The sequence below is a fragment of the Stenotrophomonas sp. YJH_SMC_32 genome (assembly GCF_059369975.1).
In genome coordinates this window covers 166,873-223,255 of the sequence record NZ_JCAFTE010000002.1, presented here as the reverse complement: position 1 = coordinate 223,255, position 56,383 = coordinate 166,873, and the positions used below count along the sequence as shown (strand labels likewise).

Sequence of the window (56,383 nt, the reverse complement as noted above, 5' to 3'; positions counted from 1 at the left end):
CCTCGTCCTTGCCCAGGCCCAGCACCTTCAGCACCAGCTGGGTGGTCTTGGACAGGAGCCAGACGAAGGGCAGGGCGAGCCTGGCCAGCCAGCTCATCGGCATCGCGACCAGGCCGGCAATGGCCTCGGAACGTGTCAGGGCCAGGCGCTTGGGCACCAGTTCGCCGAAGATCAGCGTGATGAAGGTGATCAGCGAGACCGCCAGAGCGGTGCCTACTTCGCGCGCGTACGCAAAGCCGGGCATCAGGCCCTGCAGCCAGCCGGCGATCGCGTCGCCGATCGCATCACCACCGAGGTAGCCGGTCAGTACGCCGATCACGGTGATGCCGATCTGCACCGTGGACAGGAAACTCTCCGGCTTCTCCGAAAGCTCCAGCGCCTTGGCGGCGCGCTTGGAGGTGGCGGCCATCTGCTTCAGGCGGCTCTTGCGCGAGGTCATGACCGACATCTCGGACATGGCGAAGAAGCCGTTCAGCAGAACCAGCGCGAAGACAATCAGGATCATTTCAAACACGGGCGTCGTCCCCGGTTGGTGGCAGGGAGGGCGGGTGCTTGCGATGGCGGCTGGCGCTCAGGAACAGGGTCCGGCGCGGCGCAGGGGGATAAGGGTCGTCGTCCATAAGGTGCGCCCGGAGGCGCGCTGGCATCTTAGCAAAGGGGCGTGGCAGGGTGGCAACCGCCTGTTCAGGTTGGGGGTCCCAGAGCCCGGAAAGGGCGCGGGGATACCCGTGATGGTCATCTAGCCGTCATAATTCGCTCTGGTGCCGTCCTTCCCGCGACGGCTGACAGGTTTCTCAATGTTCTCTCTGCAGACCATTTTCGGTTCCGGCAAACAGTTCTACACCCTGCTTGATGAGGCTGCCGTCGCGGCTTCCGATGCCGCCAAGGCGCTGCATTCGATGCTGCGCGAGGCCGATCGCCAGCCCGCGCTGGACGCCTTCAAGCTGGCCCGCCTGCGCGAACGCGCGGCCTCGGACAAGATCAGCCAGGCGCTGGTCGACAGCTTCATGACCCCGATCGAGCGCGAAGACATCGAAGCGCTGGGTTCGGCCCTGTACAAGATTCCGAAGCAGATCGAGAAGTTCGCCGATCGCTATTCGCTGGCCACGACCCACCTGGAGCACATCGACTTCGCGCCGCGCGCGGCGATGCTGGAACAGGCCGCCGGCGTGGTGGTGGAGATGGTGGCTGACCTGCGCCACATGAACCTGGACCGGATGACCGCGCTGAACGAGAAGCTGCGCTCGCTGGAGAACGAGGCCGACCGCCTGATGCTCGAGCTGTACCGCGACATCTACTCCGGTCGCCTGGACAACCTGCAGATGTTCCTGCTGAAGGAATTCTTCGAGATCCTGGAAAAGGCCATCGACCGTTGCCGCGAGGCCGGCGTGGTGGCGTACCAGATCGTGTTGAAGAACAGCTGACGGACGCCGCCGCATGTTGACCCTTGTCCTGGTGGTGATCCTGGCCGCGCTCGTCTTCGAGTTCATCAACGGCTTCCACGACACTGCCAACTCCATTGCCACCGTAGTGGCGACCAAGGTGCTCTCGCCCGGCTGGGCGGTGATGCTGGCCGCCTTCATGAACCTCATCGGTGCGCTGACCGGTACGGCGGTGGCGCTGACCATCGCCTCGGGCCTGCTCAACACCAACGTGGTCGAGGTCACTCCGCAGGTGATCCTGTGCGCCCTGCTGGGCGGCATCATCTGGAACCTGATCACCTGGTGGAAGGGCCTGCCGTCCTCGTCCTCGCACGCCCTGATCGGTGGCCTCTGCGGTGCCGGTCTGGCCGCGGCCCACAACAACTGGGACGCGCTGATCTGGTCGGAGCGCCTGGGCAGCTGGGCGCAGAACAAGGGCCTGCTGTGGAAGGTGTTCGTGCCGATGATCACCTCGCCGATCGCCGGCTTCCTGCTCGGCATCGTGGTGATGGTGCTGCTGTGGGCGCTGATCGCCGGCCTGGCCAAGGTCGGTGGCGCCATCGGCCGCCTGGCCCGTCCGCGCATCGTCAATGCCTTCTTCGGCAAGGCGCAGATCGCCTCGGCGGCCTACATGGGCTTCGCCCACGGCCACAACGACGCGCAGAAGACCATGGGCATCATCGCGATGACCCTGATTGGTGCCGAAGCCACCGGCGCACTGAACGATCTGCCGTCCTGGCTGGCCTTCATGCACCCGGACGCGCACGCCGGTGACGGCATCGCCATGTGGATCGTACTGACCTGTGCAGTGGTGATGGCTGCCGGTACCGCCTCGGGTGGCTGGAAGATCATCAAGACCCTGGGCCACAAGATGGTCAAGCTGCACCCGATCCACGGCTTCGCCGCGGAGACCAGCTCGGCCACCATCCTGACCCTGGCGGCCCACTTCGGCATGCCGGTCTCGACCACGCACAGCATCTCCACCGCGATCATGGGCGTCGGTTTCGCCAAGAACCCGCGTTCGCTGAAGTTCGGCGTGATCGAGCGCATTGTCTGGGCCTGGATCCTGACCATCCCGGCCGCCGGCGGCTGTGCGTACCTGATCCTGAAGCTGTTCGAGATGTTCGGCTGGACCTGATGCCAACGGCCTTGGGATCAGAGCCCTTTCCCTGCGGGAAAAGGATCTGATCCCGGTAAACGAAAAAGCCCGCCGGATACCGGCGGGCTTTTTTCATGGCAGATCATTCCTCTGTATCCAAGCGTGCCGACCAACGGTCGGCACCCACCAGCAGCAGCGGGAAACTGTCGAAGGCGGGGTGGGTCCGGTTGCGGGGGTGTGAGCGGCATGGATGCCGCGACCAAGCCCCCATGGACGGGTTTACGGCGTCCCCCGCAACCGGACCCGCTCCGCCAACCCACGGAATGCCCGCTTTTGCAGTTGCAATTGCCGTTGCAGTCAGCGGGTGCCGGGCCGCAGTCCCGGCCGACCCTCCTCAATTGCGTTGGAACAGCGCCTGCACATCCCTGCGGAACGCCGCCTGGCTGTCGGCCCGGCTGTAGAACATGTGCCCGCCCGGATAACTGCGCACCTGCACCCGGTCCGGATTGCTGCCCATCGTCGGCATCTGGTCCACGGTCAGGATCGAACCCATGAACGGGCACGACAGGTCGTTCCAGCCATGCACGATCAGCACCTGCAGGTGCGGGTCGATCGCCACGGCCTGGCGCAGCTGGGTCACCGCGCCATCGCGCAGCTCGCCATTGCGGTCCCACAGCCGGTTCACGTCGTAGTTCAGCGCCTGGTACCGCGCATCCACCTTCCAGCCGACCACGCGCGTCACGAAGTCGACCATCGCCGTGGTGGTCGGCGCAATGATGCTGTCCAGCAGCGGATCGTTGGCGCGCTGCTCCGGATCGTTCGGGAATGGATCGAACGCGGTTACGTTGGAATCGTAGCGGCTGCCCAGCGTGCCCTTGTCGCGGAACACTTCACGCAGGTAGGCCTGGGTTTCCAGCCGACCACCGGCACGGCGCACGAACTGCGGGTCCAGCCCGGTCAGTTCGGTCACCCGGCGCAGCATTGCCTCGGTCGCCTGCGGATCGCTGCGGCCCTTCATCAACGCGGTGGCGTAGTCGCCACGGGTGTATTCCACTACTTCGCGCATCGCTGCATCGGTCAGCTTGCCCTGGCGCTCCAGGTGCGCGGCGGCGATCGACGGCAGCGTCTGCATCCACGCCATCGGCGAGACATCGGCGTTGTCTTCCAGGGTCGGGCTCAGGTAGGGCGAGACCAATACCAGGCCGTTCATCGCAACACCCAGCCGGGTCTGCAGATAGTGGGTGATGCGTGGGCCGCGGTAGCCGCCGTAGCTCTCGCCGGTCAGGTACTTGCGCGACGCCATGCGCTGGTTGCGCAGCAGCCAGTCGTAGATCGAGCGTGACAGGTATTCGATGTCGGCGCTGGGGTTGTACAGCGCCTTCTTCGCTTCGTCGTCGCCGATGCGCGCGCGGCTGAAGCCGGTCCCGACCGGATCAATGAACACCAGATCGGTGAAGTCCAGCCAGGTGCCGGGGTTGTCGTGCAGCGTCGCCGGCGCCGACGCGCTGTCACCCTCGGAGCCGAAGGTCACCACCTTGGGCCCGATCGCGCCCATGTTGAGGTAGACCGACGATGCCCCGGGGCCGCCATTGAGCGCGAAGGTCACCGGCCGGTCCTTGCCCGGCATCGTGTAGGCGGTAAACACCACGTCGGCGATCACCTTGCCCTTGGCATCGCGTACCGGCAGGGTGCCGACGGTGGCGGTGTAGTCCAGGGTGCGGCCGGCCAGGCGCATGCTCTGGCGGGCCGAGGCGTCTGCGGGCAACGCAGGTGCCTCGGTCTTGTCGTCCTTCGGATCGGGCTTGGCGTCGGCATCAGGCGCGGCCAGCACGCTGGCTGGGGCGATGAGCAGGCCGACGCAGAGCGCGGCAGTGTGCAACAGGGACTTCATGGCACCGGGTGGGCAGCGGAAGGGGATTGCGATGCTAGGCCGGTGGCGGCCCATGTCGTATGTGTCCAGAGGCATGGCCGTGCGTTGCGGCCGCTATTGGCCAGCTTGGGTCAAGCGGACAGGGCGGTTGCCGCTTTGTCATCGGCAAGCAGGCCATAGACGGCCGAGTCGGCCAGTTCCCCCTGGATGCGCCAGCGCTGGCGCAGCACTCCCTCGCGGCAGAAGCCCAGGCGTTCGAGCACGTGCGCGGAGGGTGCGTTGCGCGGGTCGATCTCGGCTTCCACGCGATGCAGGTGGAGGGTGCCGAACAGGTAGGCCAGTACCTGCTGCAGGGCCTCGTGCATGTAGCCCTGGCCCTGGCGATCGGGTGCCAGCAGGTAGCCGATCTCGGCGCGGGCTGCAGTGCGGTCCACTGCAAACACCACGCAGATGCCCAGCAGTGGACCTTCCAGCGATTCGCGCACGGCCAGCTTCAGCTGGGTACCGATGGCATGGGCGGCGAGATCATCGTCGATCTGCTCGCGCGCCTCGGCCTGTCGCGTCCAGGCCGGATGATTCCACCAGCGCATCACGTCGGGATTGGACTGCAGCGCGAACAGCGCGGCGGCGTCGTCACGGCGGATCGGGCTCAGGACCAGCCGTGCACTGTGCAGCGGCAGGTCGGGGAACAGCAGCGAGTGGCTGGCCAATACGGTGGTCCACGCGGATGGACGCGCATTATGGCGCCGCCGGGTTTGCCGATGGGGGCGGCATGCCCGGGGCGGATGGGTCGGATCCCTTTCCCGGCGGGAAACGGATCCGACCCCGCGAGGGATCAGACTTCCAGCGAAGCCAGGTCGCCCTTGGACTCCAGCCAGCCCTTGCGGTCGGACGCGCGCTTCTTGGCCAGCAGCATGTCCATCAGCGAGCGGGTCTGCTCGCCATCGTCCACGGTCAGCTGGACCAGGCGGCGCGTATCCGGGTGGATGGTCGACTCGCGCAGCTGTGGCGGGTTCATCTCGCCCAGGCCCTTGAAGCGGGTGACGTTGATGGCGCCCTTGATCTTCTCGCGCTCGATCTTGTCCAGCATCGAGCGCTTTTCTTCCTCGTCCAGGGCATAGAACACCTGCTTGCCCACATCGATGCGGAACAGCGGCGGCATCGCCACGAACACATGGCCGGCATCGACCAGTGCCGGGAAGTGCTTCAGGAACAGCGCGGTCAGCAGCGTTGCGATGTGCAGGCCGTCGGAGTCCGCGTCGGCCAGGATGATCACCTTGCCGTAGCGCAGGCCGCTGATGTCGTCCTTGCCGGGGTCGCAGCCGATGGCGATGGCCAGGTTGTGTACTTCCTCCGAGGCCAGCACGCTGTTGGACGAGACTTCCCAGGTGTTCAGGATCTTGCCACGCAGCGGCATGATCGCCTGGAAATCCTTGTCGCGAGCCTGCTTGGCGCTGCCGCCTGCCGAGTCACCTTCCACCAGGAACAGCTCGGTGCGCGACAGGTCCTGGCTGATGCAGTCTGCCAACTTGCCGGGCAGGGCCGGGCCCTGGGTGATCTTCTTGCGGACGACCAGCTTCTCGGTCTTCAGGCGCGCGCTGGCACGCTCGATGGCGATCTGCGCGATCTTCTCGCCCAGTTCCACGTTCTGGTTCAGTAGCAGGCTGAACGCATCATGGGCGGCACCTTCGACGAAACCGGCGGCCTGGCGCGAGGACAGGCGCTCCTTCGTCTGGCCGCTGAACTGTGGGTCGGTCATCTTCAGCGACAGCACGAACGACACGCGGTCCCACACGTCTTCCGGGGCCAGCTTGACGCCACGCGGCAGCAGGTTGCGGAAGTCGCAGAACTCGCGCAGCGCTTCGGTCAGGCCGGTGCGCAGGCCGTTGACATGGGTGCCGTGCTGCGCGGTGGGAATCAGGTTGACGTAGCTTTCCTGCACCAGCTCGCCTTCCGGCAGCCAGGCCACGGCCCAGTCAACTACCTCGGTGTCCTTCTTCAGGTTGCCGACGAACAGGTCGGCCGGCAGCGATTCGCGCTCGCCCAGCTCCAGCTTCAGGTAATCGCGCAGGCCGTCTTCGTAGTACCAGGTATCGACTTCACCGGTGGCTTCATCGGTCAGCTTCACAGTCAGGCCCGGGCACAGCACGGCCTTGGCGCGCAGCAGGTGCTTGAGCGCGCGCACCGCGAACTTCGGCGTATCGAAGTACTTTGGGTCCGGCCAGAAGCGCACGCGGGTACCGGTGTTCTTCTTGCCGACGCTGCCGACCACTTCCAGCGGCGTGGCACGGTCGCCGTTGCGGAAAGTGATGCGGTGTTCGGCGCCGTCGCGCTTGATGTGCACTTCCACCAGGGTCGACAGCGCATTGACGACGCTGACGCCGACGCCGTGCAGGCCGCCGGAGAAGGTGTAGTTGTTGTTGCTGAACTTGCCGCCTGCGTGCAGGCGCGTGAGGATCAGCTCGACACCCGGGATCTTCTCCTCCGGATGAATGTCCACTGGCATGCCGCGGCCGTCATCGCTGACCTCCACGCTGCCGTCCTTGTACAGGGTGATCTCGATCGAACGGGCGTGACCGGCGAGGGCTTCGTCCACCGAGTTGTCGATCACTTCCTGCGCCAGGTGGTTCGGGCGCGCGGTGTCGGTATACATGCCGGGACGGCGCTTGACCGGGTCAAGGCCGGACAGGACTTCAATATCGGCGGCGTTATAGCGGGCGTTCATCTGTCTTCGAAAGCTTGGAGCGACGGGCAAGTGTGGGGTCTGGCACGGGAATTTGCACGCCTGCGGTTCAGCCTCGGCGGCGGGGAGGGGGTAAAATGGCAGCCGCTGGAATCTGAACGCCGGCGGCCCCGTTGGGTCTGAACGTCCAAGCCATACCGCGAGGAGGACCTCATGAAGAAGTTGCTGACCATTGCGATCCTGGCCGCTGCCGCCGTTGCAGTGCCGCTGGTGGTGGCGCAGAACGCCGGCCAGCCGGCCCCGCAGCAGGGTGACCAGGCCGACAAGGCGCAGGCCGAGGCCGATGCCAAGGCCAAGCGTCGGGCCCAGGCCAATGCCGAAATGAAGGCGCAGGGCCAGCCGGCCCCGCAGCAGGAAGAGGAAGAGGAAGCGCGCAAGAAGCGCTGATCCCGCAACCTGCCAAGCGCCCTTGCGACAAGGGTTGCGCACCGAAACGCCCCGCCCAGCGGGGCGTTTTTTGTTGGATTGGCCGCACAAGCCCCTTGGGTTGGCGGCCATCAATCTGTAAACTATGGCTTTCCGGGAGTAAGTGCGTGTCCACCCTTTGCGAATGGGCTGGAGCGGCCAAGCGTGGCTTCCAGCATGGCGGGTCGCAGGTGACGGTCGATTTGACCGGCACGGCCGCCCCGACCTCGCACGATGGTTCCCGTCCGGCGCCTGCCGCCGCACGGATCCGCACCTCCCTCGCTGCCACAGCGAACCGGAAAACCCCCTCTGAGCACCATGCCCGCCCTCCGGGTGCGCGTGGTGCTGCCGTTTTCCATTTCCAGACAGGATGCTTGCAGCCATGACTCCCTTGATTTTCGTAACCGGCGGCGTGGTGTCCTCGCTCGGCAAAGGCATTGCCGCCGCGTCGCTGGCCGCCATTCTCGAAGCCCGTGGCCTGAAGGTCACGATGATGAAGCTCGACCCGTACATCAACGTCGACCCGGGCACCATGAGTCCGTTCCAGCACGGTGAGGTCTATGTCACCGACGACGGCGCCGAGACCGACCTCGACCTGGGCCACTACGAGCGCTTCGTGCGCACCCGCCTCAGCCGCAAGAACTCGGTCACCACCGGCCGCATCTACGAGAACGTGATCCGCAAGGAGCGCCGCGGCGACTACCTGGGCGCGACCGTGCAGGTCATTCCGCACATCACCGACGAGATCCGTCGCTGCATCGACGAAGCCACCGAAGGCTATGACGTGGCACTGGTCGAGATCGGCGGCACCGTCGGCGACATCGAGTCGCTGCCGTTCCTGGAGGCGATCCGCCAGGTGCGCACCGAGCGTGGCCCGGAGAAGGCGCTGTTCATGCACCTCACCCTGGTGCCGTACATCGGCGCCGCCGGCGAGCTGAAGACCAAGCCGACCCAGCACTCGGTGAAGGAACTGCGCTCGATCGGCATCCAGCCGGACGTGCTGCTGTGCCGCTCCGAGCAGGCGGTGCCGGATTCGGAGCGCCGCAAGATCGCCCAGTTCACCAACGTTTCCGAGCGTGCGGTGATCAGCGTGCCGGACGTGGACGTGCTGTACCGCATCCCGTCTGGCCTGCATGCACAGGGCCTGGACGAAATCGTGGTGAACCAGCTGAAGCTGGCAGACAAGGCCGGTCCGGTCGACCTGTCGATGTGGGAAGACGCGGTCGACGCGACCCTGCATCCGCTGGATGAAGTGACCATCGCCGTGGTCGGCAAGTACGTCGACCACCAGGACGCCTACAAGTCGGTCGGCGAAGCACTCAAGCACGGCGGCCTGCGCCAGCGCACCAAGGTCAACCTGAAGTGGCTGGAAGCACAGGACCTGGAAGGCACCGACATGGCCGCGCTGGCCGATGTCGACGGCATCCTGGTGCCGGGTGGCTTCGGTGACCGTGGTTTCGAAGGCAAGGTGCTGACCTCGAAGTTCGCCCGCGAGCAGCAGGTTCCGTATTTCGGCATCTGCTACGGCATGCAGGCGGCCGTCGTCGATTACGCGCGCAACGTGGTCGGCCTGGAAGGCGCCAACAGCACCGAGAACGACCGCCAGTCGCCGAACCCGGTGATCGGCCTGATCACCGAATGGCGCACCGCCAGCGGCGATGTCGAGAAGCGTGACGATAAGAGCGACCTGGGTGGCACCATGCGCCTGGGCCTGCAGGAGCAGCGCCTGAAGCCGGGCACGCTGGCCCGCGAGCTGTACGGCAAGGACGTGGTCGCCGAGCGCCACCGCCACCGCTACGAGTTCAACAACCGCTACCGCACCCAGTTGGAAGATGCGGGCCTGGTGATCGCCGGCAAGTCGATGGACGACACCCTGGTGGAAGTGGTCGAGCTGCCGCGCGACGCGCATCCGTGGTTCCTGGCCTGCCAGGCGCATCCGGAATTCCTGTCCACGCCGCGTGACGGACACCCGCTGTTCATTGGTTTCATCCGTGCCGCGCGCGAGCGCAAGGCCGGCGGCAAGCTGCTTTCCGAAGCGCGCGCCTGACTTGTGAATGGGGGCTTCGGCCCCCATCCTGCATGCTTCAACCCCCAGCGCACCGGCCTTGCCGGTGCTGCGGACAACAAGGAAACGCCATGAAACTGTGTGGATTCGAGGTCGGGCTGGACCAGCCCCTGTTCCTGATCGCCGGCCCCTGCGTGATCGAGTCGATGCAGCTGCAGCTCGATACCGCCGGCAAGCTGAAGGAGATCACCGACAGGCTCGGTGTGAACTTCATCTTCAAGTCCAGCTTCGACAAGGCCAACCGCACCTCGGGCACCGCGTTCCGCGGCCCGGGCATGGAAGAGGGCCTGAAGGTCCTGGCCGAAGTGAAGAAGCAGATCGGCGTGCCGGTGCTGACCGACGTCCATGAGTACACCCCGATGGACGAAGTGGCCTCGGTGGTGGACGTGCTGCAGACCCCGGCGTTCCTGGTCCGCCAGACCGACTTCATCCGCAAGGTGTGCTCGGCCGGCAAGCCGGTCAACATCAAGAAGGGCCAGTTCCTGGCGCCGTGGGACATGAAGCCGGTCGTGGAGAAGGCCAAGGCCACCGGCAACGAGCAGATCATGGTCTGCGAGCGCGGTGCCAGCTTCGGCTACAACAACCTGGTCAGCGACATGCGTTCGCTGGCGGTGATGCGCGAGACCGGTTGCCCGGTGGTGTTCGACGCCACCCATTCGGTGCAGCTGCCGGGCGGGCAGGGCACCAGTTCCGGTGGCCAGCGTGAGCACGTGCCGGTGCTGGCCCGTGCCGCCGTGGCGGTGGGCATCTCCGGCCTGTTCGCCGAGACTCATCCGGACCCGTCCAAGGCGCTGTCCGATGGTCCCAACGCGTGGCCGCTGGACCAGATGGAGGCCCTGCTCGAGACCCTGATGGAACTCGACGCGGTGACCAAGAAGCACGGTTTCTCGCGCTTCGCGTGAGTCGTGACCCGTGGGTGGCGCTGGAAACCCAGCGTCACCGCCGGCACTGGAGACAGTGGCCGTGGGGCCAGATCGCGCTGGGGCTGTCCGCGGTGTTCACCGTGGGCTTGTTCTGCCTGGTGCTGATCGGCGCCGCGTCAGTGCGCCCACCGGGTGATGGCGGCAGCGCGCTCGATCTTCGGGCGTATTTCATTGCGCTTGTGGTCGGAGAGCTGCTGGCCAGCGCAGGGTGCGTCGCTTCGGCTGTGCTGGCCTGGCGATTGAACCGTGGCAAGGTACCGGCAGGGCTGGCGATCATCCTGCTTTCTCTGTGGATCGGCACCCTGTTCTACGGATGGCTTTGATGAATACGACCCCATCGGCGCGCGGCTGGCCCTGGGGCCTGATCGCGCTGGCGCTGTCCGTGTTGACCTGGATGGCCCTGGTGGTGGGCGTGCTGGCCTTCACCGCCGGCTTCCGGCCGCCCGGGGACGGAAACAATGGCGTGCAGGCCACGCAGTGGTGGCTGCTGGGCGCGCTGGTCACGATGGTGCTGTGCTTTCTCGGCAGCCCGGTGGCGATGGTGTTGGCCTGGCGACGGCGGCGTGGCCCCATCCTTGCGGCGATTGCCGGTGCATTGCTGGTGATGCTGGTCTCGCTGGTCCTTATCGTGATCGGGTCCAGCTGGGGCTGATGCTGCCCAGGCCATTTGGCAAGTGGCGGGCAGCCGGGGATAATCACGCGGCATTCGTTTTGTCGCCCCCTCTCCAGACAGGTAACCGGCCCGACCATGAGTACGATCCGCAGCATCCACGCCCGTGAAATCCTCGACAGCCGTGGCAACCCCACGCTGGAAGCCGAAGTCATCCTGGAGGACGGTTCGTTCGGTCGCGCCGCGGTTCCCTCCGGCGCCTCGACCGGCACCAAGGAAGCGGTCGAGCTGCGTGATGGCGACAAGACCCGTTACCTGGGCAAGGGCGTGCGCAAGGCCGTTGACAACGTCAACACCACGATTGCCGCCGCGCTGAAGGGGTTTGAAGCCACCGACCAGGCCGGCCTCGACCGTCGCCTGATCGATCTGGACGGCACCGAGAACAAGGGTCGGCTGGGCGCCAACGCACTGCTGGGTGTTTCGATGGCCGCCGCGCACGCCGCCGCCGCATCCAGCAAGCAGGCGCTGTGGCAGTACCTGGCTGCCCGGACCGGCGTGACCCCGTCGCTGCCGGTGCCGATGATGAACATCATCAACGGCGGCGCGCATGCCGACAACAACGTCGACTTCCAGGAGTTCATGGTGCTGCCGGTCGGCTTCACCTCGTTCTCCGAAGCATTGCGCGCCGGTACCGAAATCTTCCATTCGCTGAAGTCGGTGCTGAAGGGCCACGGCCTGAGCACGGCGGTGGGCGACGAAGGCGGCTTCGCGCCGGACTTCCGCAGCAACGTCGAAGCGCTGGACACCATCCTCGAAGCAATCGGCAAGGCCGGCTACACCGCCGGTGAAGACGTGCTGCTGGGCCTGGACGTGGCTTCCAGCGAATTCTTCGAGAACGGCAAGTACAATCTGGTCGGCGAGAACAAGCGCCTGACTTCCGAGCAGTTCGTCGACTTCCTCGCCGACTGGGCCGCGCAGTACCCGATCATCACGATTGAAGATGGCCTGGCCGAGAACGACTGGGCGGGTTGGAAGCTGCTGACCGGCCGCATCGGCAAGAAGGTGCAGCTGGTCGGTGACGACCTGTTCGTGACCAACCCGAAGATCTTCCAGGAAGGCATCGACTCGGGCACCGCCAACGCGATCCTGATCAAGGTCAACCAGATCGGCACGCTCAGCGAAACCCTGGAAGCGATCGCCATGGCCGACCGCGCCGGCTATGCCGCCGTGGTCTCGCACCGGTCGGGCGAAACCGAAGACACCACCATCGCCGACATCGCCGTGGCCACCACCGCCACCCAGATCAAGACCGGCTCGCTGTGCCGCAGCGATCGCGTGGCCAAGTACAACCAGCTGCTGCGCATCGAGGAAGCCCTCGGCGCCGGCGCGCGTTACGCCGGTCGTGACGCGTTCGTTTCGCTGAAGCGCTGAGCCGATGCGCGACTGGCGCTGGATGCTGCTTGTGCTGGCCCTGTTGCTGGGCTGGCTGCAGTACCGCTTCTGGTTCGGTCCGGGCAATTCGGGTGAAGTGATGATGCTCGAAGCCCAGGTCGCCAACCAGGAACGGGACAATGAGGGCCTGCAGCAGCGCAACGACGCGCTGGCCGCCGAAGTGAAGGACCTCAAGGAAGGCCAGTCCGCCATCGAGGAACGCGCGCGCAGCGAGCTGGGCATGATCAAGCCCGGTGAGAAGTTCTACCGCGTGGTCGAGGATGCGCCGGTCCGTCCGGCGCAGCCCGCTGCAGGCGTCACTGTCCAGGCCGGCGATCACCCGGCGGACGTGCCATGAGCGCGGCGATCTGGGTGGTGGTTCCGGCTGCCGGCCGTGGCGCCCGCTTTGGTGCGCCGCTGCCCAAGCAGTACCTGCAGGCGGGCGGGCAGATCCTGCTCGCTCATACCCTGGACGCGCTGCTGGCGCATCCGGCCGTGGCCGGCGCAATGGTGGTGATCGGCCAGGACGACGGCGACTGGCCGGGCTGGAGCGAATGGGCCGGCAAACCGGTGCTGACCTGCATCGGCGGCGCGACCCGTGCCGCCTCGGTGCTGGCTGGGCTGCAGGCGTTGCCGGACTCGGTGCGCGCTGATGAATTCGTGCTGGTCCACGATGCCGCGCGACCCAACCTGTCGCTGGCCGATCTTGGCCGCCTGCTTGAAGTCGGGCGTGCCGATCCGGTCGGGGCGATCCTGGCTGCACCGGTGCGCGACACCCTCAAGCGCGCGGGCGACGACGGTGGCATCGATGGCACCGAACCGCGCGAGCGGCTGTGGCGTGCACTGACACCACAGCTGTTCCGCCGCCACCAGCTCAGCCGCGCGCTGTCCGACGCCGCCGCTGCCGGTGTTGAAGTCACCGACGAGGCCATGGCCATGGAGCGCCAGGGCCAGCGCCCGCTGCTGGTGGAAGGCAGCGAGGACAACTTCAAGGTCACCACCCCGGCCGATCTGGACCGGTTCGAATTCGTACTTTCCCGCCGCGCCGGCTGACTGCCCGCGCGGCCCTGCTGCAAGGGCTGCATCCATGAGCACCGCACCGTTCCCGCCCGTCCGTATCGGCCAGGGCTACGACGTCCATGCCTTCGGTGAAGGCGATCACATCATGCTCGGCGGAGTGAACGTGCCGCACAGCTGCGGCGTGCTGGCGCACAGCGACGGCGACGTGATCCTGCACGCCCTGTGCGATGCCATGCTCGGTGCGCTGGCGCTGGGCGATATCGGCCAGCATTTCCCGCCGAGCGATGATCGCTGGAAGGGCGCCGACAGCAGCGATTTCGTGCGCCATTGCGACAGCCTGCTGCGCGAGCGTGGCTGGCGCGTTGGCAACACCGACATCACCGTGATCTGCGAGCGGCCGAAGGTTGGCCCGCATGCGCTGGCCATGCGTGAGCGCATTGGTGGGTTGCTGCAGCTGCCGCTGGACGCGGTCAGCGTCAAGGCGACCACCTCGGAGAAGCTGGGCTTCACCGGCCGCGGCGAAGGCATCGCCGCGCAGGCGGTCGTGTTGCTGGTGGCGGCATGATCCCGCTGCCGTTGGCGTTTGGTGCGCCGCTGTTGACGGCGCGCATCCGCACCACGCCGGACGATTTCCAGGTGGATGAACTGCCGGCCTTCGAGGCCACCGGTGAAGGTGAGCACCTGTTGCTGCACATCCGCAAGCGCGGCGCCAACACTGTGCATGTGGCCAAGCTGCTGGCCAAGTGGGCGGGCCTGCCGGAAATGGCGGTGAGCTACGCCGGCATGAAGGATCGGCATGCAGTCACCACCCAGCGTTTCAGCGTGCACCTGCCCAAGCGCGTCGCGCCGGATCTGGCCGAGCTGGCCAGTGATGAGATCGAAGTGCTCGAAGCGACCTGGCACAACCGCAAGCTGCAGCGTGGTGCACTGGCCGGCAACCGCTTCAGGCTGGTGCTGCGCGAGGTGCAGGGCGATGCTGCGGCGATCAGCGAGCGCCTGCAGCAGGTCGCCGGGCGCGGCCTGCCGAACTGGTTTGGCGAGCAGCGCTTCGGCCGCGACGGCGGCAACGTGCCTGCCGCATTGGCGATGTTCGGTGGCCGCCGCATGCGCAAGGACCAGCGTTCGCTGCTGCTGTCAGCCGCCCGCTCGGCGCTGTTCAATCGTGTGCTCGCCGCGCGCGTGGAGCAGGGCAACTGGGATCAACCGCTGGACGGTGAAGTGTGGATGCTCGACGGCAGCCGCAGCGTGTTCGGCCCCGAACCCTACACCGACGTGCTGGCCGAGCGCCTGGCCCGTTTCGACATCCATCCCAGCGCGCCGCTGTGGGGCGAAGGCGAGCTGCGCAGCGCCGACGCTGCACGTGAGCTGGAGCTGGCCGCGCTGGACGACGAGGAATCGAAGGCGCTGCGCGCTGGCCTGGAAGACGCACGGCTGAAGCAGGAGCGCCGCGCGCTGCGCCTGCGCCCGGCGTTGCTGCAGCATCAGTGGTTGGCCAGTGATGTACTGGAACTCTCGTTCGCGTTGCCGCCGGGCTGCTACGCCACCGCCGTGCTGCACGAACTCGGCCCCGTCGAAGACGCCGCGCAGGCCTGACAGAAAAAGGGGACGGAGGGAATTAAGTCGTTTGTGGCACAAACGACTTAATTCCCTCCGTCCCCTTTTTGTCAACGCCGCGCCAGCAACACCAGCACCGCGCCGGTGCCGCCTTGCCCGGTCGGCGCCGAATGAAACGCCAGCACGTCGTTGCGAAGCCGCAGCAGGCGATCAACCAGGTTCTTCAGCACCGGTGCACCGCCATCGGACTGCAGGCCCTTGCCGTGGATGATGCGCACGCAGCCATACTCGTGTGCATGCGCTTCCAGCAGGAACTGGCGCAGCAGGGTTTCCGCCTGCGCGGCGGTGGCGCCGTGTAGGTCGAGCTCATCCTGTACCGAATACTGGCCGCGCTTGAGACGCTGGAACAGGCGCGGTGGCAGGTTGTCGCGGCGGTAGCTGGCCACGTCGCCCGCTTCCAGCGGCGTACTGTCGCGCAGCAGCCGCGCAAACTCGCCCGCGGCTTCGGCCTCGTCGCGTTCGGCCATGCGTGCGCGCGGCTTCGGCCGGGGCGCAGCAGGCGCCGGTTCGGCATCCTTGCGCAGCGGCGTCACTTCACCGATGGCCGCACGGAACAACGCGGCCGGATCTTCGTCTTCAGGGTGCGACATGCGCACAGGGTAAACCGCCGGCGCGGGTCTGCCTATGACGGTTCGATGTCGGCCGTGACCGCCGGCAGGGTAGGACCGGCGGCTCGCATGCGGCACAATAGACGATGCCCTTGCAGGGTCGACGGCTTCCGCAGGGGAGTACGACGGTCCCGCCCACACTGCACGGTGACGGAATCGAATTCTTGGAAAATCAAGCGGTTAAATCGAAGATGCGAATCCTGGTCAGTAATGACGATGGTGTCGACGCCGCAGGCATCCGGATGCTTGCTTCGGTCCTGCGCGAGGCCGGACACGAAGTCACGGTGGTCGCGCCCGACCGCGATCGCTCCGGTGCCAGCAACTCGCTGACCCTGGACCTGCCGATCCGGCTCAAGCGCATCGACCATTACACCGTTTCGGTGGCTGGCACGCCGACCGACTGCGTGCACCTGGCGCTGACCGGCCTGCTTGAATTCGAGCCGGACATCGTCGTGTCAGGCATCAACAACGCCGCCAACCTCGGCGACGACGTGATCTATTCCGGCACCGTCTCGGCGGCGATGGAAGGCCGCTTCCTCGGCCTGCCGGCGGTGGCGGTTTCGCTGGTTACCCGCAACCACGATCCGAAGCACTTCGACACCGCCGCGCGCGCCGCAGTGGAGATCGTGGCCCGGCTCAAGGCCGATCCGCTGCCGGCCGACACCATCCTCAACGTCAACGTGCCGGATCTGCCGTGGAGCGAGGTCAAGGGCTTCGAGGTCACCCGCCTCGGCAACCGCCATCGTGCCGAAGGCTGCATCGCGCAGAAGGATCCGCGCGGCAACGAGGTGTACTGGATCGGCCCGGCCGGGCGCGAGCAGGACTCCGGCCCGGGCACCGACTTCCACGCGGTGCGCACCGGCCACATCTCGATCACCCCGATCCAGGTGGACCTGACCCGCTACCAGGCGCTGGAGAAAGTGGCCAGCTGGGTGGGTGGCCTCAGCGCCGCGCTGGACCGGCCGGCATGAGTCCACGCCTGCGACTGCAGCCGGAAGCTGTCGGCATCGGCATGACCTCGCAGCGCGTGCGTGACCGTCTGGTCGATCGCCTGCGCGAAGCTGGCATCGTCGACGAGTCCACCTTGAACGCAATCCGGGTTGTGCCGCGCCATCTGTTCATCGATGAAGCACTGGCCTCGCGTGCCTATGAGGACACCGCGCTGCCGATCGGCCATGGCCAGACCATCTCGCAGCCCTGGGTGGTCGCCCGGATGACCGAGGCGGTGCTCCAGGTCGCGCCGAAGCGCGTGCTGGAAGTCGGCACCGGCTCGGGCTACCAGGCCGCCATCCTGGGCGCGCTGGGCCTGGAGGTCTACACCGTGGAGCGTATCGGTGACCTGTTGCGGCAGGCACGCAAGCGCTTCCGCGCACTGGGCATGAACATCCGCACCAAGCATGACGACGGTCGCGCCGGATGGGCCGAGCACGGTCCGTTCGATGCCATCGTGGTCACCGCCGCCGCGCCTGCACTGGTCGATGAACTGGTCGGGCAGCTGGCTGAAGGGGGGCGCCTGGTGGCGCCGGTGGGTGGCCCGGGCGGACAGTCGCTGGTGCAGCTGGACCGCAAGCCCGATGGCAGCATCGAACAACGCGTGCTGGCACCGGTCACGTTCGTGCCGCTGCTGTCTGGCATGCTCGACTAATCCACGGAGCAGGGTTGCATGAAGATTTTCGGGCCGCTGTACGAGCGGGCGATGAAGTGGGCGGCGCACGAACGCGCGCCGACCTACCTGACGGTACTGAGTTTCTTTGAAGCGATCATCTTCCCGGTGATGCCGGAAGTGATGCTGGCACCGATGTGCGTGGCCCAGCCCAAGCGTGGCTGGTGGTTCGCCACCCTCAGCCTGGCGGGCTCGATGGTCGGCGCGCTGGTTGGTTACGCGCTGGGTCATTACGCTTTCGAGGCGATCAAGCCGGTGTTCGAGGCGCTGGGCATGCTTCCGGCGATCGAGCAGGGCATCACCACCGTGCAGGCGAAGATGGCCGAATCGCCGTGGGCGGTGTTCACCTTCCTGGTGCTGGGCGGCTTCATGCCGATCCCGATGAAGGTCTTCACGTGGGCATCGGGTATCGTCGGCGTACCGATGCCGCAGTACCTGTTGAGCATGTTGATCGGTCGTGGCAAGCGCGTGTTCGTGCTGGCCGCGGTCATCCGTATCGGTGGTGCGCGTGCCGAAGCGGCGCTGCGTCGCTGGATTGAACCGCTGGGCTGGATCGCCACCGTGCTGGTGGTGGTGCTGATCGCCTGGCTTGTATGGAGGTCGAAGTTCGCATGAATCCTGATCGTCTGAGCAAGGGAGTGCGCATCGGCGCGCTGGCGTTGCTGGTTTCCACACTGGCCGCCTGCGGTACCGCCACCGTGGTCCGCCCGGGCGGCGGCAACGCTGGCGGCGTGACCACGCCGAAGACCTCGGTACCCAAGCCCGGGCAGACCGTGGTGGTGCGCAAGGGCGACACCATCTATGCGCTGGCCCGCATCCATGACATCACCCCGGCCGACCTGATTGCCTGGAATCGTCTGGACAACCCGTCGACCATCTACCCCGGCCAGGTGATCCGCCTGTATCCGCAGGGGGCCACCAGCGGCCGTGCGCCGACCACGGTGGTCACCCCGCCGCGTTCGGCTGGCAGCAGTGGCGGCAGCACCGCGCCGGCCCCGGCGCCGGTCGGGCCGGTGAAGAGCAACATCGCCTGGCGCTGGCCAGCCGATGGCGCGATCGTCGGCCGCTACGTGGCCGGTGACGCGACCAAGCAGGGCGTCGACATCGCCGGCACCAGCGGCCAGCCGGTCAAGGCAACCGCCAACGGTGTGGTGGTGTACTCCGGTGCCGGCCTGGTCGGCTACGGCGAACTGATCATCATCAAGCACAGCGACCAGTGGCTGTCCGCCTATGGTCACAACCGCAAGCGCCTGGTCAATGAAGGGCAGAGCGTGAAGGCTGGCGAGCAGATCGCCGAAATGGGCCGCACCGGTGCGAACCGCGACATGGTCCACTTCGAGATTCGCTACAACGGCAAGCCGGTCGATCCGCAGCAGTACCTGCCGGCACGTTGACGCGGTTGGAACAGGGAGTGCCGGGCCATGCCTGGCGTTCCTGACCTGTAGAGCCGTGCTCGACTCAGCGACTGCGGAGCGGACGTTTGCGATCCTGTGTGCCGCAGGCTCACCTTCACGGCGGACCGGATACCCGGCATTCTTGAGCGGTCCCAGTCGACCCGGTACCCCATGCTGCGTCCTGCTTCCGTTCTCGCCTTGCTGATCGTCGCGCCGCTGGTCACCGCGGCCAGCGATCCGCGCGACGTGGTCACCCGTCTTTACGCCGTAGTCCAGGCGCCGGCTTCAGATGAAGCAGCCATCCCGCCGTTGCTGGGCGATGCCCTGCGCTCGGCGGTCGATGCGCAGCATGCTTACGAGCGGGCCTGCACCGCGCTGGCCGCGCGCGACGAGAAGCCGCACATGCTCGACCAGAGCCTGTATCTGCTGGCGCCGGACCGACCGGACACGGTCGCGGTGGGAATGCCCGAATCGAGGGGTGACGCGACCTGGATCCGCGTCGACATGGCAGTGGGCGACTATCGATGGACCGACCGGGTCCTGCTGCAGCGGCAGGACCGGGACTGGAAGGTCATGGATATCCGCTGGGGGCAGGGCGGCCACCTGATCGGCCGGCTCCAGGAGTTCTCGGCATTCCGCTGCGCGCCTTCAGGCCGCTAGGGGCCGGAGGCACCGGTGACTCGAGAACTCAGCCTTCCAGAATGAAAGCAGCCGCGACCTTGCGGCCTTCGCCTGCCAGGATGTTGAAGGTGCGTGCGGCGGCTGGATTGTTCATCACTTCCAGGCCGATGCCGCGTGACAGGCAGGCGGCCATCACCACCGCCGATGGGAACACCTGGCGGTCACCGGTACCCAGCACGATCAGCGCCGGGTTCAGCGCCAGGATCGGCTCCAGGTCCGCCAGCTGCAACGCAGCGGCGCTCGCCACCGGCCAATGCGCGACCAGCTGGTCCGGGGTCAGGAAGAAGCTCCCGTCCAGCACCTGGTCATTGACCTTGGCCGAGCGGCCATCGGCGGCGCGCAGGCTGTAGGCGTAGTCGGGCGGTTCGTGGTTCAGCTGCATGAGGGTAGGGCGATCAGCCGCGCGGCAGCACGATCTGGCGCTGTTCCCTGCTCGGGCGGTACAGCACGGCGACGTGGCCGATGCGCTGCACCAGAGCGCTCTCGGTGGCTTCGACGATCTCGCCGATCATCACGTCACGGGCGTCGCGATCCTCGGCAGCGACCTTCACCTTGACCAGCTCGTGGCGCTCCAGCACTTCGTTCAGCTCAGCGATGAAGGCCGGGGTCACACCCTTGCCGCCGGTCTGCAGCAGGGCCTTCAGGTCGTGGGCTTGGCCGCGCAGGAAACGGGTCTGGGAAGCGGTCAGGGCGATGGACATGCAGGAAAACACGGTTGAATGGGGCGATCAGGGTATCATGAGGACCCCATCAGCCCCTATTTTCAATGGCTACCCGCAGCAAAAGCAGCCAGCGCTGGCTCAAGGAACACTTCTCCGACCCCTTCGTGAAGAAGGCGCAGGCCGAAGGCATGCGCTCGCGCGCCGCCTACAAGCTCGAAGAGCTGCTTGAACGTGACCGGCTGCTGAAGCCGCACATGGTGGTGGTCGACCTCGGCGCGGCGCCGGGTGGCTGGTCTCAGCAGGTTAGGAGACAGATCGGCGACACCGGCCGCGTGCTGGCCCTGGACATCCTGGACATGCCGCCGCTGGCCGGCGTGGAGTTCCTTCATGGTGACTTCAGGGAAGAAGCGGTCCTATCGCAGTTTGAAGCCATGCTCGGGGATCAGCCGGTAGACCTTGTGCTGTCGGACATGGCCCCCAATAAGAGTGGTGTGGGCGCGGTCGACCAGCCGCGGATGATGCACCTGGCGGAGCTGGCCCTGGATTTTGCCGACAACCACCTGAAGACCGGTGGGGCATTCCTGATCAAGCTGTTCCAGGGCGAGGGCTTTGACGACTACGTGCGCGACATGCGCCGCCGGTACGACAAGGTCTCCATCCGCAAGCCGGAAGCCTCGCGCAAGCGCTCTCCCGAGGTGTACGCCTTGGGTCAGGGAAAACGCGCCCACATGAAGTAAGCTCGCAATGTACGCAAGTTCGACCCCCACGCAACGCCAGCACTGAGAGGAACACCGGAGCCAATGAGGATGAACGACTTGACCAAGAACCTCCTGCTATGGGTGGTCGTCGCCGTCGTGCTGATGGTGGTCTTCCAGAGCTTCTCGCCGAAGTCCTCCGGAGCCGGCGCGCAGGGTGCGTCGTACTCGCAGTTCCTGGACCAGGTGGACAGCGGCAACGTGCAGAAGGTCGCCTTTGGCGGCGACATGCGCGGCGGCACCAGCCAGCTGACCTACACCACCCGCGGCGGGCAGACATCCACCATCACCGCACCGTTCGATCGCGACCTGATCAACGTGCTGCGCACCAAGAACGTGGAGATCGTGCAGGAGGAGCCGTCCAGCGGCATCTCCCTCGGCGCGATCCTGATGAATTTCCTGCCGGTCATCCTGATCATCGGCTTCTGGTTGTTCATCATGCGCCAGATGCAAGGCGGTGGCGGCGGTGCCAAGGGCGCGATGTCCTTCGGCAAGTCGCGCGCCAAGCTGCAGGGCGAGGACCAGATCAAGGTCACCTTCGCCGACGTCGCCGGCTGCGACGAGGCCAAGGAAGAAGTGGGCGAGCTGGTCGACTTCCTGCGCGACCCGTCCAAGTTCACCAAGCTGGGTGGCAAGATTCCGCGCGGCGTGCTGATGGTGGGCCCGCCGGGTACCGGCAAGACGCTGCTGGCCAAGGCCATCGCCGGCGAAGCCAAGGTGCCGTTCTTCTCGATCTCCGGTTCGGACTTCGTGGAAATGTTCGTCGGCGTCGGCGCCAGCCGCGTGCGCGACATGTTCGAGCAGGCCAAGAAGCATGCCCCGTGCATCATCTTCATCGACGAAATCGACGCCGTCGGTCGCCACCGTGGCGCCGGCCTGGGCGGTGGCCATGACGAGCGCGAGCAGACCCTGAACCAGCTGCTGGTCGAAATGGACGGTTTCGAGGGCGGTGAAGGCGTGATCGTGATCGCCGCCACCAACCGTCCGGACGTGCTGGACCCGGCGCTGCTGCGCCCGGGTCGCTTCGACCGCCAGGTCGTGGTTGGCCTGCCGGACGTGAAGGGTCGCGAGCACATCCTGAAGGTCCACATGCGCAAGCTGCCGCTCGCCGACGATGTCGAGCCGATGGTGATCGCGCGGGGTACCCCGGGCTTCTCCGGTGCTGATCTGGCCAACCTGTGCAACGAGGCGGCCCTGTTCGCCGCGCGTGGCAACGAGAAGGAAGTCCGCATGGACCACTTCGACCGTGCCCGCGACAAGATCCTGATGGGTGCCGAGCGCCGCTCGATGGCCATGAGCGAAGAAGAGAAGACCCTGACCGCCTACCACGAAGCCGGCCACGCCATTGTCGGCCGCCTGGTGCCCGAGCACGACCCGGTCTACAAGGTCACGATCATCCCGCGCGGCCGTGCGCTGGGCGTGACCATGTACCTGCCGGAGGGCGACAAGTATTCGATGAACCGCGTGGCGATCAAGTCGCAGCTGTGCTCGCTGTACGGTGGTCGTGTGGCCGAGGAGCTGATCTTCGGTGCCGACAAGGTCACCACGGGCGCTTCCAACGACATCGAACGCGCCACCAAGATGGCCCGCAACATGGTCACCAAGTGGGGCCTGTCCGACCAGCTCGGCCCGATCGCCTATGGCGAAGAGGATGACGAGGTGTTCCTGGGCCGTTCGGTCACCCAGCACAAGAGCGTGTCCAACGACACCGCGCGTCGCATCGATGAGGAGGTGCGCAAGATCCTCGACGAAGCCTACGCGCGCACTACCGAGCTGATGACGGCCAACCTGGACAAGTTGCACGCGATGTCCCAGCTGCTGCTGCAGTACGAGACGATCGACGCGCCGCAGATCGACGCCATCATGGAAGGCCGCGATCCGCCGCCGCCGGCTGGCTGGAGCAAGTCGAACAAGGATGGTGGCAACGACAAGGGCGGCGACGCCCGCCCGCTGCCGCCGATCGCGGGCCCGGCCGAATCGCACTGACGGCCGCTGCGCGTGACACCAGGCGAGGCCGGGGCAACCCGGCTTCGTCGTTTCCGGGCTACCGGCCCATTCCGAAGAACCGAACTGACGCTGGAGCCCGCATGTCTGCCCCGAAGCCCGAACCGATTTCCCACACCGCCGAAATGGTCATCGCCACCGTGGTCGGCGTGGGTGTGGGCCTCGGAGCCGACAATCTGCTGTTGGGCTGCGTGGTGGGTATCGCGGTCGGCATCGTGCTGAGCATCGCCAGGACCCTGTACGTGGACCGCAAGCGTCGCCGCCGTTGAGGGTGTCGGCAGGGCTGCGCCCTGCACCCGTGGTAGTGCCGGCCGCTGGCCGGCAACCTCAGCAGCAACAGCAACAGCAACAGCAACATTCCGTGGTTTGGCGGGGCGGTGTCGGAGGGCGGGGACGCCGTGAACCCGTCCATGGGGGCTTGGCAGCCGCATCCATGCGGCTGACACCCCGCCCTCCGACACCGCCCCACCTCTGACAGATTTCTGCTGCTGTTGGTGGGTGTCGACCTTGGTCGACACGGTAGATCCACGCCATGCGTTGATCAATCTCCATCGAATTCGAATTTCTCGAGAATTGAACGAAGAGCATCCACGCATGGCGTGGATCTACTGAAGATCGCGGAAGACTGTCGAAGGCGGGGTGGGTCCGGTTGCGGGAGTGTCCGCGGCATGGATGCCGCGGCCAAGCCCCCATGGACGGGTTCACGGCGTCTCCCGCAGCCGGACCCACCCCGCCTACCCTCAGGAAACCAGCTTCTGCTGTTGCTTGGGCTTTTGCTGTGGCCGTTGCCTCGGCGGGTGCAGGGCGCCGCCCTGCCGAACTAAACTACCCGCCGTTGTTCCAGCAGGATTACCGATGTTCGATACCTCGCCCCAGCTCGATTGCGCCGGCCGCATCCTGCGCCTCGACCGTGCCCAGGTCATGGGCATCGTCAACGTCACCCCGGACTCGTTTTCCGATGGCGGCGCGCACGACACCACCGAGGCCGCAATCGCTCATGGCCTGAAGCTGGTCGAGGAGGGCGCGGACCTTCTCGATATCGGCGGCGAATCGACCCGCCCGGGCGCCACGCCGGTATCGGTCGAGGAGGAGCTGGGCCGGGTGATTCCGGTGATCGAGCAGCTGGCGGCCCGGACCCACGTGCCGATCAGCATCGACACCTTCAAGCCGGAAGTGATGCGCGCGGCCGTGGCCGCTGGCGCCGGCATGATCAACGACATCTTCGGCCTGCGCCAGGAGGGTGCGCTCGAGGCCGCTGCGGAAACCGGCGTGCCGGTGGTGCTGATGCACATGCAGGGCGAACCGGGCCACATGCAGGCCGATCCGCACTACGACGATGTGGTCGGCGAGGTGCACGGCTTCCTGGTGCAGCGCCTGTTCGCTGCCGAGATGGCAGGCATCGCGAGGAAGAACCTGCTGATCGACCTCGGTTTCGGCTTCGGCAAGACCACCGGCCACAACGTGACCCTGCTGGCGCGTTCGGAGCGCTTTCTGGAACTGGGCGTGCCGATGCTGGCCGGCCTGTCGCGCAAGCGCAGTCTCGGTGAACTGACAGGTCGCGATACGCCGTCCGAGCGGGTAGCGGCCTCGGTGGCCGCGCACCTGATCGCGGTCCAGCGTGGCGCGCGCATCGTACGCGTGCATGACGTGGCGGCCACAGTTGATGCGCTGAAGATCTGGCAGGCGGTGCAAGCCGTACCGACGCCGCGCGCCGACGCTGCGCCGACGATCCGCTGGCCGGACGAAGACTGATGGGTATCGATCGGCGGCCACTGGCGATCGCCGTGATGGGGCCGACCGCCAGTGGCAAGACCGCCACTGCGATCGCCCTGGCACGGCAGCTGGATGGGGAAATCGTCAGCGTCGACTCGGCACTGGTGTACCGCCACCTGGACATCGGTTCGGCCAAGCCCGATGCGACGGAGCGCGCGCAGGCGCCGCACCATCTGCTGGACCTGCGTGACCCCTGGCAGACCTACTCGGCGGCCGAGTTCGCCGCCGATGCCGGGCGGGTCGTGGCCGACATCGCGGCGCGTGGCAGGACGCCGATCCTGGCCGGTGGCACTGGCCTGTACTTCCGGGCGCTGCTGCAGGGCCTGTCGCCGATGCCGGAGGCCGACCCGGCAATGCGCGAAGCGCTCAGCGCCGAGGCGGCCGAGCGTGGCTGGGCGGCACTGCACGCCGAGCTGGCCAAGGTCGACCCGGCCGCCGCCGCACGCATCCATGCGACCGATCCGCAACGCATCCAGCGGGCGCTGGAGGTCTATCGCCTGACCGGTATCCCCATTACTGAATGGCAGCGCCGGCCGGGCGAAGCGCCATTGCCGGTGCGCACCCTCAAGCTGATCCTCGCTCCACGCGACCGTGCGGTTCTGCACCAGCGCATCGAGGCGCGCTTCGACGCCATGCTGGGGCAGGGGTTCCTCGACGAGGTGCGGGCATTGCGCGCGATGCCGGAAATGGCAGCCGTGGAGGCGCCCCTGGACCTGCCGGCAGTGCGTGCGGTCGGCTATCGGCAGGCCTGGGAGTACCTGGACGGGGAGGGTGATGCCGCCCGTTTCCGTGACAAGGCGATCTTCGCCACCCGGCAACTGGCCAAGCGCCAGCTGACCTGGCTGCGCGGCGAGCTTGATGCGCGCTGGTTCGACCCCCATGTTGATGGGGAGCGCCTGGCCAGCGCGGTGTCGACCTTCGTCGCACGCTGAATCCCCGCCAGCCGTGTAACATCATCGGTCGGCGGGCGGCTCGGGGGCCGCGGCAACCGTCGGCAACCCAATAAGAACAATAATCAGGAGTGTGCAATGTCCAAGGGGCAATCGCTGCAGGATCCTTTCTTGAACGCACTGCGGCGCGAACGCGTGCCGGTTTCGGTGTACCTGGTGAACGGCATCAAGCTGCAGGGCACGATCGAGTCGTTCGACCAGTTCGTGGTCCTGCTGCGCAACACGGTCAGTCAGATGGTCTACAAGCACGCCATTTCCACCGTCGTTCCGGCACGCAACGTGAAGGTCGGTCCGGGCGGTGGTTACGTGCAGTCGGGTGAAGGCGGTCAGGCAGGTGATGAAGCAGACGAGTAATACCGGAGCGGTGAATGTTTGACCGCTCGAAAAAGGGTGAACACGCCCTGTTGATCCAGCCCCATTTCGGCAAACTGGAAGACGATGTGCTCGAAGAATTCGGTGATCTGGCCCGCTCGGCCGGGGCCAGCATCGCCGCGACGATCACTGCGCGCCTGGACCGTCCGAATCCGTCGACCCTGATCGGCAGCGGCAAGCTGGACGAGATCAAGGCTGCGGCCGACGCCAGCGGGGCCGACCTGATCTTGGTCAATCATGCATTGAGCCCGGGCCAGGAACGCAACCTGGAACGTTTCCTCGAGCGCCGGGTGATCGACCGCACCGGCCTGATCCTGGACATCTTCGCCCAGCGTGCGCACAGCCACGAAGGCAAGCTGCAGGTCGAACTGGCACAGCTGCGCCACCTAGCTACGCGGCTGGTGCGCGGCTGGACCCATCTGGAGCGCCAACGCGGCGGTTCGATCGGCCTGCGCGGACCGGGTGAAACCCAGCTGGAAACTGACCGCCGTCTGCTGCAGAAGCGGGTGGAGCAGCTGCAGAAGCGCCTGGAAAAGGTCGAAGTGCAGCGCACCCAGATGCGCCGTGCGCGTGTGCGCAGCGAGCTGCCGCGCGTGGCCCTGGTGGGCTACACCAACGCCGGCAAGTCGACCCTGTTCAACGCCATGACCGGCGCTGAGGCCTATGCCGCCGACCAGCTGTTCGCAACGCTGGATCCGACCGTGCGCCGCATCGCGGTGCCGGGGGGCAACGTGGTGCTGGCCGATACCGTCGGTTTCGTCCGCGATCTGCCGCATGATCTGGTCGCGGCGTTCCGCTCGACCCTGTCCGAGGCGCGCGAGGCCGACTTCCTGCTGCATGTGGTCGACGCTGCCGATCCGCACCGCGAGGAGCGCATCGCCCAGGTCGACGAGGTGCTGACCGCAGTCGGTGCCGGTGACCTGCCGCAATTGCTGGTGTTCAACAAGATCGACCGCATCGACGGTGCCGACGTGCGCCACGATGGCCAGGACGGTATCCCGGATGAGTCGCGTCGTGAGCGGGTGTGGATTTCCGCGCGTGACGGGCGGGGGCTGGAGCTGCTGCAGGCGGTGCTGGGCAAGCGCCTGGGCCTGCAGCATGTCACCGGCGAACTGCGCCTGCCGCCGGATGCCGGCCGCCTGCGCGCGCGCCTGCACCAGCTGGAAGTGATCCGCAGCGAGCAGGCTGATGAGGAAGGCTGGCTGCTGCATGTCGACTTGCCGATTGCCGAAGCCGAGAAGCTGGCCGCCAGTGCCGACGGCGCACCGATCCGGGCGCTGCTGCCGGAGAAACTGCCGGAGTGGTGAGGTAGCACCTGGCAGGGCCGGCGAGTGCCGGCCGCCGGCCGGCAGCGCAACCGTCCCGGATGGGCGCGACATCTGCCTGTCATCTGCGGTACAACGTGCAGGTTCTTCACCCCACCGTCATGCCGATGTCCATCCCCACCGACGCTGAACTCAATACCCAGTCCGCCGCGCTTGGGCAGCGCCTCGAGCAGGCCTCGCTGCAGCTGGTGACCGCTGAAAGCTGCAGTGGTGGCTGGATTGCAAAGTGCATGACCGACATCGCAGGTTCGTCGGCATTCTTCGACTGCGGCATGGTGGTCTACAGCTACGAAGCCAAGCAGCGCCTGCTCGGCGTGCGCGCACAGACGCTGGAGCAGTTTGGCGCAGTCAGCCGCGAAACCGTGCTGGAAATGGTTTCCGGTGCGCTGGTCAACTCGGGGGCCGGCATCGCGGTGGCAGTGACCGGCATCGCCGGTCCCGGCGGCGGCAGCCCTGGCAAGCCGGTCGGCAGCGTCTGGATCGGCTGGAAGCGGCGCGGCGGCTACGCCCGCGCCGAGCTGTTCCAGTTCGAGGGCGACCGCGAAGCCATCCGCCGGCAAACCGTGGCGGCGGCATTGCGCGGCATCGACGCCCAGCTGTGACATGCTGCTCCGGTAATCGTCCGGAGCACGCATGATGTGGGAAACGCTGGGCACGGTCCGTGACCTGGGCCGACTGCAGGAAATTGCGGTTGTCCTGATCCGCTATGGTTTCGGTGACGTGGTGCGGCGCATCGGCCTGGCCACCACGCTGGAGCGCGCTGGGCGCCTGCTGCACTGGAACGAGGATCGCCAGGAACTGCTGCGGATGACCGCGCCGGTGCGCGTACGCAGCGCGATGCAGGATCTCGGCCCGACCTTCGTCAAGCTCGGTCAGGTGCTGGCGACGCGCGTCGACCTGCTGCCGCCGGAATGGATCGCTGAACTGTCCGAGCTGCAGAACGCGGTACCCGCGCTGCCGTATGCCGATATCCGTGAGCAGCTGGAGGCCGACCTGGGCGCCTCGCCTGCAGACGTGTTCGCCTTCCTCGATGAAATCCCGATGGCCGCCGCCTCGCTGGCGCAGGCCCATCGCGCGCGCCTGCATGACGGCCGCGAGGTGGTGCTGAAGGTACGGCGCCCGGGTATCCGCGACGTGGTCGAGGCCGACCTGCGGTTGCTGGCGCGCCTGGCCGAAATCGTCGAGGCGCGGCTGCCGGACCTGCGCCGCTATCGTCCGGCCGAGGTCGTGCAGCAGTTCACCGTGTCGCTGCGACGCGAGCTGGATTTCGCCGCCGAATGCCGCAACGCCGAACGCATCGCACGCAACTTCAACGGTCGTGACGACATCCTGATCCCCGGCGTGCACTGGCAGTGGACCTGTGAAAGCCTGAATGTGCAGGACTTCGTCGACGGCATTCCCGGGCGTGACCTGGCCGGCGTCGATGCGGCGGGCCTGGACCGGCGCGAACTGGCTCGGCGCGGTGCCGGCATCGTGCTCAAGATGGTGCTGGAGGACGGCTGCTTCCACGCCGACCCGCACCCCGGCAACATCTTCTACCTGCGTGACGGCCGCATCGGCGTGATTGACTTCGGCATGGTCGGCGCGTTGTCCGAAGTGCGCCGCTTCCAGGTCGCGCAGCTGCTGCACGGGCTGGTCGAGCAGGACCCGCAGAGCGTGGCCGATGTGCTGCTGGACTGGGCCGGCGGCGTGGAAGTGGACGAGAACCGCCTGCAGCACGACATCAGCCAGTTCGTCGACCAGTATCGCGGCGTGCCGCTGAAGGACCTGCGCATCGGCCTGATGCTGGGCGATATCACCCAGCTGCTGCGCAGCTACAGCCTGACCCTGCCGGCCGATCTGGCGCTGATGATCAAGGCCTTCCTGACCCTGGAAGGCATGGGGCGCCAGCTGGACCCGGATTTCGACATGGCCAGTGCCGCGCGCCCGTTCCTGGAACGGGTGGCGCTGCAGCGCTATGCGCCCAAGGCGCTGCTCAAGCGTGGCCGACGCAGCCTGCTGGGCCTGGTCGACTTCGCCGGGGAACTGCCGCGCGACCTGCGCAAGCTGGTCCAGGCGGCACGCCGCGGCCGCCTCCAGCTGAAGGTGGAAACCACTGCGCTGCAGGGCTTTGGCGAACAGGTGAATCGGGCAGCGAACCGGCTGGTGATGGGTATCGTCACCGCCGCGCTGATCATCGGGTCCTCGATCGTGATGCACAGCGTTGGCGGGGTCTCCAGTCGCTGGCTGCTGGCACTGGGCGTGTGCGGTTTCATCGGCGCCGGCTTCTGCGGCGTGTGGATCCTGTTCTCCATATGGAGGAGCGGCAAGCACACATAGTGTGCTTGCCGCAGCGGTTCCCCATCGGAACCGTGGAATCGCTGCGCGATCCCTGTAGGGCCGACCGCTGGTCGGCTGCTCTTGCTTTTGCCTTTGCCGCCCGGCCATTGGCCCAACTGCCGAGCATGGCTCGGCACTACAGATCCCATCACCTGTTTGTCGTACCCGGCACTTGCAGTTGTGTGCGTTAGTAGTAATACTACTAACCATGGACCTGACCGACACCCAGCAGGCGATCCTGCAGTTGATCGCCGAGCGCATCGAGAGCGAAGGCGCACCGCCGTCGCAGACTGAAATCGCACGCGCGTTCGGCTTCAAGGGGGTGCGTGCGGCCCAGTACCACCTGGAAGCCCTGGAGCAGGCCGGTGCGATCCGTCGCATCCCGGGCCAGGCTCGCGGCATCCGCCTGGTGCAGGCACCGCCGGTCGAAAAGCTGGCCGAGCCGGGCCTTCCGGACAGCGTGCTGCGCTTGCCGGTGCTGGGCCGGGTCGCTGCCGGCTTGCCGATCGGTGCCGACATCGGCTCCGACGATTTCGTGGTGCTGGACCGGGTGTTCTTCTCGCCGGCGCCGGACTACCTGCTGAAAGTGCAGGGCGACTCGATGATCGATGAGGGCATCTTCGACGGTGACCTGATCGGCGTGCACCGCACCCGCGACGCCCGTTCCGGGCAGATCGTGGTGGCCCGCATCGATGACGAGATCACCGTCAAGCTGCTGAAGATCGCCAAGGACCGCATCCGCCTGCTGCCGCGCAATCCTGATTACAAGCCGATCGAGGTGCTGCCGGACCAGGATTTTGCGATCGAAGGCCTCTATTGCGGCCTGCTTCGGCCCAATCGTTGACCCGCTCCATGGTGCATTACCCCGCGGTCTTTTGTGGCGATTCTCTGGTTCCACTGAGGTTGGTACGGATGTCCGATAATTCTTTTCAGAGCGCCGGGCAGAATCTCAGCCTGTGCGATACGTCCGACTTAAAGTGAACCCATGGCAAAGAAGACCCCCAAAGACAGCACCCCCAACGACATGACCTCTGCAAGGACCAATACGATGGACGAGAACAAGAAGCGCGCCTTGGCTGCTGCTCTGGGCCAGATCGAGAAGCAGTTCGGCAAGGGCTCGGTGATGCGCATGGGCGACCGCGTGGTCGAGCCCGTCGAAGCCATCCCGACCGGTTCGCTGATGCTCGACATCGCACTGGGCATTGGCGGTCTGCCGAAGGGCCGTGTCGTTGAGATCTACGGGCCGGAATCCTCGGGCAAGACCACCCTGACTCTGCAGGCCATCGCCGAATGCCAGAAGATGGGCGGTACCGCGGCCTTCATCGATGCCGAGCACGCGCTTGACCCGATCTACGCCGCGAAGCTGGGCGTGAACGTGGACGACCTGCTGTTGTCGCAGCCGGACACCGGTGAGCAGGCGCTGGAAATCGCCGACATGCTGGTCCGTTCGGGCTCGGTTGACATCCTGGTGGTCGACTCGGTCGCCGCGCTGACCCCGAAGGCCGAAATCGAAGGCGAAATGGGTGACCAGCTGCCGGGTCTGCAGGCCCGCCTGATGAGCCAGGCGCTGCGCAAGCTGACCGGCAACATCAAGCGTTCGAACACCCTGGTGATCTTCATCAACCAGCTGCGCATGAAGATCGGCGTGATGATGCCGGGCCAGAGCCCGGAAACCACCACCGGCGGCAACGCGCTGAAGTTCTACGCCTCGGTCCGCCTGGACATCCGCCGTATCGGTGCGATCAAGAAGGGCGATGAGATCATCGGCAACCAGACCAAGATCAAGGTCGTCAAGAACAAGCTGGCGCCTCCGTTCAAGCAGGTCATCACCGAGATCCTGTACGGCGAAGGCATCAGCCGCGAGGGCGAACTGATCGACATGGGCGTGGATGCCAAGCTGGTCGAGAAGGCCGGCGCCTGGTACAGCTACGGTGAAGAGCGCATTGGCCAGGGCAAGGACAATGCCCGCAGCTACCTGCGCGACAACCCGACCGTCGCCGCCAAGCTCGAGGCCGAGCTGCGTGAGAAATTCCAGCCGGCCGAAGCGGCCCGCGAGGAAGGCGACGACGAAGGCGACGACGAGTAAGGCTTGCTGTGGGGCAGGGCGGCGCCGTCAGTGACGTCGCCCTGTCCCGCAGGTTCGAATCGCCCAGGGATGGGCAGGGCGCCAAGGACGGCGCCACCCTTGGAGCATCGATGTCCGACGCCGAAGACATTCCTACCGGCCGCAAGCGCCGGCTGCGTGAGCAGACTCCCGTACAACGGGCGCTGGGCCTGCTGGTCCGCCGCGAGCACTCGCGCAAGGAACTCACCCGCAAGCTGACCGCCCGTGGCATCGAAGACGAAGCCGCGCAGGCCGCTGTCGCCAAGCTGACCGAAGCGGGCTGGCAGGACGACACCCGTTTTGCCGAGAACCTGGTGCGGATGCGCGCCAGTACGGGTTATGGCCCGATCCATGTCCGCGCCGAGCTGGGCACCCATGGCCTGGACAGTGCCGCGATTGCCGCGGCGATGGACAGTTACGATGGCGACTGGCAGGAAAATGCCCGTGATCTGGTCCGCCGGCGCTTTGGCGAGGCCGGTCCGCAGGACCTGACGCAGCGGCGCAAGGCCGCCGATCTGCTGGCCCGACGGGGCTTCGACGGCGACAGCATCCGCCGTGCGACCCGCTACGACCCGGATGACTGAGACTGGCGGCGCCGGGCCTGATACCCTTTAGGTTTTCGGCGCTCCCTCGCGACCCTGGCCAACACGGCCGGTGGTCCGGGTCCGCCGGCCCGCAGACTGCCAGCCCCCAATGAACGCATCCGCCAAATTCACGACATCCCAGATCCGCAGCGACTTCCTTGAATTCTTCAAGGGCAAAGGCCACACCATCGTGCCCTCGGCGCCGCTGGTGCCGGGCAATGATCCGACCCTGCTGTTCACCAACTCCGGCATGGTGCAGTTCAAGGACGTGTTCCTTGGCGCGGAGAAGCGTAGCTACGTGCGCGCGGCCGACGTGCAGCGCTGCCTGCGCGCGGGCGGCAAGCACAACGATCTCGACCAGGTCGGCTACACCGCACGCCACCACACCTTCTTCGAAATGCTGGGCAACTGGTCGTTCGGCGACTACTTCAAGAAGGACGCGATCGCCTGGGCCTGGGAACTGCTGACCCAGGTCTGGAAGCTGCCGGCTGAACGCCTGTTGGTCACCGTCTACCAGACCGATGACGAAGCCTACGAGCTGTGGCGCGACATGGTCGGCGTACCGGAAGAGCGCATCGTGCGCATCGGCGACAACAAGGGCGCACCGTTTGCCTCGGACAACTTCTGGCAGATGGCCGACACCGGCCCGTGCGGCCCGTGCACCGAGATCTTCTACGACCACGGTGACCATATCGCCGGTGGCCCCCCGGGTTCCCCGGATGAAGACGGCGACCGCTTCATCGAAATCTGGAACCTGGTGTTCATGCAGTTCGACCGCCAGCCCGACGGCACCCTGGTGCCACTGCCGGCGCCGTGCGTGGATACCGGCATGGGCCTGGAGCGCCTGGCGGCGATCCTGCAGCACGTGCACACCAACTATGAGATCGACCTGTTCCAGGCGCTGATCCGCAAGGCCTCCGAGCTGACCGGCACCGCCGACCTGGAGAACAAGTCGCTGCGCGTGATTGCCGACCACATCCGCGCCTGCTCGTTCCTGATCGTCGACGGCGTGCTGCCGTCCAACGAAGGCCGGGGTTACGTGCTGCGCCGTATCATCCGCCGCGCCCTGCGCCACGGCTGGATGCTGGGCGTGCGCCAGCCGTTCTTCAGCAAGCTCGTGCCGACGCTGGTCGAGCAGATGGGCGAGGCCTATCCGGAACTGCCGGCTGCGGTGGACATTGTCACCCGTGCGCTGCAGGCCGAGGAAGAGCGTTTCGCCGAAACCCTCGATGCCGGCATGAAGATCTTCGAGGACGTGGCCGGCAAGGCCAGCAATGGCGTGATCCCGGGCGTTGACGCCTTCCGCCTGTATGACACCTATGGCTTCCCGCTCGACCTGACCCAGGACATCGCCCGCGAGCGCGACCTGACCGTCGACATTGCCGGCTTCGATGCCGCGATGGAGCAGCAGCGCGAGACCGCGCGCGCCGCCGGCAAGTTCGGTGGCGGCGTGACCCTGCCAGCCGAGCTGGTGGCGACCCTCAGCCCGACCCAGTTCCTGGGCTATGACCGCCTGCAGGCCGACGGCCTGAGCGTGCTGGCCCTGCTCAAGGACGGTCGTCCGGTGCAGTCGTCCGATGCGGGTGACGCAGTCATCGTCATCACCAACCAGACCCCGTTCTACGCCGAGTCCGGCGGCCAGGTCGGCGACACCGGCGTGCTGACCGGCAACGGCGTGCGCCTGGTGGTGGAAGACACCCAGAAGTTCGCCGGCCAGTTCCATGGCCATGTCGGCACCCTGTCCGAAGGCGGCCTGAAGGTCGGCGATGTGCTGTCCGGCCAGGTCGATGGCGAGCGCCGTGGTGCCACCATCCTCAACCACTCGGCCACCCACCTGCTGCACGCCGCGCTGCGCGAAGTGCTGGGCACCCACGTGCAGCAGAAGGGCTCGCTGGTCGCGCCGGACCGCCTGCGTTTCGACTTCTCGCACTTCCAGCCGATCAGCGCGGAAGAGCTGGCGGTGATCGAGCGCAAGGTCAACCAGCAGGTGCGTGCCAACAACGCCGCCGAAGTGCACACCATGGCCATGCAGGAAGCGCTGGACTTCGGCGCGATGGCCCTGTTCGGTGAGAAGTACGGTGAGCAGGTGCGCGTGCTGAAGATGGGTGACTACTCCACCGAGCTGTGCGGTGGCACCCACGTCAACCGTACCGGCGACATCGGCCTGTTCAAGATCACCTCCGAGGGTGGCGTCTCCGCGGGCGTGCGCCGCATCGAGGCCGTCACCGGCCAGGGCGCGCTGGACTACGTGGACGCCGAAGAGGCCCGCCTGGCCGAGGCCGCTGAGCTGCTCGGTGGCAGCGCTGCCGACGTGGTCGAGAGGATCCGTGCCCTCGGCCAGCGCCAGAAGCAGCTGGAGCGCGAACTGGAAGGCGTGAAGGCCAAGGTTGCTGCGGGTGCCACGGCCGACCTGTCCGGCCAGGCCGTCGAGGTTGCTGGCGTGAAGGTGCTGGCCGCCCGCCTGGAGGGCTTCGACGCCAAGGCCTTGCGTGACGCCATGGACCGCCTCAAGCAGCAGCTGGGCGACGCGGTGATCGTGCTGGCCGGCGCCCAGGACGGCAAGGCCGCCCTGGTCGCAGGCGTGAACGGCAGCGCAATGGGCAAGGTCAAGGCCGGGGAACTGTTGTCCCATATCGCCGGTCAGATCGGGGGCAAGGGCGGCGGACGCCCGGACCTCGCCCAGGGTGGTGGCGAGGACGGGCCCGCCCTTGCCACTGCGCTGGCTGCAGTCGTCGAATGGGTCAGCCCCCGCCTGTGATGAACCTGGCCGTCCCCCTCCTTGTAGGAGCGGGACGGCTGACGGTACCATTGCGAATCTTTTCCCTTTGTCGTGGTAGCGCTTCTTGACGGAGCGTCAAGCCGGTGGGGGATACCCTTCCACACGGTTCCATGGAGACTTACAAAAATGTTGATCCTGACTCGCCGCGTCGGCGAAACCCTGATGATCGGAGACTCGGTGAGCGTCACCGTGCTTGGCGTCAAGGGTAACCAGGTGCGTATCGGCATCACCGCGCCGAAGGACGTCGCTGTGCATCGCGAAGAGATCTATCAGCGCATCCAGCGTGGTGATGAAGCCGGTGGCACCGGTAGCGAAAATTCTGCCGAATAACGCTTTACCTTCGCACTCGATTAACGTTATGATTCACGCCCCGCTGAGGTGCAACGCACCAGACGCGGAGAAAACCCCGGAGTGATGCCCGAGTGGCCGAAGGGGCTCCCCTGCTAAGGGAGTATAGGGTCAAAAGCTCTATCGAGGGTTCGAATCCCTCTCACTCCGCCAGATACAAAGAAGCGCCTGCAGATCATCGATCTGCAGGCGTTTTTCTTTGCACGGATGCAGGGTCCCGGCGTGCCATCCAGCGATCATTGATCGCTGGATGGTGGCCGAATCAGGCTCTCCTCAGAGCTTTAGCGTCACACCCACCTGGAAGCCCCGCCCCGGCAGTGGCGCGATGTATTTCAGTGGCGAGTTGTGTGGACGCGCTTCCTCATTGAGCAGGTTGCTGCCGTTGACGAACACTTCCATGCCGGCGATGTAGCTGCTGCGCACCGGCAGTTCGCGGCTGACCTGCAGGTCAACCAGGTTGAACGCATCCAGCGGGATCTCCTCGCTGACGTTGCGGCCGAGGTACTCCTGCGTGTCGTAGTAGGTGCTCGACAGCTGCGCCTTCCAGCCTTCGCGCTGCCATTGCAGGTTGGCGCCGTAGCGGTTGGTCGGCATGTTCGGCAGGTACTCGCCATCGTTGTGGGCGCGCAGCGGATCGGGGTGGTCGGCCTTGTTCTTCACCAGATCGGCGAAGGCAGAGATGTTCAACGTGCCATAGCGGCCCAGGTCAAGTGCCTGCGATGCGTCGATCTCGAAACCCTTCACCGTGGTGTCGGTCTGCTTCCAGTACTTGAGCGGCAGACGGTTGGCGGTCTGCAGGCCGGAATGGCCGAGGTAGAGATAGTTCTCGTACTTCATCCGGTAAGCAGTGGCCGACAGTTCGAAGCCGCCGATGTGGAACAGGCCGGTCAGCTCCAGGTTCTTCGCGCGCTCCGGCTTGAGGTTCTGGTTGCCTTCTTCCTGGGTCATCACCGAATAGTGTGCGCTGCTGGCATACAGCTCGTTGATCTCCGGTGCGCGCTGCGAGGATGCGTAGCGCACCTTGGCGGCGAACAGAGGACCGAGCTCGACACGGGAGCCCACGCTGTAGCTGTTGAGCCGGTAGGAACGGTCCTGCAGCTTGGTATTGGCGGCGTTGCGTGCGGTCCTGAAGCGGCTGGGCTGCAGCTCGTGGTCGATGCGCTCGTGGCGCACACCTGCATCGAAGGTGGCCCAGCCGACGTCCAGTGCCTCTTTCAGGAACACCGCGTTGCTGCGGGTGTCGACGTCGGGCAGGTAGCGCAGTGAACCGCTGCCGGTGACCTGGCGCGACTGGTGGCTGAAGCCGAGCAGGCCGCTGAGCGGTCCGAGCCGCAGGTGACTGAGCAGCAGTTCGACCTGGCTGCTTTCGAAGTCGTAGTCATTGGCCCGGGTGCTGCCCAGCTGCTCGCCCGAAGTGTTGTCCAGCCTGGAAACTCGCAGCTCCGCGCGTTCGAACCACGGCAGCGGATCGCGCAGCAGGGCTTCCAGCGCGTAGCGTTCCTGCTTGATCACCACGCCCACCGGCAGGCCATCGGCATCGTTGGAACCGAACGACAGATTCTGCATCGAGAAGCCCGGCACGCCGTACTCGCTGTCTTTGGCATCGATGCTGACACCCACGTAGCCACGGTCGAAAAACAGCGTCGACCCGAAGGCCACCTGCGAGTTGCGTGCGTAGCTGTTGCCCAGCCGGTGATGGTAGTCGGGCGTGACATCGTTGTTGATCTGCTTCTGCACGTACGACGGTGTGCCGGGCACGTAGGCGGGGTTGGCCGGATTGATGTAGGTGCGGCGCTGCCAGACCGAGGTCGGGTTGTTGGTGTAGAACGAAAAGTCGCCATCGGCCCAGTCCGGATTTTCGCTCATGAACTGGTCGATGTAGGGCTGCGAGGCCTTGTTGTAGATCTGCTGGACGCGCGCCTCTTTCTGGCAGCTGTCGGCCAGCGCCGAGTTGACGCCGCCGGTCGGCGGGAACAGGCGGGTGTTGCAGACGGCGGCCTTGCTGTTGCCCGGGATGTCGTAGTGCGAGATGCGCTGACGCGAGACCTGCAGGTTGGTCGAGAGGTTGCGCTGGTTGTTGAAGTTCATGCGGAAGCCCTGCGCGTCGGCGGCATTGAAGCCCTCGCGCAGGATCAGTTCCATCGACTGCTCCTTGTCTCCCATGCGGCGCGGGATCAGGCCCGAATCGATCTCCACGCTGCCGCCGATCGCATTGCCGCCATAGCGCACGGCGTCCGAGGACTTGTTGACGGTGACGCTGCGCACGAACAGTGGATCGAACGGAATGTTGATGTCGCCGCTGATCGCGTTCATGCCGAGGATGGACTGGCCATCCTGCAGGATCTGCACGCGGTTGCCGCTGAGGCTGCGGATGACCGGGGCGCCCGCGTTCGGCCCGAAGGCGCTGTTCTGCACGCCGGAGACATGTTCGAGCACGCTTCCGAGGGTACGGTTCTGCGCCTGTGGATTATCGACGGTGACCCGGCTGTCGATGCGCGAGAGCGGGGAGGCCTGTACCTGGAGGGTGGGAAGGGTAGGCGCGTCCGCAGCGTGGGCGGTGTGGACGGCGAACAGGATGGCGGCAGCAAGCAGGTGGCGACGCATGGCAGGACTCGTGACATAGAAGTGAAATGTTATAACGTAACTATTTGTATCGACAAGGACGTGATGAGGCCTTGCCGCCAGACCTGAATCGCGGGAGGCGCGAACGAGGTTGCCGCGCGTTCAGCGCCCTGCCTTGTGCGGGGCCCCGATGCTGTGCACGATCCGAAGCGCTGCGCCCCACAACGCGTCACGCAGCACCTTCTTCACTGGAACGGAGCAACGTATGAAGCTGTTGTCCGCTGTGTTGTTGTGTGCGTGTTCGCTGCCGGCCGGGTCGGCGCTGGCCGTGGAAGCGTCCCCGTCGCCGCTGCTGGGGCGCTGGTCGCTGGACACCTCGACCTCGGCACTACCCGAGGCGCAGCGTCCGAAGCAGGTGGTGCTGGAGTTCAAGGACGCCGGCGGTGGCCGCTGGAGCTCACACGTGGATATCGTCCTGCACGACGGCAAGACCATGAAGTCCGACGGCACGTTGGCGCTGGATGGCACGCCGGGTGCCTTGTCCGGCACCTACGGCGCGGACAAGGCAAACCTGAAACTGCCGGCCCCGAATACGCTGGTGATGCAGTTGGTGGATCACGGGACGCCCGCCTCCACCCGCATCTACACCGTGGCGGATGACCGGGCGACGATGACCGAGACCAAGGCGTTCTACGGCCACGACGGCACGCCGATCCTGCAGACCAATCTGTTCAAGCGCATGCCGTAGCGATGCTGCGTTCACCAGGCTCGCACAACGGGCGTGGTGAACGCAGCCGCCTTACACCGCGGCCGGATCGTGCTTGCCAGTGTCGATGCCGTACTTGTCGACGGTGTCCTGCATCCAGCACGCTGCACCATCACCATCGCGTTCCAGCGGATCATCGCGTTCAGGCGGCGCTCGATGGCCAGGTCACCGGGATAGGGCGGCTGGCGTTCGGGCGGGATGGTATTGACGTAGGCCGTCCATGCGCGGGTATGCAGGTCGCCGTGCTGTTGCGCGTCCAGATCGCTCAGCTGGTCGATCAGGTAGTGCGCGCGTGGCCGGCCACCGGCCTGCATCACCGCCTCCAGCGATTCACACCACTCCCGCGTTTCCAGCGGGTCGGTATCGAAGGGGATCAGGGCTTGGTTCATGACTGTCTCCAGAGGGCGCCGTTTGGACGTCTGCCTGAGCGACAACACCATCAGGGCGCACAGCACTGGAGCGGGGTCGCAACGGCAATGCCGTGACGCGAAGGGCGACCGTGGCGGCCACCGAGAAGACAAGCGTAGGCCTGGCACCGCGGCTTCGATAGGCGGGCCCGGCTTGGGTCTCTGGCAAGCAAGGGTTGGTGCCGGGCGCCGCATCATGCGCGGATGCACTGCGTACCGCCGCTGATCAGGCTGGGTACAGTCCAGGCAGGAACATCGGGATGACCGCCACGCCGACGCACAGCAGGCACCAGGCGACGATGGGCAGCCAGCGCGCCATACGCTGGGCCGGTTCTGGTACGCGACCGCCGCCGATCCACAGCAGCAGCGTGAGCACACCCAGTGCATAGGCGAGGGCGACGATCACCGGATGCACATGGATGACCCGGCTGGGCGGCCACATCTGCTGCTGGTAGGCGGTGGTGTGGGCGACCAGCAGCAGGAACAGCAGGCTGCTGAAGGTGTGGATGGCGGTGCGTGCGTTCATTGCTGGGCACTCCTTGTGCCGGCTGCCGGGACATTGCAGGGGCGGCATTCTAGCGGCTGCCTGCCGGTCGTTGAAACGCCACTGTCATCGATGGCGGTCACCCTGCTGGGCTTTCCAGCCTCGGGGTGGTTGGCCGGCCGTGAACAGCGTGAGGATCTGGGAGAAGAGCTACGAACTGCGGCGCCGGCTGCTGCGTGGCTTCTTCCTGCGTCGCGGTTCAGCCAGCGAAGATGCCGAAGACCTGGCGCAGGAGGTCTATCTGCGGCTGCTGCGCAGCACCGGCGAGGATGCCGACGCGGTCCAGAACCCGGAAGCCTACCTGTTCACCGTGGCGGCCAACCTGGCGCGCGAGCACGCCCGCGTGCGGTCGTCGCTGCCGCCGCTGGAAGACATCGATCTGCTGGCCGAAGTGCTGAAAAGCGAAGAAGACATCGAGCGCGAATTCGAGCGTGCGCAGCGCTGGAACGATATCCGCAGCACCATCGCGCGGTTGCCGGCGACCACGCGCCGGGTGATGGAGCTGCACTACCGCGACGGGCTGGACTGCCCGGGAATCAGCCAGCAGCTGCAGGTGTCGGTGCACATGGTGCGCAAGCATATCGGCAAGGGGCTTGACGCCTGCAGGAAGGCGCTGGGCGCCAGGGAGCTCACATGAATCGGTATCCATCACGCAGGCCTGACGACGAGGTCGCACGTGAGGCGGCGCACTGGTTCCTATGCAATCGCGAGGGGGTACTGGACAAGGCCGGGCGTGTCGCGTTCCTGGACTGGATGAAGCGCTCGCCCGAGCATGTTCGCGCCTACATGCGCGCGCTCGCGTTGCACCGGCAGGTGGGCGAGGCGCTGCAATCGCCGTTGGCTGATGAGGCGCTGGTGCCACCGCGGCAGGTCGCCGCCAAGGTGGTGCCGCTGTTCGGTCGTGCGCACGCGCCGCCCCGCGCCGTGCCGCGTCGCGGTCGCGTGCGCTGGTGGATGGTCTCGGCCGCGGCCTGTGTTGCCCTGATCGGCGTGGGCCTGGTTTCGCAGGTGATGCCCACCCAGCATCTCTACAGTGCCGGGCATGGTGAACTCCGCGACCTGGTGCTGCCCGACCAGACCCAGGTGCGGCTCAACGCGGACAGCCGACTGCGGGTACGCATGGGCTGGTTCAGCCGAAAGGTGGAGCTGCTGCAGGGGGAGGCCACGTTCGACATCGCCCGCGACCGTCGTCCGTTCGAGGTGGAAGTGAACGGCCTGGAGATCCGGGATATCGGCACCGTGTTCGATGTATCGCGACGGCTGCAGAGCACCCGCATCGGCGTGGTCTCCGGCGAGGTCGAGGTCTGGAGCCAGGGCGCGGGTGCCCACCGCCTGGCCCAGCTGGAGCAGGGCCGGGTGGTGCAGGTCGATGCGCGAAGCCATGCCGTCGAGTCAGTGGACATGCCGCTGTCGATGCTGCTGGACTGGCAACAGCGCAAAGTGTCCTTCCTCGATGAGCGGCTCGATGAGGTGGCAGCTGCCTTCAACCGGCACAACCAGGTGCAGGTGCGCGTGCTGGACGAAGGCGCGGCATCGGCACGGTTGTCCGGCAGCCTCGATGCGCATCGCATCGGTGCGCTGCAGGCCTTCCTCGAACGCGACCCACGCTTCGTGGTGAGGCGCGAAGGCGACACAGTGCGGGTCGGCAGTCGCTGAGGCCCGCGCGGTGGTGGGCTGTCAGAAAAAATTCATCGAATCCGCGTTCTCCACTTCGGTGGATGCGGGCTCTTACTTGGAAGAAGCCGCTGCCGAGCCACGCAGCGGCGCCTGCTGCCTTCTCTCTTCCAAGGACCCGTGATGCGCAACACGCTCTACCTGTCGATCATCCTCGCCCTGTCTCCCTGCAGCGTGCCAATGGCGGCCGCGGCCGCTGCCGATGGCCTTGAAGCCCGCGTGTCGGCGCCGATCGCGGCGCAACCGCTGGCCCGTGCACTTGAGCAGTTGTCGCGCAGTTCCGGCGTGCAGTTCCTGTACTCGGGTAGCGGTGAAGCGCACATGGCCGGGGCTGTGCCACGTGGCGCCACCGTCAAGCAGGCGTTGGACGCACTGCTGGCGGGTACCGGCCTGGGCTACACCGTGGTGGATGGCAATGTCATCGCCATCGATCCGGCACCCGCACGCAACGCGCCGAAGCCAGCCGCGCCGATGCCGCGCGAGGCCGGAGCGGTGGTGGCGCCGACCCTGGACACGGTGAAGGTGATTGCCGCGCACGAGGTGATCGACCAGAAGAAGTCGTCGCCGGTGATCAAGGATTCGGTGGTCTACGACGAGATGGACAGCTACGGCGACGAGACCCTGGCCGAGAGCCTGATGGCCGCTCCAGGCCTGAGTGCGGTGGAGGATGCTGGTGAGCCACGTTACGTGACGGTACGCGGCGTGCAGGCCAACCTCAACTACACCACCATCGATGGCATCGCGATTGCCAGCGTGGGTGGCAGTGGCTCCGGGGAGCGCATGAACAACCTGCAGCTGATTCCCAGCGACATCGGCACCCGTACCGACATCTACAAGAGCTTCAGCGCGGAGCAGGCACCGGATGCGATCGGCGGTGTGATCGACATCATCAGCCGCAGTGCCTTCGACCGGTCGGGCAGGTACGTGTTTGCCGACGTGGCAGGCATCTATTCCACAGCCGAGACCAACGTCGAGCGCAGCGCTGGCGGCAACCACGAGACCCTGGGCCATTTCGGCAAGAGCGCCAAGATGGTGTTCTCCAACCAGTTCGGCGCCGACCAGGAGTTCGGCATCGTTGCGGTGGCACGCTATGAACAGCGTTCACGCAACAGCGTCAAGCGCTGGGTGGAGTCGAACTACTACTACAACGACGCTGGAAAATACCTCACCGACGGCACCACGGGGCCGGACGAGGCCAAGGGCTGGAACGGCCTGCGTGCGCCTGGCAACTTCAGCACCGGCACCTATACCAACTTCATCACCAACTTCGGTGGCTCCGCCAAGCTTGAGTGGAAGCCCTCGGATGATCCGTTCTACGCATCGCTGCTGCTGTACTCGTACCGGTTCTACGAGAACTCAACGATGAACAAGACGGATCTGTACGGCAACGCCAAGTTTCCGATCCGCAACCAGACCGAGGACAGCGGCACCACGCAGATCAACAGCATCTACATCAAGAACCGCCACGACCGCTGGGACCGCAGCAACCGTGGCGCCATCGCCAGCTTCAACTGGGACGTCGGCGACCGTTCGCGCCTGACCCTGCGTGGTGGCCACACCGAAGAGACCTTCCACAACAACCAGGTCTACTGGGGTGTGCGCGCCTATCCAAGCAATCTGTTCGTCGACTACGAGAATGACAGTCACGGGTTCCCAAACGCGGTAGCGGTTTCTGATTCCAGCCTGTTGACCAGCTCCGCGTTCAAACTCAATCCGGCGCAGGCCTATGTCTCCCCGCGCGATGCCAAGGAGAGCATCGACAACCTGCGCGCGGACTTCAGCTACAACATCGACGCCGATGCGCGTGGCTTCGGCCTGGCCACCGGTGCCGAGTACCGCCACCTGAAGATCTGGCAGGACATCGACTTCGACTACTTCAGGAGCAGTGCCACGCTCAACGATTACCTGTATCCGGGTTCGACGCTGCTGGGCAGCGTGCCGGGCTTCCCGCTGATCGACAACCGCAAGTGGAACGAGGAACTGCTGCCGAAGCTGGGCAACAACAATGCGGCGTATCCGAATGCCAACTTCACCAGCGACTACAAGTACGTGGAGGACATCACCAATGCCTATGTGTCCGCTCACTACGCCTGGGACCGGCTGCTGCTGATCGGCGGCCTGCGTTACGACCACACCCGCTTCGATGCCTACAGCCCGTTCAGCGATGATGGCGGCAGTACGTATACCTCCGCCTTCCGCAACACGAGCGGTGGCTACAACAACCTGCTGCCTTCGTTGAATGCGACGTTCAAGCTGAGCGAGGACCAGCGCCTGCGCTTCTCCGCCAGCCGTACGCTGGGCCGGCCGACGCCGAGCAACATCGCCCAGGCCACCAGCACCAGCTGTGGCGATGACGAGGAGGGCAGGGGCTTCTGCACCATCAAGCAGGGCAATGCCAACCTGCAGCCGCGCCGTTCCACCAACGTCGACCTGGCGTGGGACCTGTATTTCAACGGCAACAATGGCCTGGTCTCGGTGGCGCTGTTCGACAAGGTGATCAAGGACGATATCTACACCCTGACCACGTTCGAGAACGTGGGGGACACCCGCTACCGGGTCACCCAGCCGATGAACACCGACGAGTCGAAGCTGCGTGGCGTTGAGTTTGCGGTGGCCAATCGCAATCTGCAGTGGGGCCGCCAGCGCTTCGACATGTACTTCAACGCGACGCGTCTGGAAGGCCAGACCAACTACCGCATCACCGATGGCACCGAGCGGCGCCTGGACCGCCTGCTGTACCAGCCGGACTGGTCGCTCAATGGGTCGGTGATCTGGCGCATGCCGTGGAAGAGCTCGCAACTGCGCCTGTCCGGAACCTACCGCAGCCGGATGCTGGTCGACTTCGGTGACACCGAATGGCTGGATTCGTACTACGACCCATACATGACGTTCAACATGGCTTTCAGCCACAAGGTCGGCAAGCACGTAACGCTGAAGTACGAGGCCAAGAACCTGTTCAACACGCAGCCAACCTACAGCACCGGTCCGAACGGGCGTTTCCGAACCGAGATCGACGACTACGGCCGCTTCTTCTATTTCCACATCATCTACAACTGAGGGGTCATCCGTGGAGACGATCAATCGCAGGCGATTCCTGGCCTTGGCCGGCCTGTCGGCCGCAGGGGCCTGGATGGGCACGGCGCGCGCACTGGCCGCGCAGACCGACGCCACTGCACTGAACCCACGCAACCTGCTGGCGTCGCCACGCTTTGCCAGCACGCCCTTCACCCTGGGCGTGGCCTCGGGTGATCCCTCGGCCGATGGCATGGTGCTGTGGACACGGCTGGCGACCGAGCCACTGGTGTTCGGTGGTGGCATGCCGGCCCGGCCGATGGTGGTCGAGTGGCAGCTGGCAGCAGACGAAGGCATGCGCAGGGTGGTACGCCAGGGCTCGGCAATGGCCCATCCCGAACTGGGCCATGCCGTCCACGTGGAGCTGGAAGGGTTGGCACCGGGCCGACCGTACTGGTATCGCTTCACCGTAGGCGGCCACGCCAGCGCAGTGGGTTGTACGCGCACGCTGCCGGCAGCCACGGCGGCGGTGGATCGCGTGCGCTTTGTGGTGGCTGGTTGCCAGCACTACGAAGAAGGCCACTACACCGCGTGGCGACGCATTGCCGAAGAACCGCTTGATTTCGTCTTCCACTATGGTGACTACATCTACGAAGGCGAAAGCCAGCCGGGTCTGCGGAAGATGAGCGGCCAGCCGTTCACCAACCTGCGCAACCACGTCGGCCCGCAGATCTACACGCTGGATGATTACCGCCGCCGCTACGCCCAGTACAAGAGCGATGCCGACCTGCAGGCCGCTCATGCATCGGCTCCCTGGTTCGTCACCTTTGACGACCATGAAGTGGACAACAACTGGGCCGGCGCCGAAGACCAGGACGATACGCCCAGCGAAGTGTTCCTGCTGCGGCGTGCGCAGGCGTTCCAGGCCTACTACGAGAACATGCCGCTGCGCCGTTCGGCGTTCCCGCGCGACGGCCACATGCAGATGTACCGGCGCGCACGCTACGGCACGCTGATGGACCTGCACCTGCTCGACACCCGCCAGTACCGCAGCAAGCAGGTGAACATGACGCTGCGCGAGGAGGTGGAATCGCCGGAGCGCAGCATTGTGGGGGCGAAGCAGGAGCGCTGGCTGTTCGACGGCTTGGCCGATGCGGCGCCGCGCTGGCATACCATCGCCCACCAAGTGGCGCTGGGCAACTACATGCGCGAGAAGGACGGGGTAGTGCAGTCGTCCGATGACCAGTGGTCGGGCTACCTGGACAGCCGCCGGCGCCTGCTCGAGCACATCCAGAAGGTGGGCTTCGGCAACGTGGTGACCGCCTGCGGCGACGCGCATCGCCACTATGCCAGCGATCTGGTGCAGGACCACCGTGACTCGGGCGTGATCTCCAGCGAGTTCCTCGCCACGTCGATCACCTCTGGCGCCGATGGTCAGGGTGTGGATGCGTATGCCAGAAACCAATTAGCGCACAGCCCCTATCTGAGGGCGACCACCGACAAGCGTGGCTACGTGCTGTGTGATGTCACCCGCGATGCGTGGATCGGCGACATGAAGACGCTGGATACCGTGATGCAGCCGAATGGCGTGCTGCAGAGCTGGAAACGCTATGCGGTGGAGCACGGCCGGCCGGGGCTGCAGGAGGCCTGAATCTGCCGATCTGCCGCGTAGAGCCGAGCCCATGCTCGGCTGCTTTGTCGGGGCAATGCGACCAGGGCGAGAAGCAGCCGAGCGTGGGCTCGGCTCTACAGAGGGCTCCTCAATCGTGCTCGAACCGCAAGGGCTCGCTGCCCATTGCCGGGTCACTGGTGCCGGGGCGCCCATCCTCGGCGCGGCCGGCCAGTCGCAGTGCACTGTCGCCCGCACCGATGCGCAGGTCGTACCACCCTGCGGTGGGCGCCGCGTCCCATGCCACCGTGGCCTCAGCATGCGCCGGCAGCGCCAGCGCCTGCTCAGGCATGTGCCCGGCATAGGCACCGGCCTGCACCCGCACATTCTGCGCGCTGTTGTGCAGATTGCGCAGGTGCAGCCGCAGCTGGCCGTCCGCGCGCTCGATCGAAGCCTGCACGGCAGGCGCCTTGAACGCACCTTGGAAGTGGCGGTGGAAGCCGTTCGGACCAAGCAGCCAAAGGTCATAGCGGCCCTGGGCGTCCAACGGCCAGCGCTCGCGCAGCGGCGTACCTGGCAGCAGCGTGTAGCGGCGTGGTACCGCATCCAGCCGCAGCCGATCGTAGACATGCAGCACTGCCGGCGCGCCTTCGCAGGACAGCGTCAGATCCACACCCAAGGCATCGACTGCGGCAATCGATGCCTGCGGTCGATAGGGTAGGGCGCGCGCGGGACGTACACCGCTTTCCTGTTTCGCTGGCTTCAGCCCCTCCGGCAGCGTGGGCACGGTGCGCCCCGGCAAGGCAGCTGCGCGTGCGGCAACCGCACTCACGTCGGGCAGGCCACGGACGAACGGGCGGGTATCGCGCTGGGCAAAGTCGAACGCAGTGCTGAGGTCGCCGCAGACCGCGCGGCGCCACGGCGAGATGTCCGCTGCGGCCACGCCAAAGCGGCGCTCGATCAGCCGTATGACCGAGGTGTGGTCGTACACCTGCGAATCGACCCAACCACCGCGACTCCACGGTGAGATCACGTACAGCGGCACGCGCGGTCCCAGACCGTACGGGCGCCCGCGCAGTTCGGCGAGATCGTACTTCTCGTCACCCGGGGCCGGGTGCCGGTGGTACTCGCCTTCGGTGCTGACCGAGGACACACCCGCCCAGCCACGGTCCACCGGCGAAGGCGGGGCAGGTGGCGGCATGTGGTCGAAGAAGCCATCGTTCTCGTCGAACATCAGCAGCAGGGCGGTGCGGCTCCACACGTCCGGATCGGCGGTCAGCGCATCCAGCACGCGTGCGGTATAGGCCGCGCCCTGTGCCGGGCTGGACGGGCCGGGATGTTCGCTGCCGGCCGCGTCGGCGATGATGAAGCTGACCTGCGGCAGGCGCCCGTCAATGACGTCCTGGCGCAGCTGCGTCAGGCCCCGCGTGCTGACCCCGCGCGCGCGCAGCTGCGGGTCATGCCCTGGCGCCGCGCGGTGGGCCTGACGAAAGGCCTCGAAACCCGCCAGCGGGTTGTCGGTGAAGTTGTCGGCCATGTCCTGGTAGATCTGCCAGGACACGCCGCCCCTCTGCAGGCGCTCGACATAGCTGGTCCAGCGGTACGACGCCGGGTACCCGCCCTGTTCGGGAAAGTTGTCGTGCGAATTGGCGATCACCGGGCCGCCGGCACGCGCATGCCCATCGTTGTGGCCGGTCCACAGGAACACCCGGTTCGGGTTGGTGCCGGCCTGCATTGCGCAGTGGTAGGCATCGCAGATCGTGAAGGCATCGGCCAGGGCGAACTGGAACGGCAGGTCGCTGCGCTGGAAGTAGCCCATCGAGTGGTTCTGCTTGGCCTTCGGCCATTGCCCCATGCGCCCGTGGTCCCACGCCCGATGGGCATCGGGCCAGGTATGCGGCGTGCCTTCCACGCGCATGTAGCCGAAGTGCGCGGCGGTATCCAGCGGGAACGGCGCGATCGCGCGCTCGCCGCTGGCATCGGGCTGCAGCCACAGGCTGCGGACGCGGCCACCTGCTTGCAGCGCGGCGGCCGGGGCGACGAACCGATCACCGAAGCCACGTACGCCCGGCAGCGTGCCGAAGTAGTGGTCGAACGAACGGTTCTCCTGCATGAACACCACGATGTGCTGCAGGTCTTCCAGGCTGCGCGTCTGCGCGGCGGGGGCGATCGCGGCGGCCCGGGCGATGCTGGGCAGCAGTGGAGAGAGGCCGGCGGCAACGCCGGCCTGCAACAACCGGCGTCGGCCGATATCGGTCACAGGCTCACTCACAGGTCCACGCGGAAAGAGATGCCGACGGTGCGCGGAGCGCCGATGAAGGCGTTGTCGCGCCCGTCCACCCCTGCAAGATACCGTTTATTGGTGAGGTTGCTCACCACCAGGTTGGCGCCCATGCCCTTCAGGCGCGGCGACAGGCCCTGCAGGTCGAAGCCGATGTTGGCGTTGAGCACGATCGCCGACGGCAGCTTGTTGACGTTGGCGGCGTCGAGATAGCGCGTGCCCAGGTAACGGCCGGACAGGCCGAAGTTCCAGTTCTCACCCTGCCAGTCCGCCGACAGGACGAGGGTCTGTTCGGGCTGGCCGATCACCTTGGCGCCGTCGACGATGCCCAGCTGGGTATCACGCGCGGCATCGCCACTGCCCAGGTATTTGGAGCGGTTGTAGGTATAGGCGGCGTTGAGGCGCCAGCCGTTGTCCCAGCCGTAGCCGAACGCGGCTTCCAGCCCGTTGCTCTCCACGCCGCCGAAGTTCTCGTAGACGCCGTCGGTCTCGCCGAGATAGTCGATGCCGCTGACGAAACCTGCCGGCAGGTAGACGATGCGATTGTCGAACTTGATGTTGTACAGGGTCACCGAGGCGGTCAGCGGCCAGCGGCTGATGCGCATGCCCACTTCAATGTTGTCGGCGGTCTCCGGCTCGACGTTGCGGAAGCGCTGCGGGTCGGTCTCGCCGAGCACGCCGGAAGGAATCGCGGCGAAGTTCTGCGAGAAGCCGGCGAACAGCTCCATGCCTTCCACGCCCGGTGCCCAGGTCAAGCCGGTGGACAGCAGCGGGTCGGACCTGGAATCGGATTTGACGTGTTCGCTGGCACCGATCACGCGGCGGCGCGACTGGTCGACGAAGAACTGCTTCACGCCCAGGCGTGCGCTGAACGGCCCGAAGCGCGCCACGTCCTCGATGTAGTACATCTGCTCGTCAACCTTGTACTTGTCCTCGAACTGTACCCAGTACGGCTGGTAGTCGAAGGCGATGTCCTGGCCGACGTTGAGCAGGCGATGCCAGTCGCGGCGCGCCGAACGGTCCAGCTTCTCCACCCACAGACCGCCACGGATCGTGTTGTCGACCGTGCCGAAGGTCTGCCGCCACTCGACGTCGGCGGTCACGCCCATGCGGTCGTTGTCGTAGTGCGTGTGGCGATACGACTGCGCGCCCAGCACGTTGCCGGCGTAGCAGTTCGGATCGTATTCGGCGGTGAAGCCCAGCTGCGGCGTGCAGTTGGCCAGGCGCTGCGCGGCGCTGCCGTCGGGATTGACGAAGAAGATCTGGCCACGGTTGCTGCCGCCGTACACGGTTTTTCCACCGATGTACTCCGACTCGGGGCGGCCCGCACCGTCATCGCTGACCTGCGCCAGATAGGGAGGCAGCCAGTCGCCACGACCTTGCATGCGGTGCCCGTAGGCGGCCACCGAGGCCTTGAAGCCGTTGCCACCGTCGAAGGCCGCGCGCAGGTAGCCGAAGGTGTTCTCGCGCAACGCACGCGAGCCGGAACGGTAGTTCTGGTCCAGGTAGGGAATGCCGGTGAGGATACCGACCAGGTTGTCGCGATCCGGATTGGTCGCGAAGCCCTTCGGTGAGACGCTGGTGTATTCCGGCTCGTCGGCATCGTTGTAGGACAGGTAGCCGGTCAGGGTCCAGCGATCCAGTTCGGTGATGAACTTGCCGGCGATGTGGTCGTTGCTGGTCTTGCCGCTGCCATCGATCCAGTCATGCACGCGCGCCGACGAGGCACTGACCCAGGCGCGGGTGTGGCCGCCGAGCAGGCCGGTGTCGTAGCGCACGTAGTACTTGCGCGCATCGTTGTCACCGGCGCCGACCACGAAGCGCAGGCGGCTGTCCTGCAGCGGGTCGCTGGTAAGGAAGTTGAGCGTGCCGCCCAGGGCCTCGTTCGAGCGCGAGGAGATATCGGCAGTGCCCTGGCTGACTTCCACCGTTTCCAGGTCGAGGGCGTCGATGTAGCGGTTGGCCAGCGAGCCGCCGCCGTAACCCGAACCGCCGTTGGGGAGGCCGTCGATGGTAGTGCCGATCTGCTGTGTGTCGCGGTTGGTGACAAAGCCACGCATGCTGATCTGCGTGCCCCACACCGATGAGCCGGTGGCATCGGCTTCGCTGACCACCACGCCGGGCACCTCGTTGAGTGCATCGTTGACGCTGCTCATCACGGTCTGCCGGTTCAGCGTTTCCGCGCGCACCGATGTCTTGGCGTAGCTGGTGGCCTGCCCGATCACCTGCACCTGATCGAGGGTGCGGGCATCGCTGCTGCGCGCTTCGGCCGCCTCGCCCTGCGGTGCTTCGGCCAGGGCGTCCAGTGCGGGGGCGATCAGCAGGGCCAGCAGCGAGACACGGGGAAAACGCGCAATCGTTCGCATCGAAACCGGACCTTCAGCAGAGGGAAGCCCCGGAGTGTCGGCAGCGCCAATGACATCGGCATGACGCGAAGATGCAGGAACCGTGTTGTGTGACGGCCCGCAGCTGCTGCCTGCATCAGTACCGCGCGTCCTTGGGTTTCGGGTCGCGCGGCCAGTCCTTGCTCTTGTTGGCGAAGTCCGGCCGCGGCTGGTTGATGAAGTAGCTGGCGATGTCCACCGCATCCTGGTCGGGCATCACCTGCTGCCCCAGTGGGGGCTCGCGGGTCACCGCCGGCGGCATGTTGTGCTTGACGAAGCCGGCGGCCTTGTACAGGCGCGCCATGCCGGCGCCGATGTTGAAACTGTGGTCGCCCCACAGCGGCGGGAAGGCGATGTCACCGCTGGCGTCGCGCCGTCCTCCGCCGTTGTCGCCATGGCACGCGGCGCACTGCACGGCGTACAGTGCCTGGCCACGGATCGGGTCCGGGGCCAGCGTGCTGTCGATGGGCCCCTCACTGGGGGCGGACACCTTTGCACCCTCTGGCACAGGACTGCTCAACCACGCCATGTAATCGAGCATCGCGCGCATCTGCGGCGAGTCCTTCGGCAGAGGCTTGCCGTTCATCGAACGCTGCAGGCATCCGTTGATGCGCTCGGTCAGCCCGATCACCTTGCCCGGGCGCGGCATGTAACGCGGATAGGCGCCGCCGCCGGTGTTGAAGTAGTGATTGCCGAAAGGCCGCTTGCCTTCGGCCATGTGGCACGAATTGCAGTTCAGATCGTTGCCGACATTGTCCGGCAGCAGCCGTGCAGTCTCGTTGAGGAGGCGGCGGCCGAGCATCACCGATTCGGCATTGCCGAGACCGGCGATCTCCTCGGCACTCGGCGCATGGTAGTGGCCGACCACTTTGCCCTGCGCATCGAGGATATCGATCGTGCTGGCGACGGCGGCATCCAGGTCCGGGTACAGATGACGGTAGGCCAGGGTACCGGCGCCGGTCAGCACCATGAGGGTGATCGCACTGCCGATCAGCAGGCGGGGACGCGTGCGCGAACGCTTCATTGTGCGGCCTCCTGCGGAACGTAGTGCACCGGCTTGTCGCGCACCACCCGACGCATGCGCGCCACGTCGACCTCGCTCACTGCGCTGGCCTGATTGCCCCAGCTGCTGCGGATGAAGGTCAGGATCTGTGCCAGCTGCGCGTTCGGCAGCTGCTCGAAGCCTGGCATGCTGAAGGCCATGCGGTCGTGCCGGGTATGTGGTGTGCGGCCGCCGATCAGGGTCACCTGCACCAGCGAGCTGGGGTCATCGGCGAACACGATCGAGTTGCCCGCCAGCGCCGGATAGACGCGGGCCATGCCGCGGCCGTCGGCGCGGTGGCAGGCCTGGCAGTGCTCGGCATAGGCCAGCGAACCGGCCACACGATAGTCGCCGCTGCGCAGTGCGGCGGTGGTGGTGTCGGTACCGGGGGACCACTGCGAACTGCGGCCCTCACGCGCCGGCAGCTGTTTCAGGTAGCGGGCCATGGCCAGCAGGTCGGCGTCGGACAGGTACTGCGTGCTGTGCTCGACCACGTCGGCCATGCCACCGAAGGCCGCCGATCGATCAGTGCGCCCGGTGCGCAGGAAGTCCACGATCTCACCCTCGCGCCAGCTGGCCAGACCGGTCGATTCGCTGCGCAGGTTCTTCGCGTACCAGCCTTCCAGCACCGAACCGGACAGGAACTGGCGGCTGCCATCATCGGCCATCGCCTTTTCCTGGAACGCCAGCCCGCGTGGCGTGTGGCAGGCACCGCAATGCGCCAGGCCTTCCACCAGTTCGGCACCACGCTGCTGCCCGGCGTCCAGCGACGGATCCGGGCTGAAGTTGCGTGGGCGTGCGAACAGCAGTTGCCACCATGCCAGAGGCCAGCGCATGTTGGCGGGCCATGGAATCGTGCTGTCGGCGTTGTCCTGCTTCACCGGCTGCACCGAGCCCATGAAATAGGCGTACAGCGCCTTGATCTCGGCGTCGCGGGCAATCACGTACGAGGCGTACGGCATTGCCGGATACAACGGCTGGCCATCGTGACGGATGCCGCGACGTACCGCGCGTTCAAAGTCGGCGTAGTCGTAGGCGCCGATGCCGGTTTCCGGATCGGGGGTGATGTTGGTCGAGTAGATCGTCCCCATCGGCGTCTGCATGCCGAGGCCACCGGCGAACGGCTTGCCGCCCGGCGCGGTGTGGCAGGCCGCACAGTCGGCGACGCGCGACAGGTACTGCCCCTGTGCGATCAGCGCCGGGTCGTGGATGTCGACCTGCGCGGCCTGCCGAGGTGCGAACCAGTAGGGCGTGCTGCGGGCGATGCCATAGGCGGCGGCCAGCGTGGCGGCCAGGGCAATGGCGAGCTTGAACGAGGTGCGCATGGGGGCACTGTGGGCAAGCATGCCGGCGTATTCATTGATCCGGATCAATGCCGAGGTCGATCGCGCCATTGTGACAACCTGAATCGATCCCGCATTGTCATCAAGCCGTCATCCACGCGCGATAGATGGCCTACGCCCGCGTCGTTAACCTGCCACGCTGTCGCATCCTTTCCCGATTGCCCATGAAGCGCCTGCTGCTGTTGCTGCTGGCGTGCGCCGGCCTGTGGCTGGCTGCATGCTCATCCTCGATCAACGCCTCGTCTACCTCGCTTGCCGACCGGCTGATCGCGCCAGGCGGCGTGTCGACCCTGCTCGATCGCCCGCGCATCGCCGCGGCCATTGCCGGGCTGCCCAACCGCCATGGCTTCGCAGCGGGTCGCGATGGCGTGCCGATCTTCTGGCGCGTGTTCGACCCCGGCGACTACGGCGCGCGGTACCACTACCTTCCGCAGCGTCATGAGAACGGCCTGCCTCTTGATACCGGCCTGAGTCTGGCCGTGCCACAGCCGTTCCGCGCGCAGGCGCCACGCGGCACCGTGGTGCTGCTGCATGGGTGGATGATGAATGGTGATTCGATGCTGCCATGGTCGCTGCAGCTGGCCGAGTCCGGCTACCGCGTGGTCACGCTCGATCTGCGCAACCATGGCCAGTCCGGTGCAGGTCCGTCCGGCTATGGCACCTATGAATCGGATGACGTCGTCGATGTCATCGGCGAGCTGCGCGCGCGCGGCGAAGTGACCGGCCCGCTGTACCTGTTCGGTGTGTCCTATGGTGCGGCCACGGCGGTGTTCACCGCCGACAAGCTGGGTGACCAGGTGGCCGGCGTGGTGGCGATGGAATCGTTCGCCAATGCCGGTGCGGCGATCCGCACGATGATCCCGCACCTGATGGGACTGCAGCCGGAGGGCCTGAAGGCGCAGGCGGTGGCGTCGTACGCACGCTGGCGCTATGGGGGCCAGGACATCAACCAGGTGATCGCCGCCGCCAGCCGCCGTATCGATGTCGATCTGGACCGTGTCGACGTCGCGCGTGCGCTGGCCGATACCCGCGCCTGCGTGCTGCTGCTGCACGGGCAGGGTGACCAGCATATTCCGGTCAGCCAGGGCCGGCAGCTCGCGCAGGCCAACCCGCGCGCGCACTACATCGAAATGCGTGGAGAGGACCACATCACCCTGCCGCTGCGGCTGGACCTGCTGGCCGGCGTGGTGGATGACTGGATGGCGCGCGACGAGCACCACCCGCAGAGCGCGTGCCCAGCCCCACAGCTGCCGGCCCAGGCCGAATGGCTGGCACACGGCTGAAAAAAGGGGACGGAGGGGATTAAGTCGTTTGCAGCACACTCGGGGCAGATGCGACTTAATCCCCTCCGTCCCCTTTTTCTGTCAGGCCACGCGTCGGGCCAGTGAGCGGGCGGAGGCGGCTACGCCCAGCAGCAGTAGGGCGACGCACAGGAAGGCAAAGCCGAGGCTGGTGGCATGTGCCACTGCGCCGATCGCCGCCGGACCAGCGAGGATGCCGGCGTAACCCAGTGTGGTCACGGCAGTGATGGCGATGCTTTCCGGCATCACCCGCTGCTGGCCTGCCATCGAGAACAGCGCCGGCACGATGTTGGCGCAGCCCAGCCCAACCAGCACGTAGCCGGCCAGCGCCACCGGAAACGAGGGCACAAGCGTGGCCAGGGTGAAGCCTGCCGCGGCCGTGATACCGCCGAAGACCAGGGTGCGGGTGCGGCCGAGGTGCTCGACGATGCCGTCACCGAACAGGCGCATTGCCGTCATCGCCAGGGTGAACAACGCGAAGCCGGCCCCGGCCTGGTCACGCGGCACCTGCCGCACTTCGGCCAGGAACACGGCGCTCCAGTCCAGCATCGAGCCCTCGGCGAGGAACACCACGAAGGCCAGGACGCCGATGAACAGCACCACGCCATGCGGCAGTGCCAGTAAGGGGCCTTCGTGCAGGATCCGTTGCGGACGCCAATGCGGCGCCGACAGCATCGCAACCAGCAGCAGTGCCACCACCGAAACCAGCGCGGCCAGCCACAGCGGCGTGCCGAGGATCAGCAGCCCGGTCATGCAGCCAGCACCGACGAATCCACCGATGCTGTAGAAGGCGTGGAAGCCGGACATCATCGCGCGCCCGGCATCGCGCTCGACTGCCACCGCCTGCATGTTCATCGCACAATCCAGTGCACCGACGCCGGCACCGAACACGAACAGTGCCGCGCCCAGCGACACCGGCGAGGGTGCCAGCACCAGCAAGGGCAGGGCGCACAGCATCATCGCGCAGGTGATCACCATCACCCGGCGGCAACCCAACCGCCCGGTCAGCGCACCTGCCAGTGGCATCGCCAGCAACGAACCCAGCCCAAGACACAGCAGCACGGCGCCGAGGCTGGCGTCGGTCAGCCCGGCCTTGGCCTTGGCGTAAGGCACCATCGGCGCCCACGCGGCGGTGGCGAATCCAGGAATGAAGAAGGCGGCACGGGTGGCGTGCTGTTGGGCACGTGGGGATGAAGGCGTCATGCGAGAGCGGGTCCGGATAAACACTGCCATGAAAGCGTTTCCAGTCGCATCGGGCAAGGGGCATTCGGGTCACCGAACGCCGAATACGATTGCGGGCCGTCCATCAGGCGCAGCGGGCCCGGCGATGCCTTTCCGCATCGCTGGGCCACGTCTTCAGGACAGGGCGTGTTTACAGCGGCAGGTCGAACACCAGCACTTCGGCGTCGTTGCCGTTTTCCAGGGTCAGCTGGGCTTCGTCACTGACCTGCAGCGCATCACCGGCTTCCAGGGTGATGCCGTTGACCTGCAGCTGGCCACGCGCCACCTGCACATAGGCGCCACGACCGTTGCCGAGGGCGTGATGCAGCTTCTGGCCGCCATCGAGAATGGTGGCGAAGATGCGGGCATCCTGGTGGATGCGCAGCGAACCCTCGGCACCGTCCGGCGAAGCGATCAGGCGCAGCTGGCCGCGCTTGCTGTCCGGCGTGAAGTGGGTCTCTTCGTAGGACGGCGCGATGTTCTCGGTGTCCGGGAAGATCCAGATCTGCAGGAAATGCACGGTCTCGTCGGCGGAGTGGTTGAACTCGCTGTGGGTGACGCCGCTGCCGGCGCTCATGCGCTGCACGTCGCCGTAGCGCAGTACCGAACCGGTGCCCATCGAGTCCTTGTGTTCCAGTGCACCGCCCAGCACGTAGGAGATGATCTCCATGTTGCTGTGGCCATGGGTGCCGAAGCCCTGGCCGCCGATCACCTT

52 protein-coding genes, 1 tRNA gene and 1 pseudogene (2 of these 54 running past the window's edge) are annotated in these 56,383 nt (G+C 66.2%); 38 read left to right on the top strand and 16 right to left on the bottom strand.

Translation table 11 applies throughout. The features are described 5' to 3' along the window. Window positions 1–505: the start of a hemolysin family protein gene (locus AC5P7S_RS05030; RefSeq protein WP_005416017.1), read on the bottom strand. The gene continues 800 nt to the left of window position 1, outside the view; 505 of the gene's 1,305 nt are visible here — the first part of the coding sequence; it begins with the start codon at window positions 503–505; the stop codon falls past the left edge of the window. Between the two features lie 292 nt (window positions 506–797). Between AC5P7S_RS05030 and AC5P7S_RS05025 the strand changes: the two genes are divergently transcribed. Further along, window positions 798–1,424, top strand: a complete 627-nt coding sequence (locus tag AC5P7S_RS05025; RefSeq protein ID WP_004152833.1) for a DUF47 domain-containing protein — start codon at window positions 798–800, stop codon at window positions 1,422–1,424. 13 nt (window positions 1,425–1,437) lie between these two features. Next, window positions 1,438–2,559, top strand: a complete 1,122-nt coding sequence (locus tag AC5P7S_RS05020) for an inorganic phosphate transporter (RefSeq protein WP_005416018.1) — start codon at window positions 1,438–1,440, stop codon at window positions 2,557–2,559. 355 nt (window positions 2,560–2,914) lie between these two features. Here the strand turns inward: AC5P7S_RS05020 and AC5P7S_RS05015 are convergent, their stop codons facing one another. The 3 genes from AC5P7S_RS05015 to parE all read right to left on the bottom strand — a co-directional run bounded on the left by AC5P7S_RS05015 (window position 2,915) and on the right by parE (window position 7,115). Further along, on the bottom strand, window positions 2,915–4,411 hold the full coding sequence (locus AC5P7S_RS05015; protein WP_032954081.1) for a S10 family peptidase: 1,497 nt from the start codon (window positions 4,409–4,411) through the stop codon (window positions 2,915–2,917). A 110-nt stretch (window positions 4,412–4,521) separates the two neighbouring features. Further along, complete coding sequence (locus AC5P7S_RS05010) at window positions 4,522–5,100, bottom strand: GNAT family N-acetyltransferase (protein WP_095377476.1); 579 nt, start codon at window positions 5,098–5,100, stop codon at window positions 4,522–4,524. 125 nt (window positions 5,101–5,225) lie between these two features. Then, window positions 5,226–7,115, bottom strand: a complete 1,890-nt coding sequence (parE, locus tag AC5P7S_RS05005; RefSeq protein ID WP_005416021.1) for a DNA topoisomerase IV subunit B — start codon at window positions 7,113–7,115, stop codon at window positions 5,226–5,228. Between the two features lie 171 nt (window positions 7,116–7,286). On the opposite strand from parE, the gene AC5P7S_RS05000 reads away from it, so the two are divergent. From AC5P7S_RS05000 to truD, 10 genes are all read left to right on the top strand, one after another. Beyond that, a complete protein-coding gene (locus AC5P7S_RS05000; RefSeq protein WP_005416022.1) occupies window positions 7,287–7,520 on the top strand; it encodes a hypothetical protein in 234 nt (77 codons plus the stop codon). A 400-nt stretch (window positions 7,521–7,920) separates the two neighbouring features. Continuing rightward, entirely contained in the window at window positions 7,921–9,585 is a 1,665-nt protein-coding gene (pyrG, locus tag AC5P7S_RS04995; RefSeq protein WP_005416023.1) for a CTP synthase, read from the top strand. 89 nt (window positions 9,586–9,674) lie between these two features. After that, window positions 9,675–10,505: a 3-deoxy-8-phosphooctulonate synthase gene (kdsA, locus tag AC5P7S_RS04990; RefSeq protein WP_005416024.1), complete on the top strand. Its 831-nt coding sequence runs from the start codon at window positions 9,675–9,677 to the stop codon at window positions 10,503–10,505. Further along, window positions 10,502–10,849, top strand: a complete 348-nt coding sequence (locus AC5P7S_RS04985; protein WP_095377475.1) for a hypothetical protein — start codon at window positions 10,502–10,504, stop codon at window positions 10,847–10,849. Before kdsA ends, AC5P7S_RS04985 begins: the two co-directional genes overlap by 4 nt. Further along, a complete protein-coding gene (locus AC5P7S_RS04980; RefSeq protein WP_005416026.1) occupies window positions 10,849–11,178 on the top strand; it encodes a hypothetical protein in 330 nt (109 codons plus the stop codon). The genes AC5P7S_RS04985 and AC5P7S_RS04980 overlap by 1 nt, the downstream gene beginning before the upstream one ends. Before the next feature lie 96 nt (window positions 11,179–11,274). Beyond that, complete coding sequence (gene eno, locus AC5P7S_RS04975) at window positions 11,275–12,567, top strand: phosphopyruvate hydratase (protein ID WP_095377474.1); 1,293 nt, start codon at window positions 11,275–11,277, stop codon at window positions 12,565–12,567. Between the two features lie 4 nt (window positions 12,568–12,571). Further along, window positions 12,572–12,925 carry a cell division protein FtsB gene (gene ftsB / locus AC5P7S_RS04970; protein ID WP_005416028.1) on the top strand — a complete coding sequence of 118 codons (354 nt, stop codon included), beginning with the start codon at window positions 12,572–12,574 and terminating at the stop codon, window positions 12,923–12,925. Continuing rightward, a complete protein-coding gene (gene ispD, locus AC5P7S_RS04965; protein WP_005416029.1) occupies window positions 12,922–13,620 on the top strand; it encodes a 2-C-methyl-D-erythritol 4-phosphate cytidylyltransferase in 699 nt (232 codons plus the stop codon). The genes ftsB and ispD overlap by 4 nt, the downstream gene beginning before the upstream one ends. Window positions 13,621–13,654: 34 nt before the next feature. Further along, window positions 13,655–14,152, top strand: coding sequence for a 2-C-methyl-D-erythritol 2,4-cyclodiphosphate synthase (gene ispF, locus AC5P7S_RS04960; RefSeq protein ID WP_005409005.1), 498 nt, complete (start codon window positions 13,655–13,657; stop codon window positions 14,150–14,152). Next, a complete protein-coding gene (gene truD, locus AC5P7S_RS04955; protein ID WP_005416030.1) occupies window positions 14,149–15,180 on the top strand; it encodes a tRNA pseudouridine(13) synthase TruD in 1,032 nt (343 codons plus the stop codon). The genes ispF and truD overlap by 4 nt, the downstream gene beginning before the upstream one ends. Window positions 15,181–15,251: 71 nt before the next feature. On the opposite strand, the gene AC5P7S_RS04950 is transcribed toward truD, so the two are convergent. Then, entirely contained in the window at window positions 15,252–15,791 is a 540-nt protein-coding gene (locus AC5P7S_RS04950; RefSeq protein ID WP_005409007.1) for a Smr/MutS family protein, read from the bottom strand. Between the two features lie 209 nt (window positions 15,792–16,000). On the opposite strand from AC5P7S_RS04950, the gene surE reads away from it, so the two are divergent. From surE to AC5P7S_RS04925, 5 genes are all read left to right on the top strand, one after another. Further along, entirely contained in the window at window positions 16,001–16,780 is a 780-nt protein-coding gene (surE, locus tag AC5P7S_RS04945) for a 5'/3'-nucleotidase SurE (RefSeq protein ID WP_005416031.1), read from the top strand. Continuing rightward, entirely contained in the window at window positions 16,777–17,454 is a 678-nt protein-coding gene (locus AC5P7S_RS04940) for a protein-L-isoaspartate(D-aspartate) O-methyltransferase (RefSeq protein ID WP_005416032.1), read from the top strand. The genes surE and AC5P7S_RS04940 overlap by 4 nt, the downstream gene beginning before the upstream one ends. A gap of 18 nt (window positions 17,455–17,472) precedes the next feature. Then, entirely contained in the window at window positions 17,473–18,087 is a 615-nt protein-coding gene (locus AC5P7S_RS04935) for a YqaA family protein (RefSeq protein ID WP_005416033.1), read from the top strand. After that, window positions 18,084–18,866 carry a peptidoglycan DD-metalloendopeptidase family protein gene (locus AC5P7S_RS04930; RefSeq protein ID WP_005416034.1) on the top strand — a complete coding sequence of 261 codons (783 nt, stop codon included), beginning with the start codon at window positions 18,084–18,086 and terminating at the stop codon, window positions 18,864–18,866. Before AC5P7S_RS04935 ends, AC5P7S_RS04930 begins: the two co-directional genes overlap by 4 nt. Window positions 18,867–19,037: 171 nt before the next feature. Next, window positions 19,038–19,526 (top strand): hypothetical protein, encoded by a 489-nt coding sequence (locus AC5P7S_RS04925; RefSeq protein ID WP_005416035.1) that lies wholly within the window; start codon window positions 19,038–19,040, stop codon window positions 19,524–19,526. Window positions 19,527–19,554: 28 nt separating this feature from the next. On the opposite strand, the gene AC5P7S_RS04920 is transcribed toward AC5P7S_RS04925, so the two are convergent. Beyond that, window positions 19,555–19,929, bottom strand: a complete 375-nt coding sequence (locus tag AC5P7S_RS04920) for an Mth938-like domain-containing protein (RefSeq protein WP_005416036.1) — start codon at window positions 19,927–19,929, stop codon at window positions 19,555–19,557. Window positions 19,930–19,942: 13 nt separating this feature from the next. Further along, the gene (gene yhbY / locus AC5P7S_RS04915; protein WP_005416037.1) at window positions 19,943–20,248 is read right to left on the bottom strand and encodes a ribosome assembly RNA-binding protein YhbY; all 306 of its coding nucleotides are present in this window, start codon (window positions 20,246–20,248) and stop codon (window positions 19,943–19,945) included. Between the two features lie 65 nt (window positions 20,249–20,313). On the opposite strand from yhbY, the gene rlmE reads away from it, so the two are divergent. The 15 genes from rlmE (at window position 20,314) to AC5P7S_RS04840 (ending at window position 35,675) form a co-directional block, all read left to right on the top strand. Next, the gene (gene rlmE, locus AC5P7S_RS04910) at window positions 20,314–20,946 is read left to right on the top strand and encodes a 23S rRNA (uridine(2552)-2'-O)-methyltransferase RlmE (protein WP_005409014.1); all 633 of its coding nucleotides are present in this window, start codon (window positions 20,314–20,316) and stop codon (window positions 20,944–20,946) included. Between the two features lie 69 nt (window positions 20,947–21,015). Beyond that, window positions 21,016–22,950, top strand: coding sequence for an ATP-dependent zinc metalloprotease FtsH (ftsH, locus tag AC5P7S_RS04905; protein ID WP_005416038.1), 1,935 nt, complete (start codon window positions 21,016–21,018; stop codon window positions 22,948–22,950). A 101-nt stretch (window positions 22,951–23,051) separates the two neighbouring features. Beyond that, window positions 23,052–23,237, top strand: a complete 186-nt coding sequence (locus AC5P7S_RS04900; RefSeq protein WP_005416039.1) for a hypothetical protein — start codon at window positions 23,052–23,054, stop codon at window positions 23,235–23,237. A 586-nt stretch (window positions 23,238–23,823) separates the two neighbouring features. Continuing rightward, entirely contained in the window at window positions 23,824–24,720 is an 897-nt protein-coding gene (gene folP / locus AC5P7S_RS04895) for a dihydropteroate synthase (protein ID WP_095377473.1), read from the top strand. Further along, a complete protein-coding gene (gene miaA / locus AC5P7S_RS04890; protein WP_095377472.1) occupies window positions 24,720–25,673 on the top strand; it encodes a tRNA (adenosine(37)-N6)-dimethylallyltransferase MiaA in 954 nt (317 codons plus the stop codon). Before folP ends, miaA begins: the two co-directional genes overlap by 1 nt. Before the next feature lie 96 nt (window positions 25,674–25,769). After that, entirely contained in the window at window positions 25,770–26,045 is a 276-nt protein-coding gene (hfq, locus tag AC5P7S_RS04885; protein ID WP_004152891.1) for an RNA chaperone Hfq, read from the top strand. 14 nt (window positions 26,046–26,059) lie between these two features. Beyond that, the gene (hflX, locus tag AC5P7S_RS04880; RefSeq protein ID WP_005416042.1) at window positions 26,060–27,370 is read left to right on the top strand and encodes a ribosome rescue GTPase HflX; all 1,311 of its coding nucleotides are present in this window, start codon (window positions 26,060–26,062) and stop codon (window positions 27,368–27,370) included. Between the two features lie 125 nt (window positions 27,371–27,495). Beyond that, window positions 27,496–27,990: a CinA family protein gene (locus AC5P7S_RS04875; protein ID WP_095377487.1), complete on the top strand. Its 495-nt coding sequence runs from the start codon at window positions 27,496–27,498 to the stop codon at window positions 27,988–27,990. A gap of 34 nt (window positions 27,991–28,024) precedes the next feature. After that, window positions 28,025–29,707, top strand: a complete 1,683-nt coding sequence (gene ubiB, locus AC5P7S_RS04870) for a 2-polyprenylphenol 6-hydroxylase (protein ID WP_095377486.1) — start codon at window positions 28,025–28,027, stop codon at window positions 29,705–29,707. Between the two features lie 208 nt (window positions 29,708–29,915). After that, on the top strand, window positions 29,916–30,551 hold the full coding sequence (lexA, locus tag AC5P7S_RS04865; RefSeq protein WP_005416045.1) for a transcriptional repressor LexA: 636 nt from the start codon (window positions 29,916–29,918) through the stop codon (window positions 30,549–30,551). 204 nt (window positions 30,552–30,755) lie between these two features. Then, the gene (gene recA, locus AC5P7S_RS04860) at window positions 30,756–31,793 is read left to right on the top strand and encodes a recombinase RecA (protein WP_170944900.1); all 1,038 of its coding nucleotides are present in this window, start codon (window positions 30,756–30,758) and stop codon (window positions 31,791–31,793) included. A 110-nt stretch (window positions 31,794–31,903) separates the two neighbouring features. Then, the gene (recX, locus tag AC5P7S_RS04855; protein ID WP_095377470.1) at window positions 31,904–32,395 is read left to right on the top strand and encodes a recombination regulator RecX; all 492 of its coding nucleotides are present in this window, start codon (window positions 31,904–31,906) and stop codon (window positions 32,393–32,395) included. A gap of 109 nt (window positions 32,396–32,504) precedes the next feature. After that, a complete protein-coding gene (alaS, locus tag AC5P7S_RS04850) occupies window positions 32,505–35,153 on the top strand; it encodes an alanine--tRNA ligase (RefSeq protein WP_095377469.1) in 2,649 nt (882 codons plus the stop codon). 147 nt (window positions 35,154–35,300) lie between these two features. Then, on the top strand, window positions 35,301–35,504 hold the full coding sequence (gene csrA, locus AC5P7S_RS04845) for a carbon storage regulator CsrA (protein ID WP_004152909.1): 204 nt from the start codon (window positions 35,301–35,303) through the stop codon (window positions 35,502–35,504). Window positions 35,505–35,582: 78 nt separating this feature from the next. Further along, a tRNA-Ser gene (locus AC5P7S_RS04840) sits at window positions 35,583–35,675 on the top strand. 120 nt (window positions 35,676–35,795) lie between these two features. Here the strand turns inward: AC5P7S_RS04840 and AC5P7S_RS04835 are convergent. Next, complete coding sequence (locus AC5P7S_RS04835) at window positions 35,796–38,126, bottom strand: TonB-dependent receptor domain-containing protein (RefSeq protein ID WP_095377468.1); 2,331 nt, start codon at window positions 38,124–38,126, stop codon at window positions 35,796–35,798. A 223-nt stretch (window positions 38,127–38,349) separates the two neighbouring features. Between AC5P7S_RS04835 and AC5P7S_RS04830 the strand changes: the two genes are divergently transcribed. Beyond that, window positions 38,350–38,832, top strand: a complete 483-nt coding sequence (locus AC5P7S_RS04830) for a LuxR family transcriptional regulator (protein WP_095377467.1) — start codon at window positions 38,350–38,352, stop codon at window positions 38,830–38,832. 113 nt (window positions 38,833–38,945) lie between these two features. On the opposite strand, the pseudogene aceE reads toward AC5P7S_RS04830, so the two are convergent. Both aceE and AC5P7S_RS04820 read right to left on the bottom strand, forming a co-directional pair. Further along, window positions 38,946–39,239: pseudogene (gene aceE / locus AC5P7S_RS04825) on the bottom strand (pyruvate dehydrogenase (acetyl-transferring), homodimeric type); the annotation flags it as partial. 244 nt (window positions 39,240–39,483) lie between these two features. Then, window positions 39,484–39,783 carry a hypothetical protein gene (locus AC5P7S_RS04820; protein WP_095377466.1) on the bottom strand — a complete coding sequence of 100 codons (300 nt, stop codon included), beginning with the start codon at window positions 39,781–39,783 and terminating at the stop codon, window positions 39,484–39,486. A 139-nt stretch (window positions 39,784–39,922) separates the two neighbouring features. Between AC5P7S_RS04820 and AC5P7S_RS04815 the strand changes: the two genes are divergently transcribed. The 4 genes from AC5P7S_RS04815 (at window position 39,923) to AC5P7S_RS04800 (ending at window position 46,138) form a co-directional block, all read left to right on the top strand. Further along, complete coding sequence (locus AC5P7S_RS04815; RefSeq protein ID WP_095377465.1) at window positions 39,923–40,438, top strand: RNA polymerase sigma factor; 516 nt, start codon at window positions 39,923–39,925, stop codon at window positions 40,436–40,438. Further along, entirely contained in the window at window positions 40,435–41,457 is a 1,023-nt protein-coding gene (locus AC5P7S_RS04810) for a FecR family protein (protein ID WP_095377464.1), read from the top strand. The genes AC5P7S_RS04815 and AC5P7S_RS04810 overlap by 4 nt, the downstream gene beginning before the upstream one ends. A gap of 141 nt (window positions 41,458–41,598) precedes the next feature. After that, window positions 41,599–44,532: a TonB-dependent receptor gene (locus AC5P7S_RS04805; protein ID WP_095377463.1), complete on the top strand. Its 2,934-nt coding sequence runs from the start codon at window positions 41,599–41,601 to the stop codon at window positions 44,530–44,532. 10 nt (window positions 44,533–44,542) lie between these two features. Then, on the top strand, window positions 44,543–46,138 hold the full coding sequence (locus AC5P7S_RS04800; RefSeq protein ID WP_095377462.1) for an alkaline phosphatase D family protein: 1,596 nt from the start codon (window positions 44,543–44,545) through the stop codon (window positions 46,136–46,138). 109 nt (window positions 46,139–46,247) lie between these two features. Here AC5P7S_RS04800 and AC5P7S_RS04795 read toward each other — a convergent pair whose 3' ends face one another. The 4 genes from AC5P7S_RS04795 to AC5P7S_RS04780 form a co-directional block, all read right to left on the bottom strand. After that, on the bottom strand, window positions 46,248–48,356 hold the full coding sequence (locus tag AC5P7S_RS04795) for a phosphocholine-specific phospholipase C (RefSeq protein ID WP_095377461.1): 2,109 nt from the start codon (window positions 48,354–48,356) through the stop codon (window positions 46,248–46,250). 8 nt (window positions 48,357–48,364) lie between these two features. Then, complete coding sequence (locus tag AC5P7S_RS04790; protein WP_095377460.1) at window positions 48,365–50,743, bottom strand: TonB-dependent receptor; 2,379 nt, start codon at window positions 50,741–50,743, stop codon at window positions 48,365–48,367. Between the two features lie 115 nt (window positions 50,744–50,858). Then, window positions 50,859–51,785 carry a c-type cytochrome gene (locus tag AC5P7S_RS04785; protein WP_065179458.1) on the bottom strand — a complete coding sequence of 309 codons (927 nt, stop codon included), beginning with the start codon at window positions 51,783–51,785 and terminating at the stop codon, window positions 50,859–50,861. Further along, window positions 51,782–53,128, bottom strand: coding sequence for a c-type cytochrome (locus AC5P7S_RS04780; RefSeq protein ID WP_095377485.1), 1,347 nt, complete (start codon window positions 53,126–53,128; stop codon window positions 51,782–51,784). Before AC5P7S_RS04780 ends, AC5P7S_RS04785 begins: the two co-directional genes overlap by 4 nt. A 182-nt stretch (window positions 53,129–53,310) precedes the next feature. Between AC5P7S_RS04780 and AC5P7S_RS04775 the strand changes: the two genes are divergently transcribed. After that, window positions 53,311–54,429: an alpha/beta hydrolase gene (locus AC5P7S_RS04775; protein WP_005416104.1), complete on the top strand. Its 1,119-nt coding sequence runs from the start codon at window positions 53,311–53,313 to the stop codon at window positions 54,427–54,429. Window positions 54,430–54,510: 81 nt separating this feature from the next. Here AC5P7S_RS04775 and AC5P7S_RS04770 read toward each other — a convergent pair whose 3' ends face one another. Both AC5P7S_RS04770 and AC5P7S_RS04765 read right to left on the bottom strand, forming a co-directional pair. Beyond that, window positions 54,511–55,650 carry an MFS transporter gene (locus AC5P7S_RS04770; RefSeq protein WP_095377458.1) on the bottom strand — a complete coding sequence of 380 codons (1,140 nt, stop codon included), beginning with the start codon at window positions 55,648–55,650 and terminating at the stop codon, window positions 54,511–54,513. Window positions 55,651–55,819: 169 nt separating this feature from the next. Continuing rightward, window positions 55,820–56,383: the 3' portion of a pirin family protein gene (locus AC5P7S_RS04765; RefSeq protein ID WP_005416106.1), read on the bottom strand. It continues 138 nt past the right edge of the window; the window shows 564 of its 702 coding nt (coding positions 139–702); its start codon lies off the right edge, out of view; the stop codon is at window positions 55,820–55,822.

Excerpts from the sequence above, each read along its gene's own strand:
- AC5P7S_RS05025 (WP_004152833.1), top strand. The coding sequence starts at position 798 with ATGTTCTCTCTGCAGACCATTTTCGGTTCCGGCAAACAGTTCTACACC.
- AC5P7S_RS05020 (WP_005416018.1), top strand. The coding sequence starts at position 1,438 with ATGTTGACCCTTGTCCTGGTGGTGATCCTGGCCGCGCTCGTCTTCGAG.
- AC5P7S_RS05015 (WP_032954081.1), bottom strand. The coding sequence starts at position 4,411 with ATGAAGTCCCTGTTGCACACTGCCGCGCTCTGCGTCGGCCTGCTCATC.
- parE (WP_005416021.1), bottom strand. The coding sequence starts at position 7,115 with ATGAACGCCCGCTATAACGCCGCCGATATTGAAGTCCTGTCCGGCCTT.
- AC5P7S_RS05000 (WP_005416022.1), top strand. The coding sequence starts at position 7,287 with ATGAAGAAGTTGCTGACCATTGCGATCCTGGCCGCTGCCGCCGTTGCA.
- pyrG (WP_005416023.1), top strand. The coding sequence starts at position 7,921 with ATGACTCCCTTGATTTTCGTAACCGGCGGCGTGGTGTCCTCGCTCGGC.
- kdsA (WP_005416024.1), top strand. The coding sequence starts at position 9,675 with ATGAAACTGTGTGGATTCGAGGTCGGGCTGGACCAGCCCCTGTTCCTG.
- AC5P7S_RS04980 (WP_005416026.1), top strand. The coding sequence starts at position 10,849 with ATGAATACGACCCCATCGGCGCGCGGCTGGCCCTGGGGCCTGATCGCG.
- eno (WP_095377474.1), top strand. The coding sequence starts at position 11,275 with ATGAGTACGATCCGCAGCATCCACGCCCGTGAAATCCTCGACAGCCGT.
- ftsB (WP_005416028.1), top strand. The coding sequence starts at position 12,572 with ATGCGCGACTGGCGCTGGATGCTGCTTGTGCTGGCCCTGTTGCTGGGC.
- ispD (WP_005416029.1), top strand. The coding sequence starts at position 12,922 with ATGAGCGCGGCGATCTGGGTGGTGGTTCCGGCTGCCGGCCGTGGCGCC.
- ispF (WP_005409005.1), top strand. The coding sequence starts at position 13,655 with ATGAGCACCGCACCGTTCCCGCCCGTCCGTATCGGCCAGGGCTACGAC.
- truD (WP_005416030.1), top strand. The coding sequence starts at position 14,149 with ATGATCCCGCTGCCGTTGGCGTTTGGTGCGCCGCTGTTGACGGCGCGC.
- AC5P7S_RS04950 (WP_005409007.1), bottom strand. The coding sequence starts at position 15,791 with ATGTCGCACCCTGAAGACGAAGATCCGGCCGCGTTGTTCCGTGCGGCC.
- surE (WP_005416031.1), top strand. The coding sequence starts at position 16,001 with ATGCGAATCCTGGTCAGTAATGACGATGGTGTCGACGCCGCAGGCATC.
- AC5P7S_RS04940 (WP_005416032.1), top strand. The coding sequence starts at position 16,777 with ATGAGTCCACGCCTGCGACTGCAGCCGGAAGCTGTCGGCATCGGCATG.
- AC5P7S_RS04935 (WP_005416033.1), top strand. The coding sequence starts at position 17,473 with ATGAAGATTTTCGGGCCGCTGTACGAGCGGGCGATGAAGTGGGCGGCG.
- AC5P7S_RS04930 (WP_005416034.1), top strand. The coding sequence starts at position 18,084 with ATGAATCCTGATCGTCTGAGCAAGGGAGTGCGCATCGGCGCGCTGGCG.
- AC5P7S_RS04925 (WP_005416035.1), top strand. The coding sequence starts at position 19,038 with ATGCTGCGTCCTGCTTCCGTTCTCGCCTTGCTGATCGTCGCGCCGCTG.
- AC5P7S_RS04920 (WP_005416036.1), bottom strand. The coding sequence starts at position 19,929 with ATGCAGCTGAACCACGAACCGCCCGACTACGCCTACAGCCTGCGCGCC.
- yhbY (WP_005416037.1), bottom strand. The coding sequence starts at position 20,248 with ATGTCCATCGCCCTGACCGCTTCCCAGACCCGTTTCCTGCGCGGCCAA.
- rlmE (WP_005409014.1), top strand. The coding sequence starts at position 20,314 with ATGGCTACCCGCAGCAAAAGCAGCCAGCGCTGGCTCAAGGAACACTTC.
- ftsH (WP_005416038.1), top strand. The coding sequence starts at position 21,016 with ATGAACGACTTGACCAAGAACCTCCTGCTATGGGTGGTCGTCGCCGTC.
- AC5P7S_RS04900 (WP_005416039.1), top strand. The coding sequence starts at position 23,052 with ATGTCTGCCCCGAAGCCCGAACCGATTTCCCACACCGCCGAAATGGTC.
- folP (WP_095377473.1), top strand. The coding sequence starts at position 23,824 with ATGTTCGATACCTCGCCCCAGCTCGATTGCGCCGGCCGCATCCTGCGC.
- miaA (WP_095377472.1), top strand. The coding sequence starts at position 24,720 with ATGGGTATCGATCGGCGGCCACTGGCGATCGCCGTGATGGGGCCGACC.
- hfq (WP_004152891.1), top strand. The coding sequence starts at position 25,770 with ATGTCCAAGGGGCAATCGCTGCAGGATCCTTTCTTGAACGCACTGCGG.
- hflX (WP_005416042.1), top strand. The coding sequence starts at position 26,060 with ATGTTTGACCGCTCGAAAAAGGGTGAACACGCCCTGTTGATCCAGCCC.
- AC5P7S_RS04875 (WP_095377487.1), top strand. The coding sequence starts at position 27,496 with ATGTCCATCCCCACCGACGCTGAACTCAATACCCAGTCCGCCGCGCTT.
- ubiB (WP_095377486.1), top strand. The coding sequence starts at position 28,025 with ATGTGGGAAACGCTGGGCACGGTCCGTGACCTGGGCCGACTGCAGGAA.
- lexA (WP_005416045.1), top strand. The coding sequence starts at position 29,916 with ATGGACCTGACCGACACCCAGCAGGCGATCCTGCAGTTGATCGCCGAG.
- recA (WP_170944900.1), top strand. The coding sequence starts at position 30,756 with ATGGACGAGAACAAGAAGCGCGCCTTGGCTGCTGCTCTGGGCCAGATC.
- recX (WP_095377470.1), top strand. The coding sequence starts at position 31,904 with ATGTCCGACGCCGAAGACATTCCTACCGGCCGCAAGCGCCGGCTGCGT.
- alaS (WP_095377469.1), top strand. The coding sequence starts at position 32,505 with ATGAACGCATCCGCCAAATTCACGACATCCCAGATCCGCAGCGACTTC.
- csrA (WP_004152909.1), top strand. The coding sequence starts at position 35,301 with ATGTTGATCCTGACTCGCCGCGTCGGCGAAACCCTGATGATCGGAGAC.
- AC5P7S_RS04835 (WP_095377468.1), bottom strand. The coding sequence starts at position 38,126 with ATGCGTCGCCACCTGCTTGCTGCCGCCATCCTGTTCGCCGTCCACACC.
- AC5P7S_RS04830 (WP_095377467.1), top strand. The coding sequence starts at position 38,350 with ATGAAGCTGTTGTCCGCTGTGTTGTTGTGTGCGTGTTCGCTGCCGGCC.
- AC5P7S_RS04820 (WP_095377466.1), bottom strand. The coding sequence starts at position 39,783 with ATGAACGCACGCACCGCCATCCACACCTTCAGCAGCCTGCTGTTCCTG.
- AC5P7S_RS04810 (WP_095377464.1), top strand. The coding sequence starts at position 40,435 with ATGAATCGGTATCCATCACGCAGGCCTGACGACGAGGTCGCACGTGAG.
- AC5P7S_RS04805 (WP_095377463.1), top strand. The coding sequence starts at position 41,599 with ATGCGCAACACGCTCTACCTGTCGATCATCCTCGCCCTGTCTCCCTGC.
- AC5P7S_RS04790 (WP_095377460.1), bottom strand. The coding sequence starts at position 50,743 with ATGCGAACGATTGCGCGTTTTCCCCGTGTCTCGCTGCTGGCCCTGCTG.
- AC5P7S_RS04785 (WP_065179458.1), bottom strand. The coding sequence starts at position 51,785 with ATGAAGCGTTCGCGCACGCGTCCCCGCCTGCTGATCGGCAGTGCGATC.
- AC5P7S_RS04780 (WP_095377485.1), bottom strand. The coding sequence starts at position 53,128 with ATGCGCACCTCGTTCAAGCTCGCCATTGCCCTGGCCGCCACGCTGGCC.
- AC5P7S_RS04775 (WP_005416104.1), top strand. The coding sequence starts at position 53,311 with ATGAAGCGCCTGCTGCTGTTGCTGCTGGCGTGCGCCGGCCTGTGGCTG.
- AC5P7S_RS04770 (WP_095377458.1), bottom strand. The coding sequence starts at position 55,650 with ATGACGCCTTCATCCCCACGTGCCCAACAGCACGCCACCCGTGCCGCC.